Genomic DNA, 57,671 nt, shown 5'->3' with positions numbered 1-57,671 from the left:
CGCCTTCAGCCCGAAGGAGTTTCTGAACGGCGCCCGCATGGCTTACGAGATGATCGTCATGGCCTATGCCGATGGCGACCRGAAAACGCTGAAGAACTTGCTGTCCCGCGAAGTCTATGACGGGTTCGACGCGGCGATCGGCGAGCGCGAGGCCCGGGGCGAGAAGGTGAAGTCCACCTTCGTCGGCATCGACAAGGCCGAAATCACCCATGCGGAAACAAAGGGCAGCGAAGCGCAGATCACCGTGCGCATCGTCAGCCAGCTGATATCGGCCACCTACGACAAGGCGGATGTGCTGATTGAAGGCGACGCCGAAAACGTCGCCGAGGTCAACGACCTCTGGACCTTCGCCCGCGACACCCGCTCGCGCGATCCGAACTGGAAACTCGTGGCGACCGAATCGGAACATGAGTGACCACGCATCGGACTTCGTCCTGCAGGCCATAAGCTTCGACACTCTGGAAGGCTGGAAGGATGATGATCCCTCCGGCCTTTTTGAAGTCATGCGAAGCTGCCGCCGGCAGATCACCGATGTCAAACCGTACCGCACCGGATCGCTTGGCCTGAGCTCGGAAGACCTGCTTCCGCTTCTCGCCGCCGCCGAAGATTTCACGCCATCATCTCCGGCATCGGCACGAGGCCTTTTCGAGACACACTGTCGGCCCTTTCTGATCCGCCGCAAGGATGGCAATTCCGGCTTCGTCACCGCCTTCTACGAACCAGATATCGACGTGTCGGAACGGCCGGACGAAATTTTCCGTTTTCCTTTCTACAGGCGTCCGGACGATCTGATCGATCTCGACGATGCCAATCGCCCCGCCGAACTCGACAAGGCCTATGCTTTTGGCCGTCTGCATGACGGCCGCGTCGCTGCCTATCCGGACCGCCGCGCCATCGATCAGGGGTTTCTCGAAGGCCGCGGCCTCGAAATCGCCTGGGCGAAGTCGAAGGTGGATGTCTTCTTCGTGCATGTGCAAGGTGCTGCCCGCCTGCGTTATGAGGATGGTCGTATCGGCCGCATCACCTACGCGGCGAAAGCCGGCCATCCCTTCTCGGCGATCGGCAAGCTGCTGATCGAGCGAGGAGAGATCGATCGGGCGGAGATTTCAATGCAGGCGATCCGTGCCTGGCTGGCGCGCAATCCCGAGCGCGTCGACGATGTGTTATGGCATAACCACTCTTATATTTTCTTCCGTGATGCACCGGTTGCCGATCCGAAGGCAGGTCCGATCGCGGCCGCCAAGGTGCCGCTTCTCGCCGGTCGCTCGCTTGCGGTCGACCGGATGATCCATACCTTCGGCTTTCCCTTTTTCATTCGCGGCGAAAGCCTCACCCATCTCGACCAGGGCCGGCCGTTCCGCCGGCTGATGCTGGCGCTCGATACTGGCTCGGCGATTGTCGGGCCGGCGCGAGGTGATATCTTCACCGGCTCGGGGGACATGGCCGGAGAACGTGCCGGCACCGTCCGCAACGACGCCGATTTCGTCATCCTCATTCCCAATGCCGCCGCCGGACGATTCGACTGATGGCCAGGGATCGCAAGCTGAGTGCGGATGAGAGGATCCTCTGGGGCAAGGTTGCCCGCAGCACGCGACCGATGCCCGGTAAGGCGGGGGCGTTGACCGAACTCGATGCCTTTCTTGCTGAAGCCGAAGCGGCGGCCGAACGGGAACAGGAAAAGCAGACGCCCGCCACGCCCATGCCGCTGCAGCCGACAGCACCGTCAATGGCAAAGCCATCGGCCGGGGTGCATCATCCGCTGGAAATGCCGGTCAAGCGTAAAATCGCCAAGGGCCGGCTGGCGCTCGAAGCGCGGATCGACCTGCACGGGCTGGTGCAGAGCGAGGCCCATGCCATCCTTCTTGATTTCCTGATCCGCGCCCACGAGCGCGGCATGCGCCATGTGCTGGTCATTACGGGTAAGGGCAGCTCCATGGGCAGCGAGGGCGCGCTCAAGCGGGCCGTGCCTCTCTGGTTCTCGAAGCCGGAATTCCGCTACCTGATCTCCTCCTATGAGTCGGCCGCACAGCATCATGGCGGTGAGGGCGCGCTCTACATTCGCCTGTCGCGGCGGCATGGGGAAAGGCCATGACACCCTTCGGAGAGGCGGTTCGCAGGCTGAGAGCGCGCAAGGGCGTCTCGCAGAAGGAGATGGCGGAAGCCCTGAATGTCTCTCCCGCCTATCTCTCGGCGCTCGAACATGGAAAGCGTGGGCTGCCGACATTCGATCTGCTGCAGCGCATCGCCGGTTATTTCAACATCATCTGGGACGAGGCCGAGGAACTGTTCCTGCTCGCCCGCTCGTCCGACCCGCGCGTCGTGATCGACACCTCCGGCCTTCCCCCCGAATATACCGAATTTGCCAACCGGCTGGCGCGGCGAATCCGCAGCCTTGACAGCGCCGAGATAGGCCGGCTATCGGCTCTTCTCGAAAATGGCGGCAAAGGCGACGGAAAAGCGTCATAATCCCCTGTTTTATGCCTTGTTTTAGGGGCTTGCCATTGGGAACTGGGTTCAAAAAACCTATATACGAGAGTGAAGAAAGCCGGTGATTCGCAAGGCGCGCCGCAGCTTTACGACAACAGGGAAAATCTCGACAGAATGAGCGATACATCCGCGACGGAAAACGGCGTAAGCACCGAATATGGCGCAGATTCCATCAAGGTTCTGAAGGGCCTCGATGCCGTGCGTAAACGCCCCGGCATGTATATCGGCGATACCGACGATGGCTCCGGCCTTCATCACATGGTTTATGAAGTCGTCGACAACGCGATCGACGAAGCGCTTGCCGGTCATGCCGACATCGTCACCGTCACCCTCAATCCGGATGGCTCGGTGACCGTCACCGACAACGGTCGTGGCATCCCGACGGACATTCACACCGGTGAGGGCGTGTCGGCTGCCGAAGTCATCATGACGCAACTTCATGCCGGCGGTAAGTTCGACCAGAATTCCTACAAGGTTTCCGGCGGCCTGCACGGCGTCGGCGTCTCCGTCGTCAACGCGCTGTCCGTCTGGTTGAAGCTGAAGATCCGCCGTCACGACAAGATCCATGAAATGAGCTTCACCCATGGCGTGGCAGATGCTCCACTGAAGGTTACGGGCGACGCGCCGAATGAGACCGGCACGGAAGTGAGCTTCATGCCGAGCACCGGCACCTTCACCATGACCGAGTTCGACTACGGCACGCTGGAGCATCGCCTTCGCGAGCTCGCCTTCCTGAATTCAGGCGTTCGCATCCTGCTGACCGACAAGCGCCATTCCGATATCAGGCAGGAAGAGCTGCGTTATGACGGCGGCCTCGAGGCTTTCGTCGCCTATCTGGACCGCGCCAAGAAGTCGCTCGTCGACAAGCCGGTTGCCATCCACGGCGAAAAAGACGGCATCACCGTCGAAGTCGCGATGTGGTGGAACGACAGCTATCATGAGAACGTGCTCTGCTTCACCAACAACATCCCTCAGCGCGACGGCGGCACGCATATGGCCGGTTTCCGCGCGGCGCTGACGCGCCAGGTCGTTTCCTATGCCGACAGTTCCGGAATCACCAAAAGGGAAAAGGTAACGCTGCAGGGCGAAGATTGCCGCGAAGGCCTGACGGCGGTTCTGTCGGTCAAGGTGCCGGATCCGAAATTCTCCTCGCAGACCAAGGATAAGCTCGTTTCCTCGGAAGTCCGTCCTGTTGTCGAAAGTCTCGTCAACGAGGCGCTGAACACCTGGTTCGAAGAACATCCGAGCGAAGCCAAAATCCTCGTCGGCAAGGTCGTCGAGGCCGCCGCCGCACGCGAAGCCGCCCGCAAGGCCCGCGAGTTGACCCGCCGCAAGGGCGCACTCGATATCGCTTCGCTGCCGGGCAAGCTTGCTGACTGCTCCGAGCGTGATCCGACAAAGTCCGAAGTCTTCCTCGTCGAGGGCGATTCCGCCGGCGGCTCGGCCAAGCAGGGCCGCTCACGCGAGAACCAGGCGATCCTGCCGCTGCGCGGCAAGATCCTGAACGTCGAACGCGCCCGATTCGACAAGATGCTGTCGAGCCAGGAAATCGGCACATTGATCACCGCGCTCGGCACCGGCATCGGCAAGGACGAGTTCAATGTCGAAAAGCTGCGCTACCACAAGATCATCATCATGACGGACGCCGATGTCGACGGCGCCCATATCCGCACCCTGCTGCTGACCTTCTTCTTCCGCCAGATGCCGCAACTGATCGAGCGCGGTCATCTCTATATCGCCCAGCCGCCGCTCTATAAGGTCTCGCGCGGCAAGTCGGTGCAGTATCTGAAGGATGAGAAGGCGCTCGAAGAATATCTTATCAGCCAGGGCCTGGAAGATGCTTCGCTGAGGCTCGGTAGCGGCGAGGTTCGCGCCGGCCAGGATCTGCGCGAGGTCATCCTCGATGCTCTGCGCATGCGCGCGCTGCTCGACAATCTCCATTCGCGCTATAATCGTTCCGCCGTCGAACAAGCGGCGATTGCCGGCGCCCTCAACGCCGAGCTCGCCAGCGAGCCGGGGAGAGCGCTGGCGCTGGCAAACGAAGTGGCAGGGCGCCTCGACATCATCGCTGAGGAAACCGAGCGCGGCTGGCAGGGCGATGTGACAACCGATGGCGGGCTGCGCCTTGAGCGCATGGTCCGCGGCGTCAGGGAAATCGTCGTGATCGACATGGCGCTGATCGGTTCCTCGGATGCCCGTCACATCGACCAGCTGACGGGGCGCCTCAAGGAAATCTATCAGACGCCGCCGTCGCTACATCGCCGCGAAGGCGACATCGAAATCTCTGGCCCGCGCGCCCTGCTCGATGCGATCTTCACGAGCGGCCGCAAGGGCCTCACCATGCAGCGCTACAAGGGCCTTGGCGAGATGAATGCCGAGCAGCTCTGGGAAACGACGCTCGATCCGAATGTGCGTTCGCTGCTGCAGGTCAGGGTCAACGACGCCACCGACGCCGATGGTCTCTTCGCCCGCCTGATGGGGGACGAAGTCGAACCGCGGCGCGAATTCATCCAGGACAATGCGCTGAGCGTTGCAAACCTTGATATCTAATTGATATTTCAGAAAATAAATGGCCCCGCTGTCCTTTAGGATGGCGGGGCTTTCGTTTGCCCGATATCTACTTGGCCCTTGGCCCTTGGCTTCGCTTAATTCGCGACGAAGCGCCCGTTGAAGGCGACCTCGGAGAGCGGCTTGCGTTGGCTCGGGAATTCGCGCGCCTGATTGCGTTCGGAAAGAACGCTCTTGTCGGCCAGCCGGCCGACGGCGACGCCTGCCTCGACCCGGTATCCCTCGGGAATGCTGAATGCCTGGCTGATTTCCTCGTGTTTGATGCCGCCCATGCCATGGGCGTAAAAGCCGGAGAGGCGCGCCTGGATCGCCAGATGCCCCCATGCCGCACCGGCATCGAAGGAATGGGTGTAGCTCGGCTTTTCCTCAGCCGAGCCGGCAGCCCCGGTGAAGGCGCGCGACACGACGAAGATCAGCGCCGATGCATTCCTGGCCCATTCCTGGTTGGAATCGTTGAGCAAGGCGACGAATTTCTCCCAAGATTCCGAACCCTTGAGGCCATAAATGAAACGCCAGGGCTGGTGGTTGGCCGACGAYGGCGCCCAATGGGCGGCGTCGAGCAAACCGAGTAGCTGCGCTTCCTCGATGATTTCACCGGTGAAGGCGCGGGGCGACCAGCGGTCAAGAAACATCGGATCGACCGGATATTCGGATTCGCGGTGATTGCTCTTCGTCATGCTTGTTCCAAGGTTCGGGTGGAAAATTTGGATCGGGGCTGGGCTTGACGCATGTCGCGCAAAGCGTCAGCGGTATTGCGGTAACGATATGCGTAAAAAAAAAGATCTAAAGCGCGAGAAGCGTAGCTGAAAGATGGCGACGCGCTTAGTCCGTCCAGACGATGTCGAGTTCTTCGCGGAAGGCGAAGCGCTTCAGATGATCGTCGATGACGTGCTGCATCCTTTCCTGTTGCGAGGGATCGGCGACGGAAAGTGTCATGGTCAGCGTCGCACCGTCGGCCGCAAGGGTCACCTCGGCCGTATCGCTGAACGGCACCCGGCCCTTCAGAGGATCAAAATCGACGCTGAACTTGTGGCTCCAGTGTTTGCAGAGCTGCTGCAGGTAGCGGCTTGCATGTTCGGTCGGCACGACGACCTTCGAGAGATGCATTTCGAACTCCACGTCACTAAAGCGCCGAAAGATTGCGACGCGCTTTAGCGGAGTCATATTTCCTGCTTCACCGGCTTGGCAAGCGCAGCATCGTCGCAGTTTGGGTGTACAGACTGTCCTCATGAGAGCGGCCTGACGCCGGCGTCGGAGCAGGATAATGAACTGTCTTAATCAATCGATCGGGGAGTTGCGCATGCTGGCGAACGGAAAATGGACGGAAGACTGGCAGCCCGTTCAGGCAAAGGACGAAAAGGGCGGCTTCGTCCGCCAGACGTCGAGTTTCCGCAATTGGGTGACCCCGGATGGCAGCGCCGGGCCGACCGGCGAAGGCGGCTTTGAAGCCAGCGCCGGCCGTTACCATCTCTATGTCGCTTATATCTGCCCCTGGGCCTCGCGCACCCTGATCGGCCGCAAGCTCAAGGGCTTGGAAGACGTCATCTCGGTCTCGGTCGTCGAACCGCTGCTGAGCAAGCAGGGTTGGCGCTTCGGTGATTATCCCGGCGCGACGGAGGATCACGTCAACGGCGTAACCTATATGCATGAAATCTATACCAGAGCGGCGCCGGATTTCACCGGCCGGGCCACCGTGCCGGTTCTCTGGGACAAGCAGAAAAAGACCGTCGTCAACAATGAATCCGCCGATATTCTGCGTATGCTGAACAGCGGCTTCGGCGGTCTGGCAAAAAATCCGATCGATCTTTACCCGGCGGAGACGCGCACCGAGATCGATGCTTTCAACGATCGCATCTATCCTGATCTCAACAACGGCGTCTACCGCGCCGGTTTCGCCACCACGCAGATCGCCTATGAGGAAGCCTTTGCCGATGTCTTTTCCTGCCTCGACTGGGTCGAGCAGCAGTTCGAGGGCCGGTCTTTTCTCTTCGCCGATCATCCCACCGAGAGCGATATCCGGCTTTTTGTAACGCTGGTGCGCTTCGACGTCGCCTATCACGGCATCTTCAAATGCAATCTGCGCCGGCTTTCTGATTATGCCAATCTGCGCGCCTTCTGCCGCCGCATGCTGGATTGGCCGGGCATCGGTGAAACGGTGAACCTCAATCACATCAAGCGCGGCTACTATTCGATCGAAAGCCTCAATCCGACGAAGATCGTTCCCGCCGGCCCTGATCTAGCGGAAATTTTTGGAGCATGATGCCGAAAGATACGGGCGGTTCTCGGCGGAAATCACCCAAATCGCGGAAAAGCCGTACCGCTTCCCGGCAAAGCCGTAATGACACCGATGAATAATTCGTTCATAGGTGGTTGCAAATCCGTTTTCGATGAGGAGGAATTCCATGAAGCTGATGCGTGTTGGCGAAGCTGGCAGTGAAAAACCAGCACTTCTCGATGCCGATGGCAAGATCCGCGATCTCTCCGGTCATGTCGCCGATATCGGCGGTGAAGCGATCACACCGACAGGCCTTGCAAAGATAGCGGCGATCGATCCGAAGAGCCTTCCGGAAATCGCACCCGGCCGCATTGGCGCCTGCGTCGCGGGCACTGGCAAATTCATCTGCATCGGCTTGAATTATTCGGATCATGCTGCCGAAACCGGTGCGACCGTGCCGCCCGAGCCGATCATCTTCATGAAAGCAACATCCGCAATCGTCGGGCCGAACGACAATGTCGTCATTCCCCGCGGTTCGGAAAAGACCGATTGGGAAGTCGAACTCGGCGTCGTCATCGGCAAAACTGCCAAATATGTAACGGAAGCCGAAGCGCTGGATTATGTCGCCGGTTATTGCGTCTCCAATGACGTCTCCGAGCGCGCTTTCCAGACCGAGCGGGCCGGTCAATGGACCAAGGGCAAATCCTGCGACACCTTTGGCCCGATCGGCCCCTGGCTCGTAACCAAGGATGAAATTCCGGAACCGCAGAACCTCGGCATGTGGCTGACGGTCAACGGCCAGAAGATGCAGAACGGCTCATCGAAGACGATGGTTTACGGGGTTGCCTTCCTGGTCTCTTACCTCAGCCAGTTCATGTCGCTGCATCCCGGGGACGTGATCTCGACCGGCACGCCTCCGGGCGTCGGCATGGGCCTCAAGCCGCCGCGCTATCTCAAGAACGGCGACGTGGTCGAACTCGGAATCGAAGGTCTCGGCACGCAGAAGCAGACCTTCGTAGCGGATCGTTAACGACGCTTCCTGTTGAGAAACTTAAGTTTTCAGGTCGATTATGATGCCGGGGATCAATTCTCCGGCATTTCTTGTGTGGGTTTGGTTCGTTAATGTTGCTGTGCAACAAAAACCTGTTAGTCTGCGCGACGTGCCCGCGTTACGAAAAGAGTCGATGTCTTTCAATCGGCGTCATCTTTTCGATAGAGAAAGGTGGCGCCTTCCGTGTTTTATCAGCTTTATGAATTGAACCATGCMGCCATGGCGCCGTTTCGCGCCGCGGCCGATATCATGCGATTTGCCTATGCCAATCCGCTGAACCCGTTCTCCCACACGCCGTTCGGCCGGACGATGGCGGCAAGCCTCGAAATGTTCGAGCGCACGACGCGCCGCTACGGCAAACCGGAATTCGGTCTGAAGCAGACGACGATCGGTGACCGGACGGTTTCCGTCCGCGAAGAGGTCGTCTGGTCGCGACCCTTCTGCAATCTCCTGCATTTCGCCCGCAGCGTTCCAGCCGCCCGCGGCAATGATCCGCGCATACTGATCGTCGCGCCGATGTCCGGCCACTATGCTACGCTATTGCGCGGCACGGTCGAGGCGCTGCTGCCGAGTGCCGATATCTACATCACCGACTGGATCGACGCCCGCATGGTGCCGATGACGGAAGGAACGTTCGATTTCGACGATTACGTCGACTACGTCATCGAGATGCTGCATTTCCTCGGTCACGATACGCATGTCATCGCCGTCTGTCAGCCTTCCGTTCCGGTGCTGGCAGCCGCTGCCGTGATGGAAGAAGCCAGGGATCCGCTTTCGCCGGCGTCGATGACGCTGATGGGCGGCCCGATCGACACGCGCATCAACCCGACGGCGGTCAACAAGCTCGCCCAGGAGCGGTCGCTGCAGTGGTTCTCCGACAATGTCATCATGAACGTGCCCTGGCCGCAGCCGGGCTTCATGCGCCCGGTCTACCCAGGGTTCCTGCAGCTTTCGGGCTTCATGTCGATGAATCTTGATCGCCACCTCGTCGCGCATAAGGAATTCTTCATGCATCTCGTGAAGAACGACGGCGAGCCGGAAAGACATCGCGATTTCTACGACGAATATCTCGCCGTCATGGATCTGACCGCCGAATTCTATCTGCAGACGGTGGAGCAGGTCTTCATCAAGCATGCGCTGCCGAAGGGCGAGCTGATGCATCGCGGCAAACGCGTCGATCCGGCGGCAATTCGCAATGTGGCGCTGCTGACCGTCGAAGGTGAGAATGACGACATCTCCGGGGTCGGCCAGACAATGGCGGCGCAGACCATCTGCGTGAACATTCCCGAAGATATGCGCATGCATTATCTTCAGCCGGATGTCGGCCATTATGGTGTTTTCAACGGCTCGCGTTTCCGCCGCGAGATCGCGCCGCGCATTATCGATTTCGTCCGCCAGCATTCGCGTTCCGCCGTTAGGCCTCCGCTCCCGCGTGTCATCAAGGGCGGCCGAACGGGCTGAATCAGGGATAGCTGAATTAGCAAAATGGATTCAAGGCCTTGTCCGATTTCGCGGGCAATCGTCTTGAAGGCGGTTATTGCGGTAACCACATCGATTTCAGCGTTCGGTATTCTGCCGGGCGCGGAAAGCGAGGGATACCCGCACGATGAACCAGTCAGCATTGCTTCGACCGGATTGGACTCCGGCTACCATTGCCCTGATGATTCTCGGCTTCATGGTTTTCTGGCCTCTGGGTCTTGCCATGCTTGCCTACATCATCTTCGGCGACCGTCTGCGCGGCTTCAAGCGTGACGTCAACCAGGCGACCGATGGCTTCTTTGCCTCCTGCCGCCGCCCGCATGGCCGTCACCGCCCGCATTTTTCGACAGGCAACGTCGCCTTTGACGACTGGCGCAAGGCCGAACTCGACCGGATGGAGGAAGAGCGCCGCAAGCTTGACGAAATGCGCGAGGAATTCGACTCCTATCTGCGCGAGCTCCGCCGCGCCAAGGATCAGGAAGAGTTCGACCGCTTCATGCGCGATCGCAGGAACGCCAAGCGCGATGACAACGGCCCGGTCGCTGAATATCAGACGCCGTAAACGCCTGAACGATGAAATGATGACCGGCATCTCCCGATGCCGGTTTTTCCATGTCTGCCCTTCCGGCGATCATTTAGATTTGCCGGCGAATCGTATAGAAAACACGCATGTTCTCGCTTCTGAAAACTAGGTCGAAGGCGCGAAAGCCGGCTCCGCCCGAAATGCGGACGCTCGATGTCGCCGGCCGGCTCATGCCGCTGACGATCAAGCAGCATGACCGGGCGACACGCATCACGCTGCGCATCGAACCGGGTGGCCGCGCCTTGAAGATGACGGTGCCGAAAGGCCTTGCGGCGCGTGAGGTCAATGCCTTCCTCGATCGTCACCAGGGGTGGCTGCTCACCAAGCTTGCCAAGTTTTCGACCGATGCCGGCCTGCGTGACGGTGGCGAAATCCTCCTTCGCGGCGTTTCCCATCGCATCCAGCATAGCGGCAGCTTGCGCGGGCTGACGGAGGCGGTGTCCATAGATGGCAGGCCGGTGTTGCGCGTCAGCGGCATGCCGGAACATGTCGGACGGCGCATTGCAGCCTTTCTCAAGAAGGAGGCGCGCGCCGATCTCGCAAGCCTGGCGACGATGCATGCCGCAACGATCCGGGCGCCGATCCGCTCGATCTCGATGAAGGATACCCGCAGCCGGTGGGGCTCGTGCTCGTCTGAGGGAAATCTGAGCTTTTCCTGGCGTATCGTCATGGCGCCGCCTTCGGTGATCGATTATCTCGCCGCCCATGAGGTCGCCCATCTCAAGGAAATGAACCACGGCCCGCAGTTCTGGGCCCTCTGCCGTAAGCTTTGCCCCGGTATGGAGGAGGCGAAGTCCTGGCTCAAGCGGCATGGCAGCCAATTGCATGCCATCGATTTCGACTAGCGCGTAACCCCGAAAATCGGAATCGATTTTTCGGAAAGGATTATGCGCAGATTTAAAGCGATAGAGCGTCCTTGGCGCGTCCCTTGGACGCGCGGCGCTCTAGCCGAGACCCGCGCAAAATTCAATGTCCGTCGCAAATTGGCTCGACTCTTTCCGCATTTCGTGTCACTTCGCTGCCATGAGACCGGATATCAAGATCTGTGGTTTGAAGACGCCTGAGGCTGTCGATCGCGCGCTGAAGCGCGGCGCGACCCATATCGGTTTTATCTTCTTCGAAAAGAGCCCGCGCTACATCGAGCCGGACCTGGCGGCAAAACTTGCCGAACCTGCGCGTGGCAAGGCTAAAATCGTCGCCGTCGTCGTCGATCCGACCAATGACGAACTCGATGAGATCGTATCGTTGTTGAAGCCGGATATGCTCCAGCTTCACGGCAATGAGAGCCCCGAACATGTGCTGACCATAAAGGCGCTCTATGGTTTGCCTGTGATGAAGGTCTTTTCGGTACGCACGGCAGACGACTTGAAGCGCGTCGAGGCCTATATCGGCATCGCCGACCGTTTCCTCTTCGACGCCAAAGCGCCGAAGGGTTCGGAACTGCCTGGCGGCAATGGTATTTCCTTTGATTGGAGCCTTCTCAGCTGGCTTGACGGCAGCGTCGACTACATGCTTTCCGGCGGGCTGAACAAGGACAATGTCGCGGAAGCGCTTTTCATCACCAAGGCGCCGGGTATCGACGTCTCCTCGGGAGTCGAAACTGCGCCTGGCGTGAAGAGCGTCGCGAAGATTGATGAATTTTTTGACGCGGTCGAAAAGGCGAATGCGCCGATGATGGCCTCAGGGAGTTGAGAGTGAACGAGACGCCTAAACCGAATTCCTTCCGTTCCGGCCCCGATGAAGATGGCCGTTTCGGCATTTATGGCGGTCGTTTCGTTGCCGAAACGCTGATGCCGCTGATCCTCGACCTGCAGGACGAGTGGAACAGGGCAAAGAACGATCCAGCATTCCAGGCCGAATTGAAGCATCTCGGCGCGCATTATATCGGCCGCCCGAGCCCGCTCTATTTCGCCGAGCGGCTGACGGCCGAACTCGGTGGCGCAAAGATCTATTTCAAGCGCGAGGAGCTGAACCATACCGGCTCGCACAAGATCAACAACTGCATCGGTCAGATCCTGCTCGCCAAGCGCATGGGCAAGACCCGCATCATCGCCGAAACCGGTGCCGGCCAGCACGGCGTCGCCTCCGCGACCGTTGCCGCCCGCTTTGGCCTTCCCTGCGTCGTCTATATGGGCGCCACCGACGTTGAGCGTCAGGCGCCGAATGTTTTCCGCATGAAGCTGCTCGGCGCGGAAGTCAAACCGGTCACGGCAGGCAGCGGCACGCTGAAGGACGCCATGAACGAGGCACTTCGCGACTGGGTCACCAATGTCGAGGATACTTATTATCTGATCGGAACGGCAGCCGGTCCGCATCCCTATCCGGAGATGGTCCGCGATTTCCAGTCGGTGATCGGCATCGAAGCGAAAGAGCAGATGCTGGCAGCCGAAGGCCGTCTTCCGGATCTCGTCATCGCTGCTGTCGGTGGCGGCTCGAACGCCATCGGTATTTTCCATCCTTTCCTGGATGATCCCTCGGTCAAGATCRTCGGCGTTGAAGCCGGCGGCAAGGGTCTGCAGGGCGACGAACATTGCGCCTCGATCACCGCCGGTTCGCCGGGCGTGCTGCACGGCAACCGCACCTACCTGCTGCAGGATGGTGACGGTCAGATCAAGGAAGGCCATTCGATTTCGGCGGGCCTCGATTATCCCGGCATCGGCCCCGAACATTCCTGGCTGAACGATACCGGCCGCGTCGACTATGTGCCGATCATGGATCACGAAGCGCTCGAGGCTTTCCAGACCCTGACCCGCCTCGAAGGCATCATCCCGGCGCTCGAGCCCTCGCATGCGATTGCCGAGGTGATCAAGCGCGCACCGACGATGGGCAAGGACGAGATCATCCTGATGAACCTCTCCGGGCGAGGCGACAAGGATATCTTCACCGTCGGCAAGATTCTGGGAATGGGACTGTAAGACATGACCGCACGCATGGACAAACGCTTTGCCGGCGGGCTCAGACATTATCGAGCTCGGCATGCCCTTTTMCGATCCGATGGCCGACGGTCCGGCAATCCAGTTGGCCGGTCAGCGCGCGCTGAAAGGCGGCCAGACGCTGAAGAAGACGCTGCAGCTGGCGGCCGATTTCCGCAAGACCAACGATGCGACGCCGATCGTGATGATGGGCTACTACAATCCGATCTATATTTATGGTGTCGAGAAATTCCTCGATGACGCGCTCGCCGCCGGCATCGACGGCCTGATCGTCGTCGACCTGCCGCCCGAGATGGATGACGAACTCTGCATTCCGGCGATCCGCAAAGGCATCAATTTCATCCGCCTGGCGACGCCGACGACCGATGAGAAGCGCCTGCCGAAAGTACTGAAGAACACCTCCGGCTTCGTCTACTACGTCTCCATGAACGGCATCACCGGTTCGGCGCTGCCCGATCCGTCGCTGGTTTCGGGCGCGGTCGAGCGCATCAAACAGCACACCAACCTGCCCGTCTGTGTCGGCTTTGGCGTCAAGACGGCGGAACATGCAAAGGTCATCGGCGGTTCGGCCGACGGCGTCGTCGTCGGCACCGCGATCGTCAATCAGGTTGCGACCAGCTTGACGCATGACGGAAAGGCAACGGCGGACACGGTTCAGGCCGTCGCCACGCTGGTGCGCGGCCTTTCCACGGGAACACGTTCGGCGCGCCTTGTTGCTGCCGAATAGTTTGCCCACATTGGCGCTAAAGCATGTCGCGCAAAAGTGTGCAGCGGTTTTGCGGCAACGACATGCGGGAAACCAAAGACCTAAAAGCGTGGCAAGCAAATCTGAAAGATCGCGACGCGCTTTAGTCAATCAGGAGTATTCGAGTTGAACTGGATCACCAACTACGTTCGCCCGCGGATCAATTCCATGCTGGGCCGTCGCGAAGTGCCGGAGAACCTCTGGATCAAGTGCCCGGAAACGGGCGAGATGGTCTTCCACAAGGACCTCGAAGGCAACAAATGGGTCATTCCGGCGTCCGGTTATCACATGAAGATGCCGGCCAAGGCCCGGCTGGCCGATCTTTTCGACAATGGCGAGTTCGAATCGCTGCCGCAGCCGAAGGTCGCGCAGGACCCGCTGAAGTTCCGCGATTCGAAGAAATATAGCGATCGCCTGCGTGACAGCCGCCTGAAGACCGAACAGGAGGATACGATCCTCGCCGGTGTCGGAAAGGTGCAGGGACTGAAACTCGTGGCCGTCGTGCATGAATTCAACTTTATCGGTGGTTCGCTCGGCATGGCCGCTGGCGAGGCGATCGTTAAGGCTTTCGAGCGTGCGACGTCTGAAAAGTGCCCGCTGGTGATGTTCCCCGCTTCCGGCGGGGCGCGCATGCAGGAAGGCATCCTGTCGCTGATGCAGTTGCCGCGCACGACGGTTGCCGTCGACATGCTCAAGGAATCCGGCCAGCCCTATATCGTCGTGCTGACCAATCCAACGACCGGTGGCGTCACGGCCTCCTATGCCATGCTTGGCGATATTCATCTGGCAGAACCCGGCGCCGAAATCGGCTTTGCCGGCAAGCGCGTGATCGAGCAGACGTTGCGTGAAAAACTGCCCGAAGGCTTCCAGACCTCCGAATATCTGCTGGAGCATGGTATGGTCGATATGGTCGTCAAGCGCCACGATATTCCCGAAACACTGGCGCGTCTCTTGAAGATCCTGACGAAGAAGCCGGTTTCGGCGGCGAACGACATGAATGGCGGCGCGATTGCCCTGGCGGCGAGCGCCTGATAACCGACAAGCAGGCGGGGTGCCGAATTGATACCCAGAGGCCAAACCGCGGTGAGTGAGGCAGCGCAGGAGATCGACAAGCTCATGGGATTGCATCCCAAGGGTTTTGATCTGTCTCTCGATCGTATCACCCGTCTTCTCGATGTGCTCGGCAATCCGCACAGGAAACTGCCGCCGGTGATCCATGTCGCCGGCACCAACGGCAAGGGATCGGTCACCGCCTTCTGCCGCGCCCTGCTCGAAGCCGGTGGCTACAGCGCTCATGTCCACACCTCGCCGCATCTCGTCAATTGGCACGAGCGTTATCGCATTGGCGTCAAGGGTGGACGCGGACAGCTTGTGGATGACGCCGTCTTTGCCGAGGCCGTGCGTCGCGTGGCCGATGCCAATGCAGGACAGCACATCACCGTCTTCGAAATCCTGACGGCAGTCACCTTCATCCTGTTTTCCGAACATCCGGCCGATGCCGCGATCATCGAAGTCGGTCTCGGCGGCCGGTTCGATGCGACCAATGTCATTTCCGATCCGGCCGTTTCGGTCATCATGCCGATCTCGCTGGATCACCAGCCCTATCTCGGCGACAGGGTTGAGCTGATCGCGGCCGAAAAGGCCGGCATCATGAAGCCGGGATTTCCCGTTGTTATCGGTCATCAGGAATATGACGCAGCACTTGACGTGCTGATGTCGACGGCCGAACGGCTGCATTGCCCGAGCACCGTCTTCGGGCAGGATTTCATGGCGCATGAGGAATATGGCCGGCTTGTTTACCAGGACGAGTTCGGTCTTGCTGACCTGCCGCTGCCGCGCCTTCCTGGCCGCCATCAATATGCCAATGCCGCCGCTGCCATTCGTGCTGTCAAGGCGGCGGGTTTCACCGTCACCGAAACGATGATGGAAAAGGCGATGAGTTCGGTCGAATGGCCGGGCCGGCTGCAGCGTCTGAGCGAGGGCCGGCTGCTGTCGCATGCGCCCGCCGGCGCCGAGATCTGGATCGATGGCGGACATAATCCCGGTGCCGGCGAAGTGATCGCCGAATCCATGGCCAATTTCGAGGAGCGCCAGTCTCGGCCGCTTTTCCTGATTACCGGCATGATCAATACCAAGGATCCGGTCGGCTATTTCAAGGCCTTTACCGGCTTGGTCGAGAAGGTTTTCTGCGTGCCGATCCGCGGCAGCGAAGCGATGATCGACCCCGTGATATTGTCGAATGCCGCTTATGATGCCGGTTTGGTTGCCGAACCGATGTCGACGGTCGGCGATGCGCTGGAAGCGATCAAAGCCGTTCTCGATCCAGAGGCATTGCCGCCGCGCATCCTGGTCGGCGGCTCTCTCTATCTCGTCGGCGACGTGCTTTCCGACAATGGCACGCCCCCGAAATGAAGGCTGCAAAATGAAAAAAGCCCGGTCGAAGCCGGGCTTTTTCGTCAATGTGCTATGAATTGAGCGATATCAATCAGGCAGCGCTCGAAATCCAGTTCGAAAGAGCGGTCTTTGGCTTCGCACCGACAGAAATATCGGCGACTTCGCCGCCCTTGAAGATTGCAAGGGTCGGAATGGAGCGCACACCGAACTGTGCGGCGAGTTCCGGGTTCTCATCGATATTCAGCTTGGCGACCTTGACCTTGCCTTCCATCTCGACGGCGATCTCTTCGAGGCTCGGAGCAATCATCTTGCACGGGCCGCACCATTCAGCCCAGAAATCGACGACGACGGGTTCTGCGGATTCCAGAACTTCCGACTGGAAGTTATTGATATCGACTTTCACGGTAGCCATGGGCTGCTCCTTTAACGGAATTGGGTGTTGAACCACATGTGATGGTGCGGTGCCGAATTTTCAATGTCCGGTATTTCACTTTGTCTTGACCGCTGCAAGCGCCAAACCGAGCGTCTTTTCGCTCAGCGTGTAGAGCGAAGCGTTCTCGGTATAGACAAGCATGCAATCGATACGCTTATCAGGATAGAGCGGCGCCAGGATCTCGCGATAGATCGCCAGCTGTGCCCGGTGCGCGAAGGGGACGGCCTCCTCTGTTGCCGGCGGCACCCGATTGGTCTTGTAGTCGAGGATGACGACGCGATCGGCAAGGACGGCAAGCCGGTCGATACGGCCGGAGACGGCATAGCGCCGGTCTTCGAGCGTCAATGTTCCCATGATCGAGACCTCGGGCTGGGCCTGAATACCGAGGACGGCCTGCAGACCCTCTTCGTCCAATAGTTTCAGAACCGAATCGACAAGCTTGCGCCGTTCGGCCTCCGGCCAGAATCGAGCCGCCCGTTCGGCATAACGGCTCGCCGCATCAGGCCGCTCGCCAAGTGGAATTTCGGGAAGCGCCTGCAGCATGCGATGGATCAGCCTGCCCTTCTCCAGTGAACGATCGCTGCGCTCCTTCTCGCCGAACAGCGGCGAAACGACCAGCAAACCGCCCTCGTCTTCATCGATGATCGTGCCGGCGCCGGAGGGGCTGAGCGGGCGCGGCAGCTCAGCCTGCGGCGGCAATGGCCGCAAAAGGCCATCCGGCAAKGTCTCCTCGCTGTCGCGCTCCTCGCTGCGGTCGATACGCTCAAAGCTTCGTTCCACTCGCGGCACGCGCCATTTGATGCCTTGCCATTCCCCATCGGGACCGGAGAACGTGGTCGCCTCCACATGCGGATGGTCGTCGCGCAGCGCCGTCGAAATCATCATATGCCAGGTGTCGTTGTTCACACGCACGCCACGATAGCCGCAGACGACCAGCCGGTCGGCCGCGCGCGTCATGGCGACATAGAGCAACCGGCGATATTCTTCTTCCGCCAGCATCTGGATACGCGCCGCATCGTCCTGCGTCAGCGAATTGGCGAGATCGGAGACAGGAACCCAGACGGGCATTGGCGGCTCGTCGGGACCGGTCTCGATCAGGCGAAGCTTCGGCAGATGCGTATGCGTAAAGGCCTTCGAACCGCCGTCGACAAGGAAAACGATCGGCGCTTCAAGACCCTTGGAGGCATGCACCGTCATGATGCGCACCTCATTGCGTCCCTTGTCCTGCTCGCGCTTCACCACGGGCGCCTCGAGCTCCAGCGTCGAGATGAAGGATTGCAGCCCGGGAAGACCGGAGCTTTCGTGGTCGAGCGTGAAGGTCAGGAACTCGTCGAGAATATCGCTGACTTCGGTGCCGAGACGGGCAAGGAATTGCCGCCGCCCGCCATGACTGCCCAGCACGCGCGCATAGAAATCGTGAACCGACAGGCTCCTGGACTGCCGGAGAAACAGCTCGAGCCTCTCGACGGCAGCGCGAAAACGTTCGGTGCCATCGGCGGCGAAGCTTTTCAGATGGCTCCAGACGCTCTCATTGTCGCCGCGTAACGCGGCAATCGCAAAGATGTCGTCCTCGGAGAGATCGAAAAGCGGGCTCTTGAGCACGGCGGCGAGCGAAAGGTCGTCTTCCGRCAGAAGCAGAAAACGGCCGAGCGCCAGCAGATCCTGCACGGCGATATGGCTGGTCAGCACCAGCCTGTCCGCGCCGGCGACGGGAATATCGCCGCGGCGCTTCAACGCCCGCGTCAACGCATTGACGAAGGCGTCGCGCTTGCGCACCAGCACCAGGATGTCGCCGGCCTCGATCAGGCGTTCCTTGCCTTTGTCGACGATCGTCTCGCGCCCGACGAGCGTGCCGATCGAATGGGCGATCCGCCGCGCGAGGATTGCGGCCGGTGCGCTTTCCGGCGTTGCGTCGAAGGGCGCCGTCCAGTCCTCTTCCTTCACCACCGCTTCCGGCGCAACCATCTCCCAGAGGTCGACGGCGCCGGGATGTCCGATGCGGCTGGAACGATGCACGACCGGTTCGCCGAGCGCGCTGAGGCCGCGCGCGTTGTCGGGCGCCTTGAAAATATGGTCGACGGCCTCGAGCACGTCGGCGGTCGAGCGGAACGACAGTGGCAGCCGCACGGAGGAAAAACTCTGCCCGCTATCGGACACGCGCCGCCGCGTTCGGTCGCTTTCCTCGGAAAAACGCTCTGGCCGCGCGCCCTGGAAGGAATAGATCGACTGCTTTTCGTCGCCGACGGCAAAGAGCGTGCGCACGATCGGTCGGGCGCTTTCTCCGGAGAAGAAATCCTCGGCGAGCGACTGGATGACACTCCACTGGATCGGGCTGGTATCCTGCGCCTCGTCGACGAGGATATGGTCGATGCCGCGATCGAGCTTGTAGTGGATCCAGGGACCGACGCCACTTTTCATAAGCAGGTCGGCGGTGCGGGTGATCAGGTCCTCGAAATCGAGCTGGCTGCGCTGCTTCTTCAACTCCTCATAGTCGTGATTCAGCCGATCGGCGAGCGCGAGTGCTGCCTGCGTGGCGCCGTACATCCGCATTAGTTTCAGCCGGTCGCGGCTTGCTGCGACATGCGCGCGGGCTATGGCTATGGCGTCCGCCAGCTGCGGTGCCTCGGCAAGCATGGCCTTGACGAAGAATTGCGAGTCCGCCTTGAGCTCGCCCTTCATTGTCAGAAAGATTTTCTCGAGGAACTCAGCGCGCCTTACGTCTTCGCGCTCCCGCCCTGCGAGCCTGAGGCCGTAGGCAACCTCTTGCGCCTTCGTGCCGCCCTTCTGGTCGGCCAGCGAGAGATAAAGCTCCAGCGTACCGCCTGAAAGCTCCGGCAAAGGCCAATATTGCGCCGCGATCCGGCTTTCCGTGTCGCCAGCGGCAAGGCCAAGCCTCTTGCGCAGGATCTTCTCCACACCGCCCTGCTGCTCGGCCGTCGCCGTAAAACGACGAATGGCGTTGCGGTTGGCGACGATGTCGCCGAGCAGGTTCTCCAGTCCGGATTCGTCGCCAAGATTGAGCACGTAGGCGAATGCCTCGGCAAGGGTGCTGTCTCCCTCCGGCGCGGTTGCGGTCAGCAGCGCCCGGCGGGCATCGGAAAGCAGCGCCACCGCCGCGCGATCGTCGAGAACCGAGAAATGTCCGGCAACGTTGGCCTCCAGCGGGAACTGATGCAGCAGCGCCTCGCAGAAGGCATGGATCGTCTGGATTTTCAGCCCGCCGGGTGTCTCCAGCGCCTTCGCAAACAGCCGGCGGGCCTCGGCAAGCTTCAGTCCGTCGGGAGCCGTACCCTCGATCTGCGTGATCCGCCGGCTGAGGTCTTCATCGTCAAGCACCACCCACTCCGCCAGCCGTTCGAAGACGCGGTTCGACATTTCGGAGGCGGCAGCCTTGGTATAGGTGAGGCATAAAATGGCGGAAGGCCGCGCACCTGAGAGCAGCAGCCGGATAACGCGCTGCGTCAGCACATGCGTCTTGCCGGAACCGGCATTGGCCGAGACCCATGCCGAACGTAGCGGATCGGAGGCAATCGCCTGCTGGATCGTCGTCCAGCCGATCCAGGCGCCCGGATCGTCATCGTTGGGAAGGGCGGTCACATCACTCATCACCGCCCTCTTCCGTTTCGGCCGTCGACCATTCGGAGACGCGGGCAAGATGATCGTAGTCGCCGCCGAAATCGAATTGCTGGGCCGGGATCAGCCGCGAGGTAAAGCCCCTTTCGTTGGATTGCAGCAATCCTACGAACTTGACCAGCTGGTCGATCGATTCGGCGGCGAGATCCATCGCCGATTTCGCCTTGTCGCTGCGGGCAGAGCTCTCGTTGTTGACGGTATCGACTTGGAAGCGGCTCCCGGGTCGCAGACGCACATAGAGAAGATCCTGCGGCACCAGGCTGCCGGCATCGCGGAAGGCGCCGGCACTCAAGGCTGCCGCTTCGAGCGCAAGCTGCGGATCGAGAAGCACACGCGCCTGCGCCGGCGAGGGATTGTAGCCGGTCTTGTAGTCGATGATGTCTGCTGAGTTTGGTCCTGTTATGTCAATCCGGTCTGCGACGCCAGTGAGCCGGATATTGATCGGCTCCAGCTCCATGCCGCCCCGTACTTCCGTCAGCGTCTTCAGGATGCCATGTCGCCGTCCGGCCTCCCATTCGAGGAAGGCGCGGGCCACCTCGCGAAAGCGCGGTCGCCACACGGCATCGATATGCGGTGGCAGCCGCTCAAGGTCGAAAAGATCAGAAAGGATGCGCTCCATCGCCGCTGCCGCATCAGGCGTCCCGGCGATATGAGCCTCGCGGATGAACCGGTCGATGATCTTGTGGTAGAGCGTTCCGCGTTCGGCCGCCCCTGGATCGCGGTTGAACGCGTCGACCGGGTCAAGCCGCAGGACACGGCGGGCATAGATGGCATAGGGATCACGGCGCAGCCGGCCGACTTCGCTGAAGGAATAGGATTTCGGCTGCAGTGCCAGCGGCGGTTTCGGCGAGGGTCGCTGCGCCGGCGTCTGCCCATCTCCCCGATCGATGAGACCGGCCCACTGCAGAAACCGGTTGCCGCGTCCCTTCAATTCCGCTTCGAACGCTTCTCCGCCGAGCGCCAGCAGCCGCTGCAGCCAACGCGAGGCGACAGTCGGGGTTGAGCCCTGGCGCAGTGCGCGCGAATAGATCAGATGGCGCGTGCCGTTCGCCATCTCGAAATCATGCGCCAGCTGGCCGATGCGCCGTTCCGGCGGCTCGAGGCCGATCTCCGTCTTCATCATGCGCGGAATGAAGGGATTATTGGCGGTCTGCCCTGGCCAGGTGCCCTCGTTCAGTCCGCCGAGAATCAGCGTATCGACGCTCTGCAGGCGGGCTTCCAGCGTGCCGAAGATGAAGAGCCTCGGATGGCTGAGCGCTCGTGGCTTCACCGCATGACCGGCGGCAAGTGCGGCCATGATGTCGATCCATTGCGGTCCGTCGGCCTCCATCTGGCCGTCCGTGTCGATCACTTCACTGAGCAGGGCGGCGAGTGCATCTCCCGCTTCATTCGACCAGAGATCGGCGAGATTGCCGTGCGGATCGACCGCGACCGCTTCCAGCGAACGGCCGGTGCGCTCGGCCCATTCGGACAATGTGAAGCGCACTGTTCTTCCGCGATCTTCCGGCCGGTGCCGCATCAGCGCCGAAGCCAGCGGCTCGGTCGCCTGTGCGACCCGCCGGGCAAGGTCGTATGCGGCGTCGGCTGCATCGGGCGAAAGCGCCTTTCGCCATTGCGGCGCGTGCCTGTCCAGCGCCTGTTCGGCAAGTTGGTGAGTGAGCAGCGGCTCGAGCGTGCTGATGTCCACCTCGACCACGCCGCCGCGCAGCGCCAGCAGCTCCAGGACTTCGGTAGCGGAAATCAGTGCGTCGCGTTCCAGGCCGAAGCGGGCAAGCGGATGTTTGAGCAAAGAGACGATCGCTACCGGATCGCCCGGTCGCAGCGCTGCCTCGAGCAGCAATTGCAGCAAGGTGCCTTGCGGCATGGCCGCAAGCGGTGTACCCGCCGAATCATCGGCGAGGATGCCGAAGCGGGAAAGCTCGGCCATGACCCGCCGGGCGAGATTGCGGTCCGGGGTGATGAGTGCTGCCCGGCTCTCGCCGTCCTGTCCCGGCCTCTCCAGTGCAAGCCGGAGCGCGATGGCAATCGCGGTTGCTTCCTCGCGCTCGTTGGCGGCTTCGATCAACGAAACATCGGCGAAGGCTGAAGACAGGGCGCCCCCCGGCAGATCGCTCTTCCAGGCCCCCCAATCACTGGTCGCCTCCGCCGGGGCGAGGGCCCGAGACAGGATTTCGGCGCGCCGGTCAAGATCGGCTCCCGATGTGTCGAGGAGCGCGACGTCGTCACGCGCCAGCTTCAGCCGCTTGAGCAGCGACGACAGGCCAAACTGCGGATGGCTTCGGCTTGCGGGATTGGTATGTTGGCCTGGCGTCGGTTCCGGCGCGACCATTTGCCAGTGCTGCTCGGACATGGAGAGATCGAGACCCGGAAGCACGATCACGCCTTCGGGCAGATTGGCGACGGCGGCGATGAGATCGGCGGTGGCGGGAAGGGAGCCAGTCGAACCGGCGATGATGATCGGTCCAGCGGGTTTCGTTGCCGAAAGCCGGCTTGCTTCGGCCCGGAGAATGGCGTTTCTGTGCCGTGCCGGCGAGGATTTGCCGAGTTCGGACAGCCGCTCCGGCCAGAAGGCGCTGGCGATCTGCAGGAACTCCGCCGTCAGCTGCCACCAGGCGGCATAATCGCCGGTGTCGAGTTTCGACAGCTCCGACCAGTCGAGATCCTCGGTCTCGATGGAATCGATCAGCTCCGCAAGGTTGCGGGCGAGCCAGATCGCATCCGCCGGACTTGCGGGCGCAACCAGCGGCGAGTCTGAATGAATGTGGCGGACGATCTCCGGCAGCTTGTTTCGCCAGGCGAGGATCAGACGCGCCAGCTCCAGCAGACGGGCGGTATTCGACAGTGGCTGGGCGAGATCGATCGTTGCCGGCAGCGCCTCGTCGAAATAGCCGCTATCGTCATCAGTTTCGCCGAGCGGGCGGATAACCGGGAGGATCGCTGATCGGCCGCCGAGCAGATCGACGAATTCGGACCGCAGCACACGCACGGCGCGCCGGGTCGGCAGGTAGATCGTCACCCTGGCAAGTGATAGCGGATCATCGGTCCTGTGCCGGAAAAGTGGCGTCAATCGGCCGTCGCAAAGCGTCGTCGCCAGCGTTTTCAGGAAAGAGAGGCCCGCCGGGATTGTCAGGATGCGTGGCTGGTGGCGCTCCACCATGGCTTACGCGAACGTCCGCAATCGCCGGATCGTTTCCTCGGCCTCGCCGATCGCGTCGGGCGTGCCGACCGTCAGCCAATGGCCTTCGAGCATCATGCCGAAAAGCCGTCCGCGCGCGATCGCCTTGTCGAAATAGATATTGAGGTTGAAGGCATCTTTCGGTGCATCGTCGAGCAGCGACGGGTTCATGACGATCGCTCCGGCATAGACGACGGGATTGGACGGATCGTCGCGATAACGCGTCAGCCGGCCATCGGTTGCGAGACTGAAGTCGTTCTTGCCGTTGTGACCCGTCGTATCCTCGATCCCAACGCAAAGCAGCGCCATATCCATGCGTTCGGCATCGAAGAATCCGGCTAAGCGTTCCAGGTTCGTCGGCCGCCCCTGCTGTTCGCCGATCCAGAAGAGATCGGCATTCATGACGAAGATATTGTCGCGGCTAAGCAGCCTCAGCCCCTTCGCCAGCCCGCCGCCGGAATTCATCAGCGCGTCCCGCTCGTCTGATATGACGATGTCGAGGCCGTGATAATTCCCGAGATGTTCGAGCATCTGGTCGGCGTGGTGGTGAACGTTGACGACGGCGCGTTCGATGCCGGCCGCGACCAGCGAATCCAGCGCGTAGTCGATCATCGGCTTGCCGTCGATCTTCACCAGCGGCTTCGGGATCGTGTCGGTGATCGGGCGCATGCGGGTTCCGAGACCCGCGGCCAGTACCATGGCTTGTCTGATGGTCATTCTGATCCGGAACTTATGATTCGCTCTGGCCTATTCCAGCCCTTGCGCACCAATCGCGCAAGGGGGCAAGCGTTTCATGCTCAAGCGCGACGTTTAGATAGGAAAGCGTCCGCGGCATATGTTTCAGATAGCCCGGCTTGCCGTCGCGCTGCAAAAGGCGCACCCAAAGACCGGCAAGCTTGCAATTGCGCTGCGCCGACATGATTGCCCAGGCCTTCATGAACCCGGCTTCGTCGAAACCGCCCTGCGCGCGGCGAAGCCCCAGATAATCATCCATCAGCTGCCGGAAAAGCTCCGGCTCGATTGTTACGCGCGCATCCTGGACGATCGAGGCAAGGTCATAAGCCGTGGGGCCGATCATCGCGTCTTGGAAATCAATAAGGCCGATCTTGCGAATACCGCTTTCATGTTCGCGCCAGATGATGTTCGGCGAATGGAAGTCGCGCAGCAACAAATTCGTTTCAGCCGATTGCAACTCGTCGATCAAATGGTCCCAGATCGCGAGATACTCCTCGCGCTCGGCATCCGTGGGTGCCGTACCGCGCTTCCAGGCAACATGCCAGTCGAGCACAAGTTGCACTTCCATCTTCATCGCCGTGCGATCGAAGTCCGGAATGTGATGCGTGTGTGTGGCAGAAACCGGAATATCCTGCGGGATCTGCATGGAATGAAGATGGGCAAGGCAGGTGACGCTTTGCCGGTAACGCTCGGCGATTGGCTGTCCGTCTTCATCGAGCACACTTGCCGCGCCGAGATCCTCGATCAGCAGGATGCCTTGCTCATAGTCGACCCTATAAATCTCCGGCGTCGCAAAACCCCGCTCGCGCAACGCATCAGCAATCGCAACGAAAGGATAAGCGTTCTGTGCCAGATGCGCGACTTTGGGATAGGGCTTGCCGTCATACACCGGCGGTCCTTCGGGATGCGGCCGCCAATCCATGAGTATTTTTTGCGGAGCACCGCTCGAATAGACATATTCGTAGGCGCGCAGCGAGGCATCGCCGGTCAGGAAGCGGCGTTTGGCATCCGGATAGCCGGCATCGTCGAGGAACTCGCGGATCGCCAGAACGCGGCGGATGCGCGAAGCCTGCGCGCCGGTGGCTCCGATCGTCGCCCGGCGGCCATTGCCCTCATGTACCAGCGTTAGCGCGATGCGCTCCGCGGGCAGTTCGCTCTCGGCCATCTCAGGCCATTCGACGAGACAGATACCGTTCTGCAGGGCCTCGTCGAAGCCAAGCTCGGTCAGTTCGGCAGGATCGGCGAGCCGGTAGAGATCGAAATGCGAAACGGCAATGCGCAGGTCGTAGGATTGCACCAGCGTGAAGGTCGGGCTCGGGACCTCGAGTCCCTCGTCATCGGCCATGGCGCGCAAGATCGTGCGGGCGAGCGAGGATTTCCCCGCGCCGAGATCGCCGGAAAGGGCAAGGCAATCGCCGGCTTTCAGGGCCAGCGCCAGGTCTTCGCCGAGGCGGACGGTAGCCGCCTCGTCCTTCAGGAACAGCGAGATCGCATCACTGGTCGTCATTCGGCGGYGGCGGAATGCGGTACATTGACCGAGGGGATACGGCAGATGACAGTCGTGCCCTTGCCGGGCTCGCTGTCGATCGTCACGTCGCCATGATGCAGGCTGACAAAGCTGTCGACGATCGAGAGGCCGAGGCCGGCGCCGCCGCGTTTGCCGCTTTTCGCCCCCGTGGCAAAGCGGTCGAAGACGGTCGCGATCATGTCAGGTGAGATGCCGGGGCCGCGATCGCTGACGGAGAAAACGAAATCCGTGCCTTCGCGATGGCATTCCAGCGAGATCGAAGTGCCTTCGGGCGAGAAATTCGCCGCATTGGAAAGAAGCTTCAGAAGGATCTGCTTCAGCCGCTGTGGATCGGCAACGATTGAGCCGAGATAGGCGGGTGCAGTGATTTCAAGCGCCACGCCGCTTTCGTGGAGGCGATCTGCGATCTGCATCGAGACGTCGTCGAGCAGGTCGTTGAGATCGATATCCGCATAGTTGAGGCGCATGATGCCGGCATCGACGGTCGCAAGGTCGAGAATGTCGTTGACGAGCGTCAGGAGAACGGAGGACGAGGTCGAGATATGGTCGATATATTCAGCCTGCCGTTCGCTCAAGGGCCCGACGCCCGGCGTGCGCAGGAGATCGGTGAAGCCGATGATGTTGGTCAGCGGTGAGCGCAGCTCGTAGGACACATGCTGGACGAAATCGTTCTTCAGCTCGTCGGCCTTGCGCAGCGCTTCGTTCTTCTCGGTCAGCGCGCGCTCGGCACGCACACTGTCCGTCATGTTGACGAAGGTCAGCATACTCTGCGCGTTCGGCAGCGGGATAACGGCGTAGTCGAGCACGAGGCCGGAGAAGAGTTCCAGCGTCCCCTGGCCCGAGCGGCGTTCGTCGTCGAAGCTGGTGATCAGTTCCGCGAAGGCTTTCCAGCCGTCCGGCCGGTCATAGGACGGCGCGCAGGCCTCGCCCAGCGCACGGATATGAGTGCCGGGCTTGGCTTCGGTTTCGGTGATCCCCCAGAGCGCCCGGAAGGCCGGGTTCGAAAGGCGGATGCGTCCGTCAGGGCCGAACACCGCGACACCTTCGGAAAGGTGGTCGATCGTTTCGCCCTGCACCTTGACCAGCGTGTTGTAGCGCGTTTCGAGATCGACCTGCTCGGTCAGGTTCTCGAACACCCAGGTGGCGCCACCCTGCGGATGTGCGGTCGCGAAGACGCGCAGTGTCTGCCCGTTCGGCAGGTGCCAGAGATCGGATTGCGTGTCGAGCGCGCGATAGACGGAAAGCGCGGCTTCCTTCCAGCTTTTCCAGTTGAGCTGGTCCGGCAGCTTCTTGGCAGCCCGGAGCCGCTCGAGCAGCTCGCTATTGTCAGGCCGGCCTTCGAGGAAGGCGATATCCAGTTGCCAGAGCGCGACGAAAGCCTGATTGTAGAATTGCAGGCGGCGGTCGCCGTCGAAGATGGCAACGGGCGTGGCAAGATGATCGAGCGTTTCGGCATGGCTCTTCAGCGTCCGTTCCAGCTCGGCGCGCACCGCCTCTATGTCGGACACATCGATCGCGATGCCGGCCGAGCCGCCGGGAACCCTGACGTCGACGACGTCGAAGAATGTGCGGTTGCCGTGCACGACCGTCGAAATCTTGTCGTGGAAGGGCGATTCCGGCGTCGTCGTCGCGCGAATGCGTTCGCGCGCCACGGTCGTCAACATCTCACGACCTTCATTGATCGCCTGCTGCGGCGATCGCGCTTCGACTGCCTCGCCATAGGCCTGGTTGACCCAGGTGAGGCGGCCCACCGGGTCGCGCTGCCAGGCCGGCATGTCGATCGCGTCGAGCATGGTCTGGAAGGCCGAGATCGAGGTCATCAGCCGGTCGCGCTCGATCCTGAGTTCTGCCAGCTCGGCGCGCAGATTGTTGAGCGCGACGAAACGGACGAAAGCACGCCCGCCGGAAACCCGGCCTTGCGCCTCGAGGATTTCGTCGCGGATGGTTTCGACCACCATGTCGAAGCTCTGCGCCTCGTCGCGCAGCCGATCGATCGCTTTTTCCAGCTCGGAAGCCGAGCGTGATTTCAGCCATAGGCCGAAGGCCAGGAATTCGCCGTCTTGCGGCGCGCCGGTTTCAGGCGGAAGTTGGCCGAGCAGTTCGGGACGCGCGTTGCCGTCCCAGATGACGATCCGCCGGTTTTTGTCGGCGATCAGAGCCTGGTATTGCGAAATGCGCTGTTGGGCATCGGAGAGTGCCGAGCGAATTTCCCGGCTCTCGTTTTCCAGGTTGCCGCGCTGGCGCACGAGCCACAGCGTCGACAGCAGTGCTGCCGATATGACGCCGATGACGACGGAAACACCGACGACCTGCGAGGATGTGAAGAGGTGGGCAGAGGCTGCCGCCTGCTGCTCCCCCTGGGCCAGAACCGGCCGCGCCAGCGCGGCAAGCGCCGTGCCGGCGGCGCAGCTTTTCAGGAAGCGCGCCAATAGTCCGTGCTCTTGCTTCGTGGCCTCGTGTGCCGTTGCAGATTTATATCCTTGGCCTGCCATGAGCGGGCGGCGATCGGCGCGAGCGCCATCATCCGCCTGACCGGGCAGGCTGCTTTTCATTTCCGACATCCGCGGTATGTCTCCGTCCTTCAATGTGCCGCATTACGACAAGACATCCCATTTTCGCAGCGGTCGGACAGGGTCCGGCGCCACGAATCAAGTCTTAAAACAATACTTCGGAAGGGAATCGGCGGGAAGGGAGCGTCCAAAAAATAAGCCGCAGCACTTGTCAATGCTGCGGCTTCTACATCTTGTGGATATTAACGATCAGATCAATATCTGTAGTGGTCTGACTTGAACGGGCCCTTCGGCGAGACGCCGATATAGGCAGCCTGTTCCTCAGAAAGCTCAGTCAGCTTCACGCCGAGCTTGTCGAGATGCAGGCGTGCGACCTTTTCATCGAGATGCTTCGGCAGGATATAGACCTGGTTGGAATACTGGTCGGGCTTGGTGAAGAGCTCGATCTGCGCCAGCGTCTGATTGGTGAACGAAGCCGACATCACGAAGGATGGATGGCCGGTGGCGTTGCCGAGGTTGAGCAGACGGCCTTCGGAAAGAAGGATGATGCGGTTGCCCTTGGGAAATTCGATCAGGTCGACCTGCGGCTTGACGTTGGTCCATTTGAGATTGCGCAATGCAGCGACTTCGATTTCGTTGTCGAAGTGACCGATATTCCCAACGATCGCCATATCCTTCATCGCGCGCATGTGGTCGATGCGGATGACGTCCTTGTTGCCCGTGGTGGTGATGAAGATATCGGCAGAGGAAACGACGTCCTCGAGCAGAACGACTTCATAACCATCCATCGCAGCCTGCAATGCGCAGATCGGATCGGCTTCGGTCACCTTGACGCGGGCGCCGGCGCCGGAAAGCGAAGCGGCAGAACCCTTGCCGACGTCGCCATAGCCGCAGACGACGGCAACCTTGCCGGCCATCATGACGTCGGTGCCGCGGCGGATACCGTCGACCAGCGATTCCTTGCAGCCATACTTGTTGTCGAACTTCGACTTGGTGACCGAGTCGTTGACGTTGATCGCCGGGAAGGGCAGCAGGCCCTTCTGGCTAAGCTGGTAAAGGCGGTTGACGCCGGTCGTCGTTTCCTCGGTGACGCCCTTGATCGCGTCGCGCTGCTTGGTGAACCAGCCAGGCGAAGCGGCAAGGCGCTTCTTGATTTGCGCGAAGAGGATTTCCTCTTCTTCGGAATGCGGGTGAGATAGCACGTCCTCGCCGGCTTCGGCGCGGGCGCMAAGCAGGATGTACATGGTGGCGTCGCCGCCGTCATCGAGGATCATGTTGGAAAGGCCGCCATCGGCCCACTGGAAGATCTTGTCGGTGTAGACCCAGTAATCTTCGAGCGACTCGCCCTTGATGGCGAAGACAGGTACGCCGGAAGCGGCGATCGCGGCAGCGGCATGATCCTGCGTCGAGAAGATGTTGCACGAGGCCCAGCGGACTTCGGCGCCAAGCGCGACCAGCGTTTCGATGAGCACGGCCGTCTGGATGGTCATGTGCAGCGAGCCGGTGATGCGCGCGCCCTTCAGTGGCTTTGTCTGGCCGAATTCGGTGCGGCAGGACATCAGCCCCGGCATTTCGGTTTCGGCGATCGTAATTTCCTTGCGGCCGAAATCCGCAAGCCCGATATCGGCGACGACATAATCTTTTTCAGTGCTCATAGAGGCCTCCAGGCTGAAAAACGTCTCAAAATTGGCGCAGGCGCGAAGGTGATCGCGCGACGGATGAGCCGCGTGCTCATGCATCTCGCCGGAAAGTGTGCAGCGGTTCCGGGATAACGACATGCATAACAACAAGAGCTAAAGCGCATTGCATGAATCAAGTTCGATGCGACGTGCTTTAGCGCACGGCATGTCCGCCGTTTAGCAGGCTTCGCCCGGGATGGCAATAAGGATATAAAGAAGTCTTTATATGTTTATATGAGCTCGCCGGGCTCACATTTCTTCGCCGAACCTGTTCTGGATCAGCTGATCCAGCGCCTCCAGCGCTTCCTCGGCCTGGCTGCCGCTCGCCGAGACCATGACGCTCGAGCCGGGGCTTGCCGCAAGCATCATCAGCCCCATGATGGAGGTGCCGCCGACCGTCATCCCGTCCTTGGAAACGGTGATGGCGGCATCAAAGGTCTCGACCATCTGCACGAATTTGGCGGAAGCGCGCGCGTGAAGACCGCGCTTGTTGATGATGAGGAGTTCCCGGGAGAGCGATGTCATGAAGGCTCGTTATTTTCCGCTGAGCACACGGCTCGCGACATTGATATATTTCCGCCCGGCTTCGGAAGCTTCCACCAGCGCCTTCTCCATGTTGTTCTCGCCGCGCACGCCGGCAAGCTTGATCAACATCGGCAGGTTGACACCGGCAATGACTTCGGTATGGCCGCTGCTCATGACCGATATGGCAAGATTGGACGGCGTGCCGCCGAACATGTCGGTCAGGATGACGACGCCATGGCCATCATCGGCACCGGAAACGGCTTCCAGAATGTCCTGCCGTCTCTGGTCCATGTCGTCTTCGGGGCCAATACAGACCGTCTCGATGAATTTCTGAGGACCGACGACGTGCTCGACAGCATGACGAAACTCTTCAGCCAGCTTGCCATGAGTGACAAGCACAAGTCCGATCATGATATTACTGCTCCCATAGACGCAAACGGTGGACCCAATATCGCAATGCAGCAATTACGTCCACCGGTGGGGGCACATCTTGGCTATGAAAAGCCGAAGTGCAAGATAAAAATGCGAATATATAAGGCAGATTGACCAATCCGGAAGGCCTTAGCGCCCGATATCCGGCACTTTTGCCATCAAGATAGCAAGGGGTGAGGAAACGCCCGTGAGCAACCGCAATGCGGGAAGCGAAAATCCAGTGGCAAGGCTGACGATTTCGCCTTCAGGGGGCACCCGGTTTTCACCGGAAGCGCTGCCCGGAAGCACGGCATAATGCATGACCGCCTGAGGAACATGGTCCTGATGAACAATGCCGGTGCCGCGAAGCTCGATCAGTCCGGCGATCGACGGCGGGCATGCGGCGATGACCGCGCCGGCCTCTTCCGACAAAAAGACCTGGTCGTCGGCGACCAGTGCCGTGAACAATCCGAGGCGGCGCGCCTCCGTCATGCAGGTGAAGGCCAGCATCGATTTGCCCCAGCCGGAAGGCCCGCTGAACAGCAGTCCCGTCTTGCCGACGACGATCGCGGTCGCATGGATGTTGAAACCTGCCTCGGTCATGCTGCGGTGCCGACTGGCAAAGAGAGGATGAAGCGCGCGCCGAGCACATGCCCGCCTTCGGCATCAATGATGTTTTCGGCTCTCAGCGAACCGCCATGCGCTTCGGCGATCTGCCGGCTGATCGAAAGGCCGAGCCCCGAATTCTGGCCGAAGCCTTCCGCCTCCGGCCGGTCCGTATAGAAGCGCTCGAAGATGCGGTCGATATTTTCCGCCTGGATGCCGGGACCGTTGTCTTCGATCGTGGTGACGCAGCGCGAACGTGTCCGCACCAGCCGCACGGTAATCTTGCCGCCCTTTTCCGGCACGAAAGAGCGGGCATTCTCGATCAGGTTGGCGATGATCTGGCCGATGCGCAGATCGTGGCCGTTGACGACAAAGCGCGTCTTGACGTTCGGTTTGCGTTCGACGGCATATTCGATCTGCACCTGCTTCTTGCTGCTCCTGACCTGGCGTGACACCTCGATGAGGTCGCGCAGCAGCACCTCCATGTCGACCGAGYCGGCATCGACGCGTGCGAGTTCGGCATCAAGGCGCGAAGCGTCGGAGATATCGCTGATCAGCCGGTCGAGGCGGCGGACGTCATGCTGGATGACGTCCATCAACCGTTTCTTGGAATCGTCGGATTTGGCAAGCGGCAGCGTTTCGACGGCGCTGCGCAGCGAGGTCAGCGGATTCTTGAGCTCGTGGCTGACATCGGCCGCGAAACTCTCGATCGCATCGATGCGGTCGTAGAGCGCCGTCGTCATCTCCCGCAATGCGATGGAAAGATTACCGATTTCATCCTGGCGGGCGGAGAAGTCGGGGATCTCTTCACGCGCCTTGGCCCCGCGCCGGACACGGATGGCAGCCGCCGAAAGGCGGCGCAGCGGATTGGCGATCGTCGATGAAAGCACCAGCGAAAGCAGCACGTTGACGAGTGTCGCGACGCCGAAGACGCGCATGATGGCAAGCCGCTCGGCATGAACGATATTGTCGATGTCGCCCGCCTGCGTCGACAGGAGCAGCACCCCGAGCACGGCGCGGAAACGCTGGATCGGCACGGCGACGGAAACGATGAGTTCGCCTTTCTCGGTGGTGCGCACGACCGCACCGCGCACGCCGGTCAGTGCGTTCATCACTTCGGGATAGATCGAGCCATCACCGCCCGGCGCTTCCTTGTAGAGCGGCAGATTGCCGGGCTGCAGTGCCTTGTTGAACAGAGTGGCGAACCACTCGCTCCAGGTCTGTTTCTCCTCTTCAACAGGCGGCAGGTCAAAGCGCAGCACCTGGCCGCGCGAATAGAGATGGCGCGAATCGAGCAGCAGATTGGCGTCGGCATCGAAGATGCGGGCGCGTGTGCGCGTCGGAGAGATCAGCCGGCGCAGCACCGGCGCGACCTTTTCAGGATCGATCGGAAATTCGAGGTCCTCGTCGTTCGGCACCGGGGTGATGCTCTGGCCGGCCTGTAGCTCGAGCAGCTTCTGCGGATCGATGGTGATCGAGTTGGTATCGACCGACGCGGAGGCCGAAATGGCGCCGGCGATGATCTCGCCCTGCGTCAACAGGCTTTCGGCGCGGGCGTCGATCAATCCCTCGCGAAACTGGTTGAGATAGAGGATGCCGCCGACGAGCACCACCAGTGCGACGAGATTGAAGAACAGGATGCGACGCGTCAGGCTCGAAAAGACGGCATTGCCGAAGATCCGGCGGATCAGCGTGAAGGGATGCGACCAACGGCGGCCTCGGACGCGACGGGTGCTCACGCCCTCCGCGTCGTCCAGATCCCTTTCCTGCACCAACTGTGCCAATGACAGGCCCTTTCGAAGGGCGGAGGCCGGATGGACCGACCGCTGCCCTCAACATTTCCGACAGCGCCGCGCGTCTTTTCAGACGCGCAAAGGACGCTGMAACATTTTAACTGCTGCATAATTTCTCCTTAAATCGAAATCCGATTTAAGGAATTATGCAATTGCGCTGCGCCGCTCGGGGCCTAAGCTGCTTCGCGGAAGCGGTATCCCACTCCGTAGAGTGTTTCAATCATATCAAAGTCGGTGTCGACCATCTTGAATTTCTTGCGCAGCCGCTTGATGTGGCTGTCGATGGTTCGGTCGTCGACATAGACTTGCTCGTCATAGGCTGCGTCCATTAGCGCGTCGCGGCTCTTGACGACGCCGGGGCGCTGCGCCAGCGAATGCAGGATCAAGAACTCGGTCACCGTCAGCGTCACGGCCTCACCCTTCCAGGTACAGGTATGGCGTTCCTGGTCCATGACCAGCTGACCGCGCTCCAGCGAGCGGGCCTGCTGCACCGCGCCGGTCTTCGGCGCGCCAGTGGGGCTGGTGCCGGCGGCGGCGGCTTCACGGCTTGACGCGCGGCGCAGGACGGCGCGCACGCGCTCCACCAGCAAACGCTGCGAAAAAGGCTTGGTGATGAAATCGTCGGCGCCCATCTTCAAGCCGAAGAGTTCGTCGATCTCTTCATCTTTGGAGGTGAGGAAGATGACGGGAATATCCGACTTCTGCCGCAGGCGGCGCAGCAGTTCCATGCCGTCCATACGCGGCATCTTGATGTCGAAGATCGCCAGCTGCGGCGGTCGCGCCAGAAGGCCGTCGAGCGCTGAGGCACCGTCCGTATACGTCTCGACCTTATATCCTTCGGCCTCCAGTGCGATCGACACCGAGGTAAGGATGTTGCGGTCGTCATCAACGAGCGCGATTGTCGGCATGGTGTTGGTCTCCGTCATCAGTGCGCATTCTCCCGGATTTTGGTCTCCCCAGGCGGTCTCAGTGACCGGATGCGCTTATGGAGGATAAAGGTGGAACAAATTGTGGCAAAGATAAAGGGGATGATTGTCGTAAAATTCGCCATCAATCTTAAGTAGTGCGTCGAAATGTTTAAACGCAGCCTTTTCAAACGATTTAAAATTGAGCGGATAAATTTAAATCGATTAATTATTTGATATCACTGCACTTTCTCAAGTTTTCCGTCTTGTGTTTTAAAATTTCTGCCCGTATTTTCGCGCTCAGTGTTAACGGCAACGAGCCTGAGCGAAGGGAACTAGCCATGGAAATGTTCGGAGTTCATAACCCGGCAATAGAGCTGGCAACGGTTGGATTAGGCGGCGCGGCCAGCGTTCGCTACAACTTTTCCGCCGCCGCGCTCTATGAAGAAGCGATCCGCCGGGGTGAAGCCGAACTGACCGCTCAGGGTGCGCTGCGGGCTCTCACCGGCCAGCACACGGGCCGTTCGCCGCGCGACAAGTTCGTCGTTCGCGATATCAATACCGATGGCGAAATCTGGTGGGACAACAACAAGCCGATCTCGCCGGAACATTTCGCCTTGTTGCGCGACGATATGCTGGCGCATGCCGCGGGCAAGGAGCTTTTCGTCCAGGACCTCGTCGGTGGCGCGGAGGAAGGTCATGCCCTGCCGACCCGCGTCGTGACCGAATTCGCCTGGCATTCGCTGTTCATTCGCAATCTGCTGATCCGCCCCGACACCGCAGCGCTGTCAAGCTTCGTGCCGAAGCTGACGATCATCGATCTGCCGAGCTTCAAGGCCGATCCGGCTCGCCACGGCTGCCGTTCGGAAACGGTGATCGCCTGCGATCTCACCAACGGTCTTGTCCTGATCGGCGGCACTTCCTACGCCGGTGAAATGAAGAAATCGGTCTTCACCGTGCTCAACTACCTGCTGCCGGCCAAGGGCGTGATGCCGATGCACTGCTCGGCCAATGTCGGCCCGGGCGGTGACGCGGCTGTTTTCTTCGGCCTTTCCGGCACGGGCAAGACGACGCTTTCGGCCGATCCGGCCCGGACGCTGATCGGCGATGACGAACACGGTTGGAGCGAAAACGGCATCTTCAACTTCGAAGGCGGCTGCTACGCCAAGACCATCCGCCTTTCGGCCGAAGCCGAGCCGGAAATCTATGCGACGACGCAGCGCTTCGGCACCGTGCTCGAAAACGTCGTGCTGAACGAAAGCCGCGAGCCAGATTTCAACGACGGGTCGCTGACCGAGAACACCCGTTGCGCCTATCCGATGGATTTCATCCCGAACGCTTCGGAAACGGGCCGGGCCGGGCATCCGAAGACGATCATCATGCTGACCGCCGATGCCTTTGGCGTCATGCCGCCAATCGCCCGGTTGACGCCTGATCAGGCGATGTATCACTTCCTCTCCGGCTACACCGCCAAGGTGGCCGGCACGGAAAAGGGTGTCGTCGAGCCGGAAGCGACCTTCTCCACCTGCTTCGGCGCGCCCTTCATGCCGCGGCATCCGGCCGAATATGGCAATCTGCTCAAGGAGCTGATCGGCCGTCATGGCGTCCAATGCTGGCTTGTCAATACCGGCTGGACCGGCGGCGCCTACGGCACCGGCAAGCGCATGCCGATCAAGGCGACGCGCGCGCTTCTCGCTGCCGCCCTGACCGGCGAACTCGGACAGGCCGAATTCCGTGCTGACACCAACTTCGGCTTCGCAGTGCCGGTTTCGGTGGATGGCGTCGACGGCAGCATTCTCGATCCGCGCTCGACCTGGACCGACAAGGCAGCCTATGACGCGCAGGCCGAAAAGCTGGTCTCGATGTTCATCGCGAACTTCGCCAAGTTTGAAAATCATGTCGATGGCGGCGTCCGCGATGCCGCCCCCGGCGTGAAGGTTGCCGCCGAATAAGGCGAACAGGCAATTCCAGCAAAACTGCGCAGCGGTTTTGCGTCTGGAATTGCGTGAAAACAAAAAGCGCGAGCGATCCGTACTTCCAAGAAGAATGGAATGCTCCAGTCTCTGACTCACGTGAAACCCGGCATCGCAGGATGCCGGGTTTTTCTTGATGACGGCCGATATTTTCAATTCGCCGCTGATGTGAGATAGAACGCCGCATGGCCAGCGACGCTCTCTATATCGATGACAGGATCACCATCGCGGGATGGGAGCTGACGGAACAGTTCGTTCTGGCGGGCGGCCCCGGCGGGCAGAATGTCAACAAGGTCTCGACCGCCGTCCAACTGTTCTTCAACATCCAGAATTCGCCGTCCCTGAATGATCGTGTCAAAACCAATGCGATCAAGCTCGCCGGCCGGCGTTTGTCGAAGGAAGGCGTGTTGATGATAGAGGCGAGCCGGTTTCGCAGCCAGGACCGCAACCGCGAGGATGCGCGCGAGCGGCTGAAGGAACTGATCCTGGAGGCTGCCAAGCCGCCGCCGCCGCCGCGCAAGAAGACCAAGCCGACCAAGGGTTCGGTCGAACGCCGCCTGAAAGAAAAATCCGGTCGCTCCGAAGTCAAGAAAATGCGCGGCCGCCCCGGCGGTGGCAGTGAATGACATGCCGGAGCTCTTGAACGGCATTCGCCATCTTCCCGGTTATCTCGACCGCGCGCGTCAGGAGGCATTGGTCGAGATTATCCGCACTGTCGTCGCCGAAGCGCCGCTCTATGTGCCCGTCATGCCAGGCACCGGCAAGCCGATGTCGGTGCGCATGACCAATTGCGGGCCGCTCGGCTGGGTGACGGACAAAGAACGCGGCTATCGCTACCAGCCGATGCATCCGGCAACCGGCAGGCCCTGGCCTGATATACCGCAGCAATTGCTCGATATCTGGAATGACGTTTCGGGTTACGACAAGCCGCCGGAAGCCTGCCTCGTCAATTTCTACTCCGACGAAGCGCGCATGGGCTTGCATCAGGACAAGGACGAACAGGATCTCAAAGCCCCGGTCGTCTCGATCTCGCTGGGCAACAGCTGCCTCTTTCGCGTCGGCGGCCTCAGCCGCAATGATCGCACGCTATCTTTCAAGCTTTCGAGCGGTGATCTGGTCGCGCTGGGTGGCGAGGGGAGGCTTTGTTTCCACGGCGTCGACCGTATCCATCCGGCGACGTCAACGCTGCTGAAGAATGGCGGCCGCATCAATCTGACGCTCCGCCGCGTCAATCCTTAGAGCCTGCTATAGTTTTCGCAGTGCGACCTGCTCGATCAGGTGATCCTTGCCCTTTTTCAGGATGAGATCGGCGCGTGGACGCGTCGGCAGAATGTTCTGCCGCAGGTTCTTCAGGTTGATGTTTGCCCAAAGATCCTCGGCGATTTCCAGCGCTTCCGCGTCGCTGATCGAGGCATAGCGATGGAAATAGGAATTCGGGTCACGGAAGGCGGTCTCGCGCAGCCGCATGAAGCGCGTGACATACCAGTTGTGGATCTCCTCTTCGGCGGCATCGATATAGATCGAGAAGTCGAAGAAGTCGGAGACCATCGGCACGATCTTGCCGCCGGCAGGCAGGTCGCGCGATTGCAGCACGTTGATGCCCTCGAAGATCAGGATGTCGGGCCGGTCGACGATCTTGTACTCGTCCGGCAATACGTCGTAGACGAGGTGCGAATAGCAGGGCGCCTTCACGTCCGGCCGCCCGGCCTTGATCGCCGAGAGGAAGCGCAGGATCGCACCCGTGTCGTAGCTTTCCGGAAAGCCCTTGCGCTGCATCAGCTTTTCCCGCTGCAGCACGGCGTTCGGATGCAGGAAGCCGTCGGTGGTGACGAGATCGACCTTCGGACTGGAAGGCCAGCGCCCCAGGAGCTCCTTGAGGATACGGGCGGTGGTCGATTTTCCCACAGCGACCGAGCCGGCGATGCCGATGACGAAGGGCGTCTTCGTCACATCGGACAGGCTGAGGAAGCGATTGCGCTGTTCGAACAGCATCTGCGAGGATTCGACATGTGCCGAGAGCAGCCGCGACAGCGACAGATAGATGCGCCGGACCTCATCGAGATCAATCGGGTCGCCCATCGAACGCAGCCGTTTGACCTCATCGCTCGTCAGCGTCAACGGCGTATCGGCGCGGAATTTCGCCCATTGTTCGGAAGAAAAGAAGTGGTAGGGCGAATAGGATTCCGACTGGAAGTGATCCAACGTTTCCGGCACCCCGATAATCTCAGTCGCGATACTCATGAACTCTGCCGGCTGGCCTTTTCCTTGAGGCCGGACTGCGCGGTTCTGCGCTCGAGCTCGGCCATGACATTCTCTAACGGTATTTCAGCAATCTTCAATACGACCAATAGGTGATAGAGCACATCGGCAGCCTCATAGGTCAGATTGTCGCGGTCGCCGGTCACCGCCGCCATCACGGCTTCGATCGCCTCTTCGCCGAGCTTCTTTGCCGCTTTCGGCTGGCCGGCGGCCACGAGCTTGGCTGTCCAGGATTGCTCCGGCGAGGCTTTCGATCGCTCTTCGACGATGCTTTCGAGATCGGAAAGGGAAAATCCGCTCATATGTCCGCTTTCAAGGTTCAGTCGAGACGCATGTCGATACCGCACTTCGACATATAGTGCTTCGCCTCGCTGACGGAATAGGTGCCAAAGTGGAAGATCGATGCGGCGAGGACGGCATTGGCATGGCCCTCTTTCACCCCGGCGACGAGATCGTCGAGATCGCCGACGCCGCCGGAGGCGATCACCGGCACTCGCACAGCATCGGCGATCGCTCGCGTTAGTTCCAGATCGTAGCCGACCTTGGTGCCGTCACGGTCCATCGAGGTGACCAAGAGCTCGCCGGCGCCGCGCGCCACCATCTTCTGGGCGAATTCGATGGCATCAATGCCGGTCGCGTTGCGGCCGCCATGGGTATAGATTTCCCAGGCGCTGAGATTGTCGCCGCCGACCACCTGGGTGCGCCTGCGCTTGGCATCGATCGACACGACGATGCACTGGTCGCCGAACTTGTCGGCCGCCTCGGCAACGAAGTCGGGATTGCTGACGGCTGCCGAATTGATCGAGACCTTGTCGGCGCCGCACAGCAGCAGTTTGCGGATATCAGCGATGGTACGCACCCCGCCGCCGACCGTCAGCGGCATGAAGCATTGGTCGGCCGTGCGCGACACGACATCGAAGATCGTCTCGCGATTGTCCGAGGAAGCGGTGATGTCGAGGAAGCAGAGTTCATCGGCGCCCGCCGCATCGTAGGCCTTCGCGGCTTCGACGGGATCGCCGGCATCGACGAGATTGAGGAAGTTGACGCCCTTGACGACACGGCCGTCCTTGACGTCGAGGCAGGGGATGACACGGGCCTTGAGGGTCATTTACGCGGTCTCCTTGGCCCGGGCCGCCTTGATGAGCGCCAGCGCTTCCGTGGGATCGATACGGCCGTCGTAAAGCGCACGGCCTGAAATCGCCCCTTCCAATTTCCGCGCATCGGGCTCTAGCATGCGGCGGATATCGTCGAGAGAGGCAAGGCCACCCGAGGCAATGACGGGAATGGAGACGGCGTCGGCAAGTTCCAGCGTCGAGGTCCAATTGATCCCGGCAAGGATGCCGTCACGGTCGATATCGGTGTAGATGATCGCGGCGACGCCGGCGCCCTCGAATTTCCTGGCGAGCTCGATGATACCGAGTTCGGAGGCCTCCGCCCAACCCTCGACGGCCACCTTGCCGCCCTTGGCATCGATACCGACGGCGACATGACCGGGAAATTTCCGGCAGGCCTCGATGACCAGCGCCGGATTTCTGACCGCGACGGTGCCGAGAATGACACGCCGCAGCCCGCGTGACAGCCAGGCCTCGATATGATCGAGCGTGCGAATGCCGCCGCCGAGCTGCACTGGATTGTCAGTTGCCTTCAAGATCGCTTCGACGGCGTCGCCATTGGCCGAATGTCCCGCGAAGGCGCCGTCGAGATCGACCACATGCAGCCATTCGAAACCTTGATCTTCGAAGGATCTCGCCTGGGCGGCCGGATCGGTGTTGTAGACCGTCGCCTGCTGCATGTCGCCGAGCTTCAGGCGGACGCATTGGCCACCTTTCAGATCGATCGCGGGAAAAAGGATCATGTCGTCTTACGTCCGTAGAGTGGTCGCTACCATCAGCGCATTCCACGCATCTACGATATCCGAGCGGAAAAAGACAGCGGCAATGGCAGCCGCGCCGAAAAGCAGAAGGAGGAGCAGGGTGACGGCAAAGCCGGCACGTACCTGACGCCAGAAGCCCAGTCGCCTCTTCATTGTTTTCTCGATGTTTCGCACCTGGCGCAACGCATCGCTGTTGACCGCGGACAGCCGGATCTGCGGCTCCATCGCCTCGACATAGGTTTCGGCATAACTCGAAAGGATCTGCGAGGCGCGGTCGCGCAACGTATTGCGCAGGTCGGTCGAGAGATAATTGCTGTTGACGGCGGCAAGTTCGGCATCATCGGGTGAACGGCCGGCATTTCGCTTGCGGTGGCTGAGAACGAAATCGCGCTTTTGCCGCTCGTAGAGTGCATAGGCGAGCAGGCCGATCAGATCGTCCTCACCTTCGATATAAAATTCCAGCACGGCCTCGGCGATGTCGCCGGCGCTGACCCCGTTTTGCCGCCGGCTCGGACTGTCGTTTGCGGGGAAAGATTCAGGGATCATCGGTCCAGCCTTTCTTTCAGCGCCTTGGCTGCATTGGAAAGCGCCTTCCTGTGGATGGCTTCGTCGACACGGCGGATGATCGTGCCGCCGGGAAGCTTGATGTCAGAAAAGGGAGGCAAGCCTTCCCTGGAGGGCCGCAATGTGTAGAACACCTTGCCTGATTTCCGTGACGCCGGCATCGAGCGCACTCCTGTTCCGCCGTTTCCTTACAGAGAAAATAAGGCGGCTGTATTAAAAGCCAGTCCTTGGAGCAATTCCAGGAAAAGTGCGCAGCGGTTTTGCGTCCTGAATTGCGTGAACAAGCTCTACGGGTTCCAGCGCAGGAAATTGGCGATCAGGGCCAGGCCGAGCTTCTGGCTCTTTTCCGGGTGAAACTGTGCTCCGACCATGTTGGCGCGTCCGACGAAAGCGGTCATCGGACCGCCATAATCGGCCGTCGCGATGACATCCTCGGCGTTTTCGGCGGCAAGATGGTAGGAATGCACGAAATAGGCATGCAGCCCCTGCGACCCCGTCGGAATTCCTTCGAAGAGCGGATGTTCGCGCTTCAGGTCGAGCGTGTTCCAGCCGATCTGCGGGATCTTGAGTGCCGGATCATCCGGCGTCATCTCGACGACGTCACCGGGAATCCAGTTAAAGCCGTGCGTCACGGTCTTCTCGAGGCCGCGCGAGGACATGAGCTGCATGCCGACGCAAATGCCGAGGAACGGCCGCGCTTTCTTCTCGACAGCCTCGATCAGCACCTCGGCCATCCCAGGCACGGCATCGAGGCCGCGCCGGCAATCGGCATAGGCACCAACACCGGGAAGCACGATACGATCGGCCGCGGCAACATCCTCCGCCCTGTCGGTGAGATCGATATGGGCATCGATGCCAGCTTCGCGGGCGGCACGCTCGAAAGCCTTGGTCGCCGAGCGCAGGTTACCGGAGCCATAGTCGATAATCGCGACGCGCATCGTCAGCGTCCTCCATCAAAACCAAAGAGACCAAGCGACGTTGCATGGCCGTGCGGGCTGTTCGGGCGGGCCCTGTTCTGCCAGTCCGGTGCCGCTGCGTCGTCGCTATCCGCGATGACGGCCCTGTCCGAGAAATAGATCTGCTCAGCAATGCCGATCGTATCGGCTGCAATGAGTTCGTCTTCGTTCCAACCCTTGGCGGCAAGGTTGCGGACACGGAAATTCTGGCCCTCGAGACCGACCAGAATATTCACGCCCAATAGGATTGCCGCCCCCGCCGGCCCGAGACCCGGTTCGTCCATCAGCGCGCCACCGATCCCCTGCAGCAGAAAAGCCGCGGCCGCATGCAGCCAAAGCCGATGTGCCAGCAGCCAAAGCCATGGAAACAGGAAGCCGAGCAGCGTGAAGCCGTCGCGGATGGTTCGCGTCTCATCGACCGTGGCGCTCGTGCTGCCGGGCGGTGTCAGGAAGATATAGCTGGATGTCATTGTCGCCGCTCCCTTGAAGGGCTCAGACGAGCGTGCCCTTGGTCGAGGGAACACGGCCCGCCTGTCTCGGATCGATCTCTGTCGCCGTGCGCAGTACGCGGGCAACGGCCTTGAAGCATGTCTCGGCAATATGGTGGTTGTTGGCGCCATAATGGTTGAGAATATGCAAGGTGATGCCGGCATTCTGGGCGAGCGCATGGAAGAATTCACGAACGAGTTCCGTGTCGAAAGTGCCGATCTTCGGCGCACTGAAGGCGACATTCCAGACGAGGAACGGCCGGCCGGAAAGATCGACAGCAGCCTTGGTCATCGTCTCGTCCATGGCGAGATCGATCGACGCGTAGCGGGTGATGCCGCGCCGGTCGCCGAGCGCCTTGGAGATCGCCTGGCCGATGGCGATGCCCGTATCTTCGACCGTATGGTGGTCGTCGATATGCAGGTCGCCCTTGGCATCGATCTCCATGTCGATGAGGGAATGTCGCGAAAGCTGGTCGAGCATGTGGTCGAAGAAGCCGACGCCCGTTGAAATCGTCGATTTGCCGGTGCCGTCGAGATTGACGGAAACGGAAATCGAGGTTTCGTTGGTCTTGCGGGAAACGCTGCCCGTGCGGCTTGCTGCGGTCTCGGCCATATGGCCCTCCATCGGGAATAAGGCCGTTCCTTATCAGGCGCATCGGGAAATATCCAGAAGCCGGGGAAGAGAAAAGCCGGCCCATTTGCAATCGGCGCCAGTCCACTTACATAGGGCTCAACAGGGTCGGCATGCGGCCCGGCAGACAGGTGTTTTATGACAACAATCATTACAGTTCGAAAAGGCGGCAAGGTGGTGATGGCGGGCGATGGCCAGGTGAGCCTCGGCCAGACCGTCATGAAGGGCAACGCCCGTAAGGTACGCCGCATCGGCAAGGGCGAAGTCGTCGCCGGTTTCGCCGGCGCCACCGCCGATGCCTTCACCCTGCTCGAAAGGCTTGAAAAGAAGCTGGAGCAATATCCCGGTCAATTGATGCGTGCCGCCGTCGAGCTCGCCAAGGACTGGCGCACCGACAAATACCTGCGTAATCTCGAAGCCATGATGCTCGTCGCCGACAAGTCGATCACGCTGGCGATCACCGGTAATGGCGACGTTCTGGAACCGGAGCATGGCACGACGGCGATCGGTTCCGGCGGCAATTTTGCCCTCGCGGCCGCCCTCGCACTCATGGATACCGACAAATCGGCCGAAGAGATTGCTCGCCGCGCCCTCGATATCGCCGCCGACATCTGCGTCTACACGAACCACAACGTCGTGGTGGAATCGCTGGATGCCGAAGGCTGAACCCTATGCCTTCCGGCCGCTTTCCGCGGTTGACCTGCCGCTCCTCGCCAAATGGCTGGAAAGCCGGCATGTCAGGCGCTGGTGGAGCGATCCGGCCAAGGCGCTGGCTTCGATGGAAAAGCATATCGATGCGGCCTCCGTCTCGTGCTTCATGGTCACGCTGAATGGAAAGGACTTCGCCTTTATCCAGGCGGCCGATCTCGACGACGAGGACGATGAAGCGCTCGCCGGTCAGCCGAAGGGCACCTACGGCATCGACCAGTTCATCGGCATCGAGGAATTCGCGGGCAAGGGTCATGGACCGGCCTTTATGATAGGGTTCTGCGATATGCTCTTTGCAAAGGGCGCGCAGCGGATCCTGGTCGATCCGCATCCTGACAATGCATTCGCAATCAGAGCCTATACCAAGGCGGGCTTTCAAGGACTTGGCGAAACAACGACGAAATACGGCCGGGCGCTGTTGATGGCCCTGGACCGCCAGGAGAATGATACACAATGACCACTTTTTCCCCCCGCGAGATTGTTTCCGAGCTCGATCGCTACATCATCGGCCAGCATGATGCCAAGCGCGCCGTTGCGATTGCGCTGCGCAATCGCTGGCGCCGCCAGCAGCTCGATCCGAGCCTGCGCGACGAAGTCATGCCGAAGAACATCCTGATGATCGGTCCGACCGGCGTCGGCAAGACGGAAATCTCCCGCCGCCTGGCAAAACTCGCCGGTGCGCCCTTCATCAAGGTSGAAGCCACCAARTTCACCGARGTCGGCTATGTCGGCCGCGATGTCGAGCAGATCATCCGCGATCTGGTCGAGGTTGGCATCGGTCTGGTGCGCGAGAAGAAGCGGGCCGAGGTGCAGGCCAAGGCGCATGTGAGCGCCGAGGAGCGTGTTCTCGATGCGCTGGTCGGCACGACAGCATCGCCTGCCACGCGCGAAAACTTCCGCAAGAAGCTCCGGGACGGCGAGCTCGACGACAAGGAAATCGATATCGAGGTGGCCGATGCCGGTTCCGGCATGGGTGGCTTCGAAATTCCCGGAATGCCGGGCGCCAATATCGGCGTGCTGAACCTGTCGGAAATGTTCGGCAAGGCGATGGGCGGCCGCACCAAGAAGGTCCGCACCACAGTCAAGGCCTCCTATGGCGACTTGATCCTCGACGAATCCGACAAGCTGATCGACAACGAAGTGATCCAGCGCGAAGCCGTTCGCTCCACCGAGAATGACGGTATCGTCTTCCTCGACGAAATCGACAAGATCGCCGCCCGCGACGGTGGCATGGGCGCCGGCGTTTCACGCGAAGGCGTCCAGCGCGACCTCTTGCCGCTCGTCGAAGGCACGACGGTTTCGACCAAATACGGGCCGGTCAAGACGGACCATATCCTGTTCATTGCCTCCGGCGCCTTCCATGTCTCCAAGCCCTCGGATCTTCTGCCGGAATTGCAGGGCCGCCTGCCGATCCGTGTCGAATTGCGTCCGCTGAACAAGGATGATTTCCGCCGGATCCTGACCGAGACGGAAGCGAGCCTCATCCGCCAGTATCGCGCTCTGATGGAGACGGAAAGCCTGAGCCTCGAATTCACCGACGACGCGATCGACGCGCTTGCCGATGTCGCCGTGCACTTGAACTCCTCCGTCGAAAACATCGGCGCACGCCGTCTGCAGACGGTGATGGAGCGAGTGCTCGACGATATTTCCTACAACGCGCCGGATCGGGGCGGGACGGCCGTAACGATCGATGCCGCCTATGTGCGCGAACATGTCGGCGATCTCGCGCAGAATACCGATCTATCGCGCTTCATTCTGTGATATCGGTGCACCGCTTCATGTCTTTCCCGGCATGAATGACGGATTGTAACGAACGCGACTCTCGACAACGGGCCTTTTACTTTCTAGTGAAGTCCCGTTTTGTTTTCTGCTCGGCTTTATTCGGCCAAGATTCTGGTCCAGGCAGCCGCATCACAAACAGGACGATGGAACGGACGGGATAACGGATCGTGCGACGCCTTTTGACAAGCCTTATGATTGCCGTTGCCCTGGTGAATTCGGTGCCTGCCTTCGCAATGCAGACGGTGCCGGCCGGCAATCGTCACGCCGAGCAGCCCGATATTCCGGGGGCTTCCATCAGGCGCACCAAGGGTACCAAGAGCAGCTTCGATCTGAAATACGAAAAGGTTCATGAGCTTCTGGCGACCGACCGCGAGCTGATGAGCAAGATCCGCAAGATCTCCAGCGCCTACGGCATCAATCCCCTCCATGTCGTCGGCGCGATCGTCGGCGAACACACCTATAATGTCGACGCCTATGACCGGCTGCAGGCCTATTATGTCAAGGCTGCCTCCTACGCCGGAGAAAGCTTCCGCTTCGCCTATGACGGCGAAAGCGTCGACGAATTCGTGGCGCGGCCGCAATTTGCCGAATGCAAGGGCAAGACCGATTCCTACACGCTCTGGTCCTGCCGCGAAGATGTCTGGGAAACCGATTTCCGCGGCAAGACGGTGGGCGGCACGAGCTTCCCCAACAACCGTTTCAGCGCAGTCTTCTTCCAGCCCTTCTATGCCGGTCAGACCTTCGGCCTCGGCCAGGTCAATCCGCTGACGGCGCTGATGCTCTCCGATCTCGTGACCCGCGTGTCCGGTTATCCAAAGCTGAACGAAAAGAATGCCGGCGCCGTCTACAGGGCCATCATGGATCCCGATATCTCGCTCGCCTTCGTCGCGGCCTCGATCCGCAGGTCGATCGACGATTATAAGGAGATCGCCGGCATGGATATCTCGGGCAATCCCGGCCTGACGGCGACGCTCTATAATGTCGGCAATTCGCGCCAGCGCGCCGCAGCCCTTGCTGCGAAGAATCGCGGCGCCGGTACGACTGTCTGGCCGGAAGAGAATTATTACGGCTGGCTGATCAACGACAAGCTGGACGAACTTAAGGGCCTGCTCTAGCTTCAAGCTTGCCGGGAAGGCCTAGATCTTCCCCGAAAGGCTTTTACGATGGACATGCGTCCGGACCCCTTCGTTCCGCCAGCACCGCTGCCGCGTACCGTGCCGCCGAGCCGGCTGGAAATCATCCGCATCATCCTGCGCAATCCGCTCGAACTCTGGGGCGAACCGTCCTACACGCTGCCCTGGATCCGCACCAATTTCTTCGGCCAGAGGACGCTGATCGTCAACGATCCCGGCCTGATCAAGCATGTGCTGGTCGACAATGCCAATAATTACCGCATGTCGGATGTGCGCCAGCTCGTCCTGCGTCCAATCCTCCGCGACGGCCTTCTGACCGCCGAAGGTCCCGTTTGGAAAAGATCGCGCAAGGCGGTGGCGCCTGTTTTCACGCCTCGCCATGCCCAAGGCTTCGCCGGGCAGATGCTGCGCCAGTCCGAAGACTATGCCCGTAAATATGAGAGCGCAGACGAGGCAGGCGCAATTTTCGATATCAGCACCGATATGACCGAGCTGACCTTCGCGATTCTGGCTGACACATTATTTTCAGGTGAAATCGTCACCTCGAGCGGCCATTTCGCTGACGATGTCAATGAACTCCTGCATCGCATGGGCCGCGTCGATCCGATGGATCTGATGCGCGCTCCGTCGTGGGTTCCACGTGTGACACGCATCGGCGGTCAGAAAGTGCTGGAGAAATTCCGCGCCATCGTGCGCAACACGATGGATATGCGGCTTGCAAAGATGAAGGCGAATCGCAGCAGCGCGCCAGAAGATTTCCTGACCCTGCTCCTGGAACAGGCCGGCCCTGAAGGGCTGACCAAGGAAGAAATCGAAGACAATATTCTGACCTTCATCGGTGCGGGGCATGAGACCACAGCCCGGGCATTGGCCTGGACGCTGTATTGCGTATCGAACAGCCCGCATATCCGCGAGGCGATGGAAGAAGAAATCGACGCGGTGCTCGCCACTGGGGCCGAACCTGTGGAATGGCTGGATATGATGCCGCAGACGCGCGCCGCCTTCGAGGAGGCTTTGCGCCTCTATCCGCCGGCGCCATCCATCAATCGCGCCGCCATATCGGATGATTCCTGGACAAGCCCCAAGGGCGAGCGGGTCGAGATCGAGGCCGATGTCACGGTGCTCATCATGCCCTGGACGTTGCATCGCCACGAACTTCACTGGGACAGGCCGCGGGCCTATATGCCCGAACGCTTCCTGCCGGAAAATCGCGGCTCCATCGGCCGCTTCCAGTTCCTGCCTTTCGGCGCCGGCCCGCGTGTCTGCATCGGCGCAACCTTTGCGCTTCAGGAGGCGGTGATCGCCCTTGCTGTCCTGATGCATCGTTATCGCTTCGATTCCACCGATCAGACCAATCCCTGGCCGGTGCAGAAGCTGACGACGCAGCCGCAGAACGGGCTGCCGATGCGCGTGACGCCGCGTATAATTTCCACGAAAGCATAAATCTTTCGAATTATTGCGGAATTGACTGTGAATGAAAGCCGGGCAAAGTGGCAGCATTCAAAGTCGTTGCCAGGGAGAATGCCGCATGAGCCGCGTTGATAAGAACGGTCTTGCCATCGAAACCGTCCTTCATGATTTCCTCGTCAAGGAGGTACTGCCGGGTCTGGCGGTCGATGCGGACAAGTTCTTTGCCGATTTTTCGGCTGTAGTCCACGATCTCGCCCCGAAAAATCGTGCATTGCTGGCAAAACGCGACGACCTGCAGATAAAGATCGACGACTGGTATCGCAGGCATGGCACCCCGGCGGATATGGACGAATACCAGTCCTTCCTCCGCGAAATCGGCTATCTCCTGCCTGAGGGATCGGACTTCCAGGTTTCGACCGAAAATGCCGATCCGGAAATCGCCTCGATCGCCGGCCCGCAGCTCGTCGTTCCCGTCATGAACGCCCGTTACGCCTTGAACGCCGCCAATGCCCGCTGGGGCTCGCTCTATGATGCGCTCTACGGTACGGACGCCATTCCCGAGAGCGACGGCGCCGAGAAGGGTAAGGGCTACAATCCGAAGCGCGGCGAGAAGGTCATCGCTTGGGTGCGCGATTTCCTCGATGCRTCAGCGCCGCTGCAGGACTGCCGCTGGAAGGACGTCGGAAGCTTTGCCGTCAAGGATGGAGCGCTGGTCGTCAGATCGATCGATGGCGAGCAGGCAAAGCTGACGGACGGCGGCCATTTTGCCGGCTACCGCGGAGATCCGACCGCTCCAACGCATATTCTCCTGAAGAACAACGGCATTCACATCGAAATCGTCATCGATGCGGCGACGACGATCGGGAAAGCCGATCCGGCTCATATTTCCGATGTCTGGCTGGAATCGGCAATCACGACAATCATGGACTGCGAGGATTCGATTGCCGCAGTCGATGCCGAAGACAAGGTCGTCGTCTATCGCAACTGGCTCGGTCTGATGAAAGGCGATCTACAGGAAGAAGTGGCAAAGGGCGGAGCGAGCTTCATCCGCAAGCTCAATCCGGATCTGCAATATGCCGGTCCGGACGGCACCTCCTTCGAGGTGCATCGCCGCTCGCTGATGCTGGTGCGCAATGTCGGCCACCTCATGACCAATCCGGCGATCCTCGACCGCGACGGCAACGAAGTACCTGAAGGCATCATGGATGCTGTGATCACCGGCCTGATCGCGCTTTACGATATAGGTCCGGCCGGCCGGAAGAAGAATTCCCGCACCGGCTCCATGTATGTGGTCAAGCCGAAGATGCATGGGCCCGAAGAGGTCGCCTTCGCCGTCGAAATCTTCTCGCGGGTCGAAGATGCGCTTGGCCTGCCGCGCAATGCCATCATGATGGGCATCATGGACGAGGAGCGCCGCACGACCGTCAACCTCAAGGAATGCATCCGTGCCGCCCGCGAGCGCGTCGTTTTCATCAATACCGGATTCCTCGATCGTACCGGCGATGAGATCCATACCTCGATGGAAGCCGGCCCGATGATTCGCAAGGGCGACATGCGCCAAGCGGCGTGGATTTCCGCCTATGAGAACTGGAACGTCGACATCGGCCTCGAATGTGGCCTTTCCGGCCACGCCCAGATCGGCAAGGGCATGTGGGCGATGCCGGATCTGATGGCGGCGATGCTCGAACAGAAGATCGCCCATCCGAAAGCCGGCGCCAACACCGCCTGGGTGCCGTCGCCGACGGCCGCGACCCTGCATGCCACCCATTATCACCGGGTCAATGTCGCCCGTGTTCAGCAGGGGCTGAAGGATCGCGCCCGCGCCAAACTGTCCGACATTCTCTCCGTGCCGGTCGCAGTGCGGCCGAACTGGACGCCGGAGGAAATCCAGCGCGAGCTCGATAACAATGCCCAGGGCATTCTCGGCTATGTCGTGCGCTGGGTCGATCAGGGCGTCGGCTGCTCGAAGGTGCCCGACATCAACAATGTCGGTCTGATGGAAGATCGCGCTACATTACGCATTTCGGCCCAGCATATGGCGAACTGGCTGCACCACAAGGTTGTCACCGAAGCTCAGATCGTCGAGACGATGAAGCGCATGGCCGCCGTCGTCGACCAGCAGAATGCGTCAGACCCCGCCTACCGGCCGATGGCCGGCAACTTTGACGATTCGATCGCCTTCCGGGCTGCCCTCGATCTCGTATTGAAGGGTAGGGAACAGCCGAACGGTTATACCGAGCCGGTGCTTCACCGCCGCCGCCTCGAGCTCAAGGCGAAGCAGACTGCCTAACGGAGAATACGAAAAGGCCGCCGGAACGATAGTTCGGCGGCCTTTTTTATACCGAATTCGATAATTAGCTTACTGAATGACGACGACCTTGGACGTGCCCTTGCCGGGACGAACGCGGCCGTAGAGATCGATGACATCCTGGTTCATCAGGCGAATGCAGCCCGAGGAAGCGGCGGTGCCGATCGAGGCCCATTCCGGCGTACCGTGCAGGCGGAAGAGCGTGTCCTTGCCGTCCTCGTTGAAGAGATACATGGCGCGTGCGCCGAGAGGATTGGTGAGGCCCGGGCCCATGCCGTCTTCGACGTACTTGGCGAGATCGGGCCGGCGGACGGCCATTTCCTTTGGCGGGTGCCAGTTCGGCCATTCCTGCTTCCAGGCGACGTAGGCGGTGCCGGCCCATGCGAAGCCCTGCTTGCCGACGCCGATGCCGTAGCGCATCGCCTTGCCGTTGGCCAGGATGTAATAGAGGAAGCGCTCGCGCGTGTTGACGATGATCGTACCGGGACGCTCGGTGGTCTGGTAGCTGACGACCTGGCGGCGGAACTGCGGCTTGACCCTATCGATCGGGATAGCCGGCAGGGAGTATCCGGCATCCTTCGTCACGCCGTAGGCGTCGTTGAAGATCTGTGCTGTCTGTACCGTCGGGCCTGCGCCCTTGTCGTCGACGGATGCGCTGTCCGATGTCGTGGAGCAACCGGCCAGAGCGAGCGTCGCCAGCAGGCCAAATACAGGGAATGCATTGCAGATGCGCATGGATGACTCTTGAAGTTTTGGGGCAAGGGAGAATGGTCTTTCGACCATCGTTGATTATGGTTTATTTTCGATTAACTTGCGCTTTGCAAGGCTGCTGCAGCGCGACAAATCCGTCTGCCGCGCAAATTAGAAGCGCATGGTTTTTTTGCAACAACGCGCCAGCCCCTCTGATGGTTATCCATGACGATTTTGAGCGTTTACAATAACAATCCGTTAATCGATGGCCGGCAATCGGACAGGGCCATGATGGTGCGGCGCGGAACGCAGATATTGCTGCATGAAATGCGTCACGCCGTGCTGCCCGAACTGCCGCTGGCCAGCGGTCGCCGCGCCGATCTGATCACTCTTTCGGAAAAGGGCGAGGTCTGGATCATCGAAATCAAGACGTCGATCGAAGATTTCAGGGTGGATCGCAAATGGCCGGAATACAGGCTGCATTGCGACCGCCTGTTCTTTGCGACTCACAAGGATGTGCCGCTGGAGATTTTTCCCGAGGAATGCGGGCTTTTCCTGTCGGATGGTTATGGCGCGCATATGATTCGCGAGGCGCCGGAGCACCGCATGGCGCCCGCCACGCGCAAGTCGGTCACACTTAATTTCTCGCGCGCCGCCGCACAAAGGCTGCTGATGGCCGAATGGGCGAACGGAAAACCGTTCAACGTGGATGATGTCTGATGCCGCGCTGTGCTGTCTATTTCGGCGCGCGTTTGGCAAGGATACGCTGCAGCGTCCGCCGGTGCATGTTGAGCCGGCGGGCCGTTTCGGAAACATTGCGCTCGCACATTTCATAGACCCGCTGGATATGCTCCCAGCGCACCCGGTCGGCCGACATCGGATTTTCGGGAAGCTCGGCCTTTTCGCCCGGCCGTTGCGTCAGCGCCGAAAACACGTCGTCGGCATCCGCAGGCTTTGCGAGGTAGTCGACAGCGCCGAGCTTCACGGCCGTCACCGCCGTTGCGATATTGCCATAGCCGGTCAGCACGATGATCCTGGTGTCGTCGCGTCGCTGGCGGATCGCCTCGATGACGTCGAGCCCATTGCCGTCGCCGAGCCGCAGATCGACCACCGCATATTTCGGCGGCCGGCCTCTCGACTTCGCAACGCCTTCCGCCACCGATTCGGCCGTCTCCACCTGGAAGCCGCGCGTCTCCATCGCCCGTGCCAGGCGGCGCAGGAACGGCCCGTCGTCGTCGACGATCAGCAGGCTGGCGTCGGGACCGATATGATCCTCATCCGACGCGGCGAAATTGTCATGATTCTGTTCTGTCATCGTCTCGGTCCCGGCGGTTGAGCGCCCGATCTGCGTTAACCGCTATATCCTGTTTATGCCGACAAAGTCATTTTGTCGAATTTGCGTCGATCAGCATGCGCGGCCATTCGATTCGGATACGCGCGCCCGCACTTTCCGGATCGCGGTTCTCGAAAACCAGCGACGCCCCCGAGCGCTCCAGCAGGGTTTTGGCGATGAAAAGCCCGAGCCCGAGGCCACCGGCCGTATCCTCCTTCTGCCGCTTGGTCACATAGGGTTCGCCGATCCGCGTCAGAATATCGGGCGCATAACCGTTGCCGTCGTCCTCGATAACGATCAGCACTTTGTCGTGATCGTGCTCGACAGTGACGGTCACTTTCTCCCGCGCGTAATCGACGGCGTTTTCGATCAGGTTGCCGAGCCCGTACATGATGCCGGCATTGCGGTCGGTGACCGGTTCGCCCTTGCGCGGGCTCTTTTCGATGAGCTCGAGAGCGATACCGAATTCCCGGTGCGGGGCGACGATCTCCTCGATCATCGACGAAAGCGGCAGGCGGCGCATATGCGCCTCGCCCTCCGAGGAAAGCGTCGTCAGCCGCCGCAAGATGTCACGGCAGCGTTCGCTCTGGCTGCGCAGCAGCATCACGTCCTCGCGGAAACGATCGTCGTTCTTGAGTTCCCGCTCCATTTCCTTGGCGACGACGCTGATCGTCGCAAGCGGCGTGCCGAGCTCATGGGCGGCTGCGGCTGCCAGCCCATCGAGTTGCGACAGATGTTTTTCCCGCTGCAGCACCAGTTCGGTCGCAGCCAGCGCATCGGCAAGCTGGCTCGCTTCCATCGAGACTCGATAGGCATAGAAGGCGGCGAATGCCATCGTCGAGGCGATCGAGCACCAGACACCGAACTGCATCACGTTGTGCACGTTGATTTCGACCCCGTCGAACCAGGGCAGCGGGAAGGGCGAAAAGGCAAGCACCGTGATGCAGACCATCGCAAAGCCGATCAGCGCGGTGCTGTAACGGATCGGCTGCGAGGCAAAGGAGATGATGACGGGCACGCAGACGAGCGCCGCGAAAGGATTGGCAAGGCCGCCGGTGATGAACAGCAGCGCGCAGAGCTGCAAAAGGTCGAAGCCGAGCAGCGCAAAGGCGGCTGGCGGTTCCAGCCGATGCGTCGGTGGATAGCGGATCGTCAGGTAAAAATTCACCCAGGCAAGGGCGGCGATCAGCGAAGAGCTGGCAATCAGCGGCAAAGGAAATTTCAGCCAGAAGGCAACGATGAACACCGTCAGCGCCTGTCCGCCGACGGCAAGCCAGCGCAGCCGCACCAATGTCTGCAGGCGCAGCCTGCGGCTGTTGTGCCGGTCCTCCAGCGTATAGCCTTCCGTGTTGTCGATCATGCCAGGCTTGTCGATCATGCCGAGGGCTCCTTGAACGGCCCTCATGTACCACGCGGTTTTGCCCGTGTCGTCGGCAACGCATCCTCCGGCCGCTCCGGCCAGGGATGCCGGGGATAGCGCCCGCGCATATCAGCACGCACATCCCTCCACGAGCCGGCCCAGAAGCCCGGCAGGTCGCGCGTCGTCTGGATCGGCCGGTGCGCCGGCGAGGTGAGCTCGAGCAGCAGTGGCAGGCGGCCACCGGCAATGGCTGGATGCTGCTTCAGTCCAAACAGCTCCTGCACGCGGATCGTCAGCACCGGCTCCTCGCCCTCATATTGGATCGGATGCCTTTGGCCGGTCGGCGCTTCGAAATGGGTTGGCGCAAGCCGGCTAAGGTCGCGCTGCAATTCGTGCGGCACCAGCGATATCAGCCCGTTCGAAAGCCCGGCTGTGGAAATCTCGGAAAGGCCGCGGGCGTCGGTCTGAAAGGGGCCGAACCACTCGTCCAGCCGGGAAAGCAGGGCGCTGTCGCTGACGTCAGGCCAGGGCTCGCCGATCATCCGGTGAAGGAATCCGATCCGCTCGCGAAGCTGCATGGCCTCCTTCGAGAAGGCAAGCTGATCGAGCCCCAGCTCGCGCACCCCCTCCACCAGTGCCTGGCTGACTGCTGGCCCGGAAGGTCGCGGCAAGGGTGTCTCTTCGAAGACGATCGCGCCGAGCCGGGTTGCCCGCCGCGCCCTCACTTGCCGGCTCTGCCGGTCGAAGAATATCTGGTCGCCGGTTTTGATCTCGCCGGGAAGCTCGGCTTCGACGTCGCCACGCGTCACCTCAGCTGCCGCCAGAACCCGCGCCTGCGCCGCCCGTCCAGTCAGGTCGGCAATCACCAGCATCTGGCTGCCGGCCAGCCTCTCGGTTTCCGGCAGCTCCGCTCCGCGCCCGTTCGCCATTACGAATCGGCCGCGGCCGCCGCGCTGAAGTGCGATTCGATCCGGAAATGCGTGCAGCAGCAGCTGGCCCGCAAGTGCCGGCGCCGTTGCGGTAACGCTGTCGAGGCCGCTCGCCAGCCGTCCTCCCAGTCGCCGTGAAGCCTCCGCTCTCTCGCCGCGCTCGGCCTTGAAACGCCGCAACCGCTCCTCGATATCGATGCTCGGTCCGCCAAGCCCCTGTTCGGTGAGAAGCACGGCGACCAACGCCGCATCCCGGGCATGCCCCGATTCGCCTGCGGAGACGACCATGGCGGCAAGCCGCGGCGGCAAAGCGAGATCGCGCATCACCTTGCCGCGCGCCGTCAGCGCCCCGTCCTTGTCGAGTGCGCCGAGCTGGCCAAGCAGCACCCGCGCCTCCCTCAGCGTCGTTTCCGGCGGTTGATCGACGAAGGCAAGGGATGCCGGATCCTGAACGCCCCAATGCGCGAGATCGAGCACCAGCCCTGAGAGATCGCTGGAAAGGATCTGCGGTGGTGTGAAGGCCGGCAGTGCCGCCGTCTGTCCCTGGTGCCATAGCCTTATGGCGATACCAGGTTCCGTTCGTCCGGCACGGCCGGCCCGCTGATCGGCGGAAGCCCGCGATACGCGCACTGTCTCCAGCCGCGTGATCCCCGTCGACGCCTCGAACACCGGCAGGCGTTGCAGGCCGCTGTCGATCACGATCCTGACGCCGTCGATGGTGATCGATGTTTCGGCGATCGACGTCGCAAGCACAATTTTTCGCGTCCCCTGGGATGCCGGTCGGATCGCCGCATCCTGCTCCTTCTGGCTGAGATTGCCGTAGAGCGGCGCAATCAGCGTCTCGGCCCCGAATCGTCCCTGCAGACGTTCCACGGTCCGCGTGATTTCTGCCTGGCCAGGCAGGAAAGCGAGGATCGAGCCCGCCTCATTGGCATGGGCATCGAGTATAGCCCGCGTGACAACATCCTCGATGCGTTCGCCGCCCGGCCGGTCCTGGTAACGGATATCGATCGGAAAGCTGCGCCCCAGGCTTTCGATGACCGGTGGGTGGTCGAGCAGGGCGGCCACACGTTCGACGTCGAGGGTCGCTGACATGACCAGGATACGCAGGTCCTCGCGCAGCGCCGACTGGACGTCGAGCGCCAAAGCGAGTCCGAAGTCTGCGTCCAGCGAACGCTCATGGAATTCGTCGAAGATCACCGTCGAGACACCGGTCAGTTCCGGATCGTCGAGGATCATCCGGGCAAAAACCCCTTCGGTCACCACCTCGATCCGTGTCGCTCTCGATATCCTGTTGTCAAGGCGCATGCGGTAGCCGACCGTCCCGCCGACCTGTTCGCCGATCAGCGATGCCATCCGGCTTGCTGCCGCCCGCGCCGCCAGCCGCCGCGGCTCCAGCAGGATGATCTTGCCGTCACCGCGCCAGCCCTGGCCAAGTAGGTAAAGTGGTACCAGCGTCGTCTTGCCGGCGCCGGGCGGTGCGGAAAGAACGGCGCGTCGCTGCTCGGCCAACGCGGCACCGACGGCCGGCAGGACATGTGAAACCGGAAGATCCGGCAAGGATGCACTGATTGTCACTTTCGGCCCGTCACTGTCTCGTAGGCAAGAATCGCCCCGGCGAGATCCTCCAAAGCCGCCCCGACCGACTTGAACAGCGTGATCTCAGCGTCATGGCTTCGTCCGCCATGGGCGCCGCTGACGAGTTCCGCGAGCTCAGCCCTGATGTCGCCTTGATTCAGCACGCCGCTTTTCAGCGGCTGAACGATATCGCCCGCCTCGCTGATGGCACCGGCGCGGGTATCGACAAAGACCGAAGCACGGCGGATGGCCTCGTCGTCGCTTTCACGCATGCTCGGCTTGAAGGCGCCGACGAGATCGAGATGGGCGCCGGGCTTCAGCCATTCGCCTGATATCAGCGGCTCGCTGGAAAGCGTGGCGCAGGAAATGATATCGGCTGTCCGCACTGCGGCTTCAGCATCTGCGACCGCCTCGGCATTGAGGCCGAGCGCCCGGGCTTCGGCTGCGATCTTTTCCGCCGCTTGGCCGTTGCGGCCCCAGACCCGGTACCTCTTGATCAGCCGGGTCGTGCCGTGGGCAAGCATCAGGTTGAGCGACAGCCGCCCGGTTCCGCAGACGAGCAACTCTTCCGCATCAGCGCGGGCGAGATGACGGGCCGCCAGCGCCGATGCCGCCGCCGTCCGCCGCGCGGTCAACTCGCCGCCGTCGATTGCGGCAAGCATTTCCCCGGTGGCGCCGGAGGAAAGAAGATAGGTTCCAAAGATTGCCGGCAGGCCCCGCCGCACATTGCCTGGAAAGACCGAGACCGTCTTCACCCCGGCATAGCGTCCGGGAACCCAGGCCGGCATCAGGAGCAGTGTGGAGCTCTCCTCACCCGKCACCTCCATTTCATGGTGATGGCGCACCGGCATCACGCATTCGCTCTGGAACATGCGAGCGATCGCCTCGATCAGTTCCGGCCAAGGCAGGGCCGCGCGCGTCTGTTCTTCATCGAGGATAAGCATTCTTCGCTCCGCCGCATCGTTCTTCATCGCCAAACTAGCGAGTGAGGCGTGGCATAGGCAAGCACCCTGGAATTCCGCGCCAAGCTCCCCATATATGTCTTGTGTCCCTCGCCGAAGCCGTTCTTCGGGATTCGGCGAAAACGAATCTCAAAAACCACCCATTCGGGCGGTGAATTTCTTCATTCCTGGAGATGAGCGCCAAAAGTCCTTCATTTTCAACCTGTTACAAAAATGTCAAAAAACTTTGGTTGGGTGTGTTGACGGATGAGATTGGTTAGTTCTATAAGCCCACTCACTGAACGAGGGCGGCGGCGCTGCTGGCGACGAAGTCTTTCGTTCTAAAGAAACTCAAGCGGATTGGCGA

Annotated in this window: 52 protein-coding genes and 1 pseudogene (1 of these 53 running past the window's edge); 25 read left to right on the top strand and 28 right to left on the bottom strand. The window is 60.9% G+C overall.

Annotated features, from left to right (window positions below):
• The 5 genes from AC1ECN_RS28340 to gyrB form a co-directional block, all read left to right on the top strand.
• Window positions 1–415, top strand: partial view of a Tim44/TimA family putative adaptor protein gene (locus tag AC1ECN_RS28340; RefSeq protein ID WP_477954824.1) — the 3' portion only. Its footprint begins 290 nt before the window's first position; the window shows 415 of its 705 coding nt (coding positions 291–705); its start codon lies beyond the left edge, outside the window; it ends in the stop codon at window positions 413–415.
• Window positions 408–1,526, top strand: a complete 1,119-nt coding sequence (gene mltA / locus AC1ECN_RS28335; protein ID WP_075225884.1) for a murein transglycosylase A — start codon at window positions 408–410, stop codon at window positions 1,524–1,526. Before AC1ECN_RS28340 ends, mltA begins: the two co-directional genes overlap by 8 nt.
• Window positions 1,526–2,092, top strand: coding sequence for a Smr/MutS family protein (locus AC1ECN_RS28330; protein ID WP_130673310.1), 567 nt, complete (start codon window positions 1,526–1,528; stop codon window positions 2,090–2,092). Before mltA ends, AC1ECN_RS28330 begins: the two co-directional genes overlap by 1 nt.
• Entirely contained in the window at window positions 2,089–2,466 is a 378-nt protein-coding gene (locus AC1ECN_RS28325; RefSeq protein ID WP_018068920.1) for a helix-turn-helix domain-containing protein, read from the top strand. Before AC1ECN_RS28330 ends, AC1ECN_RS28325 begins: the two co-directional genes overlap by 4 nt.
• A gap of 135 nt (window positions 2,467–2,601) precedes the next feature.
• Entirely contained in the window at window positions 2,602–5,037 is a 2,436-nt protein-coding gene (gene gyrB, locus AC1ECN_RS28320) for a DNA topoisomerase (ATP-hydrolyzing) subunit B (protein WP_024322897.1), read from the top strand.
• A 95-nt stretch (window positions 5,038–5,132) separates the two neighbouring features.
• Here gyrB and AC1ECN_RS28315 read toward each other — a convergent pair whose 3' ends face one another.
• Together AC1ECN_RS28315 and AC1ECN_RS28310 are read right to left on the bottom strand one after the other, a co-directional pair.
• Complete coding sequence (locus AC1ECN_RS28315) at window positions 5,133–5,732, bottom strand: nitroreductase family protein (RefSeq protein WP_018068918.1); 600 nt, start codon at window positions 5,730–5,732, stop codon at window positions 5,133–5,135.
• Window positions 5,733–5,877: 145 nt separating this feature from the next.
• A complete protein-coding gene (locus AC1ECN_RS28310; protein ID WP_130673311.1) occupies window positions 5,878–6,162 on the bottom strand; it encodes a DUF2218 domain-containing protein in 285 nt (94 codons plus the stop codon).
• 193 nt (window positions 6,163–6,355) lie between these two features.
• On the opposite strand from AC1ECN_RS28310, the gene AC1ECN_RS28305 reads away from it, so the two are divergent.
• From AC1ECN_RS28305 to AC1ECN_RS28260, 10 genes and pseudogenes are all read left to right on the top strand, one after another.
• The gene (locus tag AC1ECN_RS28305; protein WP_130673574.1) at window positions 6,356–7,315 is read left to right on the top strand and encodes a glutathione S-transferase family protein; all 960 of its coding nucleotides are present in this window, start codon (window positions 6,356–6,358) and stop codon (window positions 7,313–7,315) included.
• Between the two features lie 142 nt (window positions 7,316–7,457).
• Complete coding sequence (locus AC1ECN_RS28300; RefSeq protein WP_018068915.1) at window positions 7,458–8,300, top strand: fumarylacetoacetate hydrolase family protein; 843 nt, start codon at window positions 7,458–7,460, stop codon at window positions 8,298–8,300.
• A 204-nt stretch (window positions 8,301–8,504) separates the two neighbouring features.
• Window positions 8,505–9,782, top strand: coding sequence for a polyhydroxyalkanoate depolymerase (locus AC1ECN_RS28295; RefSeq protein WP_020397356.1), 1,278 nt, complete (start codon window positions 8,505–8,507; stop codon window positions 9,780–9,782).
• Window positions 9,783–9,927: 145 nt separating this feature from the next.
• Window positions 9,928–10,362: a DUF2852 domain-containing protein gene (locus AC1ECN_RS28290; protein ID WP_017962639.1), complete on the top strand. Its 435-nt coding sequence runs from the start codon at window positions 9,928–9,930 to the stop codon at window positions 10,360–10,362.
• Window positions 10,363–10,469: 107 nt separating this feature from the next.
• Entirely contained in the window at window positions 10,470–11,228 is a 759-nt protein-coding gene (locus AC1ECN_RS28285) for a M48 family metallopeptidase (RefSeq protein WP_130673312.1), read from the top strand.
• Window positions 11,229–11,406: 178 nt separating this feature from the next.
• A complete protein-coding gene (locus tag AC1ECN_RS28280) occupies window positions 11,407–12,075 on the top strand; it encodes a phosphoribosylanthranilate isomerase (protein WP_024322892.1) in 669 nt (222 codons plus the stop codon).
• 2 nt (window positions 12,076–12,077) lie between these two features.
• A complete protein-coding gene (gene trpB / locus AC1ECN_RS28275; protein ID WP_477954818.1) occupies window positions 12,078–13,298 on the top strand; it encodes a tryptophan synthase subunit beta in 1,221 nt (406 codons plus the stop codon).
• A 25-nt stretch (window positions 13,299–13,323) separates the two neighbouring features.
• A pseudogene (trpA, locus tag AC1ECN_RS28270) lies at window positions 13,324–14,043 on the top strand (tryptophan synthase subunit alpha); the annotation flags it as partial.
• Between the two features lie 144 nt (window positions 14,044–14,187).
• Entirely contained in the window at window positions 14,188–15,093 is a 906-nt protein-coding gene (gene accD, locus AC1ECN_RS28265) for an acetyl-CoA carboxylase, carboxyltransferase subunit beta (protein ID WP_018068910.1), read from the top strand.
• Window positions 15,094–15,120: 27 nt separating this feature from the next.
• Window positions 15,121–16,473: a bifunctional folylpolyglutamate synthase/dihydrofolate synthase gene (locus AC1ECN_RS28260; RefSeq protein WP_197727424.1), complete on the top strand. Its 1,353-nt coding sequence runs from the start codon at window positions 15,121–15,123 to the stop codon at window positions 16,471–16,473.
• Between the two features lie 73 nt (window positions 16,474–16,546).
• On the opposite strand, the gene trxA is transcribed toward AC1ECN_RS28260, so the two are convergent.
• The 12 genes from trxA to AC1ECN_RS28200 form a co-directional block, all read right to left on the bottom strand.
• The gene (gene trxA, locus AC1ECN_RS28255; RefSeq protein WP_003544118.1) at window positions 16,547–16,867 is read right to left on the bottom strand and encodes a thioredoxin; all 321 of its coding nucleotides are present in this window, start codon (window positions 16,865–16,867) and stop codon (window positions 16,547–16,549) included.
• A gap of 75 nt (window positions 16,868–16,942) precedes the next feature.
• Entirely contained in the window at window positions 16,943–20,494 is a 3,552-nt protein-coding gene (gene addA / locus AC1ECN_RS28250; RefSeq protein WP_477954815.1) for a double-strand break repair helicase AddA, read from the bottom strand.
• A complete protein-coding gene (addB, locus tag AC1ECN_RS28245; protein ID WP_130673314.1) occupies window positions 20,487–23,678 on the bottom strand; it encodes a double-strand break repair protein AddB in 3,192 nt (1,063 codons plus the stop codon). The genes addA and addB overlap by 8 nt, the downstream gene beginning before the upstream one ends.
• 3 nt (window positions 23,679–23,681) lie before the next feature.
• A complete protein-coding gene (locus AC1ECN_RS28240) occupies window positions 23,682–24,413 on the bottom strand; it encodes a nucleotidyltransferase family protein (RefSeq protein ID WP_024322889.1) in 732 nt (243 codons plus the stop codon).
• Window positions 24,414–24,426: 13 nt separating this feature from the next.
• Window positions 24,427–25,938: a tRNA (adenosine(37)-N6)-threonylcarbamoyltransferase complex ATPase subunit type 1 TsaE gene (gene tsaE / locus AC1ECN_RS28235; protein ID WP_130673315.1), complete on the bottom strand. Its 1,512-nt coding sequence runs from the start codon at window positions 25,936–25,938 to the stop codon at window positions 24,427–24,429.
• Window positions 25,935–28,520: a sensor histidine kinase gene (locus AC1ECN_RS28230; protein ID WP_477954812.1), complete on the bottom strand. Its 2,586-nt coding sequence runs from the start codon at window positions 28,518–28,520 to the stop codon at window positions 25,935–25,937. Before AC1ECN_RS28230 ends, tsaE begins: the two co-directional genes overlap by 4 nt.
• A gap of 203 nt (window positions 28,521–28,723) precedes the next feature.
• Window positions 28,724–30,124 (bottom strand): adenosylhomocysteinase, encoded by a 1,401-nt coding sequence (gene ahcY, locus AC1ECN_RS28225; protein WP_477954810.1) that lies wholly within the window; start codon window positions 30,122–30,124, stop codon window positions 28,724–28,726.
• Between the two features lie 273 nt (window positions 30,125–30,397).
• The gene (locus tag AC1ECN_RS28220; RefSeq protein WP_018481398.1) at window positions 30,398–30,673 is read right to left on the bottom strand and encodes an HPr family phosphocarrier protein; all 276 of its coding nucleotides are present in this window, start codon (window positions 30,671–30,673) and stop codon (window positions 30,398–30,400) included.
• Window positions 30,674–30,682: 9 nt separating this feature from the next.
• Window positions 30,683–31,084 carry a PTS sugar transporter subunit IIA gene (locus tag AC1ECN_RS28215; RefSeq protein ID WP_003544139.1) on the bottom strand — a complete coding sequence of 134 codons (402 nt, stop codon included), beginning with the start codon at window positions 31,082–31,084 and terminating at the stop codon, window positions 30,683–30,685.
• 150 nt (window positions 31,085–31,234) lie between these two features.
• Complete coding sequence (locus tag AC1ECN_RS28210; protein ID WP_018068901.1) at window positions 31,235–31,687, bottom strand: HPr kinase/phosphorylase; 453 nt, start codon at window positions 31,685–31,687, stop codon at window positions 31,235–31,237.
• On the bottom strand, window positions 31,684–33,474 hold the full coding sequence (locus AC1ECN_RS28205; protein ID WP_477954807.1) for a stimulus-sensing domain-containing protein: 1,791 nt from the start codon (window positions 33,472–33,474) through the stop codon (window positions 31,684–31,686). The genes AC1ECN_RS28210 and AC1ECN_RS28205 overlap by 4 nt, the downstream gene beginning before the upstream one ends.
• Window positions 33,475–33,656: 182 nt before the next feature.
• Window positions 33,657–34,391 carry a response regulator transcription factor gene (locus tag AC1ECN_RS28200; protein ID WP_003544146.1) on the bottom strand — a complete coding sequence of 245 codons (735 nt, stop codon included), beginning with the start codon at window positions 34,389–34,391 and terminating at the stop codon, window positions 33,657–33,659.
• A gap of 338 nt (window positions 34,392–34,729) precedes the next feature.
• Here AC1ECN_RS28200 and AC1ECN_RS28195 point away from each other — a divergent pair, with 338 nt between their 5' ends.
• The 3 genes from AC1ECN_RS28195 to AC1ECN_RS28185 all read left to right on the top strand — a co-directional run bounded on the left by AC1ECN_RS28195 (window position 34,730) and on the right by AC1ECN_RS28185 (window position 37,600).
• Window positions 34,730–36,340: a phosphoenolpyruvate carboxykinase gene (locus AC1ECN_RS28195; protein ID WP_130673316.1), complete on the top strand. Its 1,611-nt coding sequence runs from the start codon at window positions 34,730–34,732 to the stop codon at window positions 36,338–36,340.
• Between the two features lie 206 nt (window positions 36,341–36,546).
• The gene (gene arfB, locus AC1ECN_RS28190; protein ID WP_018068898.1) at window positions 36,547–36,987 is read left to right on the top strand and encodes an alternative ribosome rescue aminoacyl-tRNA hydrolase ArfB; all 441 of its coding nucleotides are present in this window, start codon (window positions 36,547–36,549) and stop codon (window positions 36,985–36,987) included.
• A 1-nt stretch (window position 36,988) separates the two neighbouring features.
• Complete coding sequence (locus AC1ECN_RS28185; RefSeq protein WP_130673317.1) at window positions 36,989–37,600, top strand: alpha-ketoglutarate-dependent dioxygenase AlkB; 612 nt, start codon at window positions 36,989–36,991, stop codon at window positions 37,598–37,600.
• Window positions 37,601–37,606: 6 nt separating this feature from the next.
• Here the strand turns inward: AC1ECN_RS28185 and coaA are convergent, their stop codons facing one another.
• The 9 genes from coaA to hisB form a co-directional block, all read right to left on the bottom strand.
• Window positions 37,607–38,602 (bottom strand): type I pantothenate kinase, encoded by a 996-nt coding sequence (coaA, locus tag AC1ECN_RS28180; RefSeq protein WP_130673318.1) that lies wholly within the window; start codon window positions 38,600–38,602, stop codon window positions 37,607–37,609.
• On the bottom strand, window positions 38,599–38,922 hold the full coding sequence (locus AC1ECN_RS28175) for a phosphoribosyl-ATP diphosphatase (protein WP_017995608.1): 324 nt from the start codon (window positions 38,920–38,922) through the stop codon (window positions 38,599–38,601). Before AC1ECN_RS28175 ends, coaA begins: the two co-directional genes overlap by 4 nt.
• Before the next feature lie 17 nt (window positions 38,923–38,939).
• Window positions 38,940–39,728, bottom strand: a complete 789-nt coding sequence (gene hisF / locus AC1ECN_RS28170; protein WP_130673319.1) for an imidazole glycerol phosphate synthase subunit HisF — start codon at window positions 39,726–39,728, stop codon at window positions 38,940–38,942.
• The gene (gene hisA, locus AC1ECN_RS28165; RefSeq protein ID WP_024322883.1) at window positions 39,729–40,475 is read right to left on the bottom strand and encodes a 1-(5-phosphoribosyl)-5-[(5-phosphoribosylamino)methylideneamino]imidazole-4-carboxamide isomerase; all 747 of its coding nucleotides are present in this window, start codon (window positions 40,473–40,475) and stop codon (window positions 39,729–39,731) included. It abuts the gene before it with no gap.
• Between the two features lie 6 nt (window positions 40,476–40,481).
• The gene (locus tag AC1ECN_RS28160) at window positions 40,482–41,039 is read right to left on the bottom strand and encodes a hypothetical protein (RefSeq protein WP_024322882.1); all 558 of its coding nucleotides are present in this window, start codon (window positions 41,037–41,039) and stop codon (window positions 40,482–40,484) included.
• A complete protein-coding gene (locus AC1ECN_RS28155) occupies window positions 41,036–41,218 on the bottom strand; it encodes a hypothetical protein (RefSeq protein ID WP_029768237.1) in 183 nt (60 codons plus the stop codon). The genes AC1ECN_RS28160 and AC1ECN_RS28155 overlap by 4 nt, the downstream gene beginning before the upstream one ends.
• A gap of 126 nt (window positions 41,219–41,344) precedes the next feature.
• On the bottom strand, window positions 41,345–41,995 hold the full coding sequence (gene hisH, locus AC1ECN_RS28150) for an imidazole glycerol phosphate synthase subunit HisH (protein WP_018068891.1): 651 nt from the start codon (window positions 41,993–41,995) through the stop codon (window positions 41,345–41,347).
• A 2-nt stretch (window positions 41,996–41,997) separates the two neighbouring features.
• The gene (locus tag AC1ECN_RS28145) at window positions 41,998–42,483 is read right to left on the bottom strand and encodes a DUF2628 domain-containing protein (RefSeq protein ID WP_075225893.1); all 486 of its coding nucleotides are present in this window, start codon (window positions 42,481–42,483) and stop codon (window positions 41,998–42,000) included.
• Window positions 42,484–42,505: 22 nt separating this feature from the next.
• Window positions 42,506–43,114, bottom strand: a complete 609-nt coding sequence (gene hisB / locus AC1ECN_RS28140) for an imidazoleglycerol-phosphate dehydratase HisB (protein ID WP_075225899.1) — start codon at window positions 43,112–43,114, stop codon at window positions 42,506–42,508.
• 156 nt (window positions 43,115–43,270) lie between these two features.
• Between hisB and hslV the strand changes: the two genes are divergently transcribed.
• The 6 genes from hslV (at window position 43,271) to AC1ECN_RS28110 (ending at window position 50,455) form a co-directional block, all read left to right on the top strand.
• A complete protein-coding gene (gene hslV, locus AC1ECN_RS28135) occupies window positions 43,271–43,798 on the top strand; it encodes an ATP-dependent protease subunit HslV (protein WP_017962666.1) in 528 nt (175 codons plus the stop codon).
• Window positions 43,785–44,297, top strand: a complete 513-nt coding sequence (locus AC1ECN_RS28130; protein WP_018068888.1) for a GNAT family N-acetyltransferase — start codon at window positions 43,785–43,787, stop codon at window positions 44,295–44,297. The genes hslV and AC1ECN_RS28130 overlap by 14 nt, the downstream gene beginning before the upstream one ends.
• Window positions 44,294–45,601, top strand: a complete 1,308-nt coding sequence (gene hslU / locus AC1ECN_RS28125) for an ATP-dependent protease ATPase subunit HslU (RefSeq protein WP_018068887.1) — start codon at window positions 44,294–44,296, stop codon at window positions 45,599–45,601. Before AC1ECN_RS28130 ends, hslU begins: the two co-directional genes overlap by 4 nt.
• 188 nt (window positions 45,602–45,789) lie before the next feature.
• A complete protein-coding gene (locus AC1ECN_RS28120) occupies window positions 45,790–46,737 on the top strand; it encodes a DUF1402 family protein (RefSeq protein ID WP_018068886.1) in 948 nt (315 codons plus the stop codon).
• A 48-nt stretch (window positions 46,738–46,785) separates the two neighbouring features.
• Complete coding sequence (locus AC1ECN_RS28115) at window positions 46,786–48,198, top strand: cytochrome P450 (protein WP_018068885.1); 1,413 nt, start codon at window positions 46,786–46,788, stop codon at window positions 48,196–48,198.
• Window positions 48,199–48,283: 85 nt separating this feature from the next.
• Window positions 48,284–50,455 (top strand): malate synthase G, encoded by a 2,172-nt coding sequence (locus AC1ECN_RS28110; RefSeq protein ID WP_130662542.1) that lies wholly within the window; start codon window positions 48,284–48,286, stop codon window positions 50,453–50,455.
• Window positions 50,456–50,524: 69 nt separating this feature from the next.
• Here the strand turns inward: AC1ECN_RS28110 and AC1ECN_RS28105 are convergent, their stop codons facing one another.
• On the bottom strand, window positions 50,525–51,208 hold the full coding sequence (locus tag AC1ECN_RS28105; RefSeq protein WP_018068883.1) for a L,D-transpeptidase: 684 nt from the start codon (window positions 51,206–51,208) through the stop codon (window positions 50,525–50,527).
• A gap of 180 nt (window positions 51,209–51,388) precedes the next feature.
• Between AC1ECN_RS28105 and AC1ECN_RS28100 the strand changes: the two genes are divergently transcribed.
• Complete coding sequence (locus AC1ECN_RS28100) at window positions 51,389–51,883, top strand: MmcB family DNA repair protein (RefSeq protein ID WP_018068882.1); 495 nt, start codon at window positions 51,389–51,391, stop codon at window positions 51,881–51,883.
• A gap of 16 nt (window positions 51,884–51,899) precedes the next feature.
• Here the strand turns inward: AC1ECN_RS28100 and AC1ECN_RS28095 are convergent, their stop codons facing one another.
• The 4 genes from AC1ECN_RS28095 to lhpI all read right to left on the bottom strand — a co-directional run bounded on the left by AC1ECN_RS28095 (window position 51,900) and on the right by lhpI (window position 57,307).
• Window positions 51,900–52,478, bottom strand: a complete 579-nt coding sequence (locus AC1ECN_RS28095) for an ActR/PrrA/RegA family redox response regulator transcription factor (protein WP_011649881.1) — start codon at window positions 52,476–52,478, stop codon at window positions 51,900–51,902.
• Between the two features lie 67 nt (window positions 52,479–52,545).
• Window positions 52,546–53,874, bottom strand: coding sequence for an ActS/PrrB/RegB family redox-sensitive histidine kinase (locus AC1ECN_RS28090; protein ID WP_024322877.1), 1,329 nt, complete (start codon window positions 53,872–53,874; stop codon window positions 52,546–52,548).
• A gap of 23 nt (window positions 53,875–53,897) precedes the next feature.
• Window positions 53,898–56,363 (bottom strand): ATP-dependent helicase HrpB, encoded by a 2,466-nt coding sequence (gene hrpB / locus AC1ECN_RS28085; protein ID WP_130662543.1) that lies wholly within the window; start codon window positions 56,361–56,363, stop codon window positions 53,898–53,900.
• Window positions 56,360–57,307: a bifunctional Delta(1)-pyrroline-2-carboxylate/Delta(1)-piperideine-2-carboxylate reductase gene (gene lhpI, locus AC1ECN_RS28080; RefSeq protein WP_477954798.1), complete on the bottom strand. Its 948-nt coding sequence runs from the start codon at window positions 57,305–57,307 to the stop codon at window positions 56,360–56,362. The genes hrpB and lhpI overlap by 4 nt, the downstream gene beginning before the upstream one ends.
• Window positions 57,308–57,671 lie beyond the last annotated feature (364 nt).

Source organism: Rhizobium sp. 01N447_2, from assembly GCF_056399245.1.
The sequence above is the reverse complement of the archived record's forward strand: the minus strand, read 5'-3'. Positions and strand labels throughout refer to the sequence as shown.

Excerpts from the sequence above, each read along its gene's own strand:
- mltA (WP_075225884.1), top strand. The coding sequence starts at position 408 with ATGAGTGACCACGCATCGGACTTCGTCCTGCAGGCCATAAGCTTCGAC.
- AC1ECN_RS28330 (WP_130673310.1), top strand. The coding sequence starts at position 1,526 with ATGGCCAGGGATCGCAAGCTGAGTGCGGATGAGAGGATCCTCTGGGGC.
- AC1ECN_RS28325 (WP_018068920.1), top strand. The coding sequence starts at position 2,089 with ATGACACCCTTCGGAGAGGCGGTTCGCAGGCTGAGAGCGCGCAAGGGC.
- gyrB (WP_024322897.1), top strand. The coding sequence starts at position 2,602 with ATGAGCGATACATCCGCGACGGAAAACGGCGTAAGCACCGAATATGGC.
- AC1ECN_RS28310 (WP_130673311.1), bottom strand. The coding sequence starts at position 6,162 with ATGCATCTCTCGAAGGTCGTCGTGCCGACCGAACATGCAAGCCGCTAC.
- AC1ECN_RS28305 (WP_130673574.1), top strand. The coding sequence starts at position 6,356 with ATGCTGGCGAACGGAAAATGGACGGAAGACTGGCAGCCCGTTCAGGCA.
- AC1ECN_RS28300 (WP_018068915.1), top strand. The coding sequence starts at position 7,458 with ATGAAGCTGATGCGTGTTGGCGAAGCTGGCAGTGAAAAACCAGCACTT.
- AC1ECN_RS28290 (WP_017962639.1), top strand. The coding sequence starts at position 9,928 with ATGAACCAGTCAGCATTGCTTCGACCGGATTGGACTCCGGCTACCATT.
- AC1ECN_RS28285 (WP_130673312.1), top strand. The coding sequence starts at position 10,470 with ATGTTCTCGCTTCTGAAAACTAGGTCGAAGGCGCGAAAGCCGGCTCCG.
- AC1ECN_RS28280 (WP_024322892.1), top strand. The coding sequence starts at position 11,407 with ATGAGACCGGATATCAAGATCTGTGGTTTGAAGACGCCTGAGGCTGTC.
- trxA (WP_003544118.1), bottom strand. The coding sequence starts at position 16,867 with ATGGCTACCGTGAAAGTCGATATCAATAACTTCCAGTCGGAAGTTCTG.
- addB (WP_130673314.1), bottom strand. The coding sequence starts at position 23,678 with ATGGTGGAGCGCCACCAGCCACGCATCCTGACAATCCCGGCGGGCCTC.
- AC1ECN_RS28240 (WP_024322889.1), bottom strand. The coding sequence starts at position 24,413 with ATGACCATCAGACAAGCCATGGTACTGGCCGCGGGTCTCGGAACCCGC.
- tsaE (WP_130673315.1), bottom strand. The coding sequence starts at position 25,938 with ATGACGACCAGTGATGCGATCTCGCTGTTCCTGAAGGACGAGGCGGCT.
- AC1ECN_RS28220 (WP_018481398.1), bottom strand. The coding sequence starts at position 30,673 with ATGACATCGCTCTCCCGGGAACTCCTCATCATCAACAAGCGCGGTCTT.
- AC1ECN_RS28215 (WP_003544139.1), bottom strand. The coding sequence starts at position 31,084 with ATGATCGGACTTGTGCTTGTCACTCATGGCAAGCTGGCTGAAGAGTTT.
- AC1ECN_RS28210 (WP_018068901.1), bottom strand. The coding sequence starts at position 31,687 with ATGACCGAGGCAGGTTTCAACATCCATGCGACCGCGATCGTCGTCGGC.
- AC1ECN_RS28200 (WP_003544146.1), bottom strand. The coding sequence starts at position 34,391 with ATGCCGACAATCGCGCTCGTTGATGACGACCGCAACATCCTTACCTCG.
- AC1ECN_RS28195 (WP_130673316.1), top strand. The coding sequence starts at position 34,730 with ATGGAAATGTTCGGAGTTCATAACCCGGCAATAGAGCTGGCAACGGTT.
- arfB (WP_018068898.1), top strand. The coding sequence starts at position 36,547 with ATGGCCAGCGACGCTCTCTATATCGATGACAGGATCACCATCGCGGGA.
- AC1ECN_RS28185 (WP_130673317.1), top strand. The coding sequence starts at position 36,989 with ATGCCGGAGCTCTTGAACGGCATTCGCCATCTTCCCGGTTATCTCGAC.
- coaA (WP_130673318.1), bottom strand. The coding sequence starts at position 38,602 with ATGAGTATCGCGACTGAGATTATCGGGGTGCCGGAAACGTTGGATCAC.
- AC1ECN_RS28175 (WP_017995608.1), bottom strand. The coding sequence starts at position 38,922 with ATGAGCGGATTTTCCCTTTCCGATCTCGAAAGCATCGTCGAAGAGCGA.
- hisF (WP_130673319.1), bottom strand. The coding sequence starts at position 39,728 with ATGACCCTCAAGGCCCGTGTCATCCCCTGCCTCGACGTCAAGGACGGC.
- hisA (WP_024322883.1), bottom strand. The coding sequence starts at position 40,475 with ATGATCCTTTTTCCCGCGATCGATCTGAAAGGTGGCCAATGCGTCCGC.
- AC1ECN_RS28160 (WP_024322882.1), bottom strand. The coding sequence starts at position 41,039 with ATGATCCCTGAATCTTTCCCCGCAAACGACAGTCCGAGCCGGCGGCAA.
- AC1ECN_RS28155 (WP_029768237.1), bottom strand. The coding sequence starts at position 41,218 with ATGCCGGCGTCACGGAAATCAGGCAAGGTGTTCTACACATTGCGGCCC.
- hisH (WP_018068891.1), bottom strand. The coding sequence starts at position 41,995 with ATGCGCGTCGCGATTATCGACTATGGCTCCGGTAACCTGCGCTCGGCG.
- AC1ECN_RS28145 (WP_075225893.1), bottom strand. The coding sequence starts at position 42,483 with ATGACATCCAGCTATATCTTCCTGACACCGCCCGGCAGCACGAGCGCC.
- hisB (WP_075225899.1), bottom strand. The coding sequence starts at position 43,114 with ATGGCCGAGACCGCAGCAAGCCGCACGGGCAGCGTTTCCCGCAAGACC.
- hslV (WP_017962666.1), top strand. The coding sequence starts at position 43,271 with ATGACAACAATCATTACAGTTCGAAAAGGCGGCAAGGTGGTGATGGCG.
- AC1ECN_RS28130 (WP_018068888.1), top strand. The coding sequence starts at position 43,785 with ATGCCGAAGGCTGAACCCTATGCCTTCCGGCCGCTTTCCGCGGTTGAC.
- AC1ECN_RS28115 (WP_018068885.1), top strand. The coding sequence starts at position 46,786 with ATGGACATGCGTCCGGACCCCTTCGTTCCGCCAGCACCGCTGCCGCGT.
- AC1ECN_RS28105 (WP_018068883.1), bottom strand. The coding sequence starts at position 51,208 with ATGCGCATCTGCAATGCATTCCCTGTATTTGGCCTGCTGGCGACGCTC.
- AC1ECN_RS28100 (WP_018068882.1), top strand. The coding sequence starts at position 51,389 with ATGACGATTTTGAGCGTTTACAATAACAATCCGTTAATCGATGGCCGG.
- AC1ECN_RS28095 (WP_011649881.1), bottom strand. The coding sequence starts at position 52,478 with ATGACAGAACAGAATCATGACAATTTCGCCGCGTCGGATGAGGATCAT.
- AC1ECN_RS28090 (WP_024322877.1), bottom strand. The coding sequence starts at position 53,874 with ATGATCGACAAGCCTGGCATGATCGACAACACGGAAGGCTATACGCTG.